The 55,087-nt window shown below is 63.0% G+C and carries 58 protein-coding genes, 1 tRNA gene and 1 riboswitch (2 of these 60 only partly in view); of the genes, 49 read left to right on the forward strand and 10 right to left on the reverse strand.

Translation table 11 applies throughout. The features are described 5' to 3' along the window. The 4 genes from AABE10_RS31485 to AABE10_RS31500 all read left to right on the forward strand — a co-directional run. On the forward strand, nucleotides 1-363 hold the end of the coding sequence (locus AABE10_RS31485; protein WP_342937024.1) for a type IV pilus secretin PilQ. It extends 1,242 nt beyond the left edge of the window; only the last 363 of its 1,605 coding nucleotides appear in the window; its start codon lies off the left edge, out of view; its stop codon occupies nucleotides 361-363. 138 nt (nucleotides 364-501) lie between these two features. Further along, complete coding sequence (aroK, locus tag AABE10_RS31490) at nucleotides 502-1,053, forward strand: shikimate kinase AroK (RefSeq protein WP_342937025.1); 552 nt, start codon at nucleotides 502-504, stop codon at nucleotides 1,051-1,053. Nucleotides 1,054-1,069: 16 nt separating this feature from the next. Next, entirely contained in the window at nucleotides 1,070-2,152 is a 1,083-nt protein-coding gene (aroB, locus tag AABE10_RS31495) for a 3-dehydroquinate synthase (protein WP_428983418.1), read from the forward strand. 66 nt (nucleotides 2,153-2,218) lie between these two features. Next, the gene (locus AABE10_RS31500) at nucleotides 2,219-3,412 is read left to right on the forward strand and encodes a deoxyguanosinetriphosphate triphosphohydrolase (protein WP_342937027.1); all 1,194 of its coding nucleotides are present in this window, start codon (nucleotides 2,219-2,221) and stop codon (nucleotides 3,410-3,412) included. Nucleotides 3,413-3,726: 314 nt separating this feature from the next. Here the strand turns inward: AABE10_RS31500 and AABE10_RS31505 are convergent, their stop codons facing one another. The 3 genes from AABE10_RS31505 to AABE10_RS31515 form a co-directional block, all read right to left on the reverse strand. Beyond that, nucleotides 3,727-4,110 carry a DUF883 family protein gene (locus AABE10_RS31505; protein ID WP_152764711.1) on the reverse strand — a complete coding sequence of 128 codons (384 nt, stop codon included), beginning with the start codon at nucleotides 4,108-4,110 and terminating at the stop codon, nucleotides 3,727-3,729. A 136-nt stretch (nucleotides 4,111-4,246) separates the two neighbouring features. After that, a complete protein-coding gene (locus AABE10_RS31510; protein WP_342937028.1) occupies nucleotides 4,247-4,456 on the reverse strand; it encodes a hypothetical protein in 210 nt (69 codons plus the stop codon). A 28-nt stretch (nucleotides 4,457-4,484) separates the two neighbouring features. Beyond that, entirely contained in the window at nucleotides 4,485-5,207 is a 723-nt protein-coding gene (locus tag AABE10_RS31515) for an OmpW/AlkL family protein (RefSeq protein WP_342937029.1), read from the reverse strand. 187 nt (nucleotides 5,208-5,394) lie between these two features. Between AABE10_RS31515 and AABE10_RS31520 the strand changes: the two genes are divergently transcribed. From AABE10_RS31520 to thpR, 6 genes are all read left to right on the forward strand, one after another. Then, entirely contained in the window at nucleotides 5,395-6,102 is a 708-nt protein-coding gene (locus AABE10_RS31520) for a transposase (RefSeq protein WP_035988887.1), read from the forward strand. A 321-nt stretch (nucleotides 6,103-6,423) separates the two neighbouring features. Then, nucleotides 6,424-11,127, forward strand: coding sequence for a glutamate synthase-related protein (locus tag AABE10_RS31525; RefSeq protein WP_342937030.1), 4,704 nt, complete (start codon nucleotides 6,424-6,426; stop codon nucleotides 11,125-11,127). A 113-nt stretch (nucleotides 11,128-11,240) separates the two neighbouring features. Next, a complete protein-coding gene (locus tag AABE10_RS31530) occupies nucleotides 11,241-12,707 on the forward strand; it encodes a glutamate synthase subunit beta (RefSeq protein WP_342937031.1) in 1,467 nt (488 codons plus the stop codon). A 321-nt stretch (nucleotides 12,708-13,028) separates the two neighbouring features. Beyond that, nucleotides 13,029-13,610 (forward strand): DUF3304 domain-containing protein, encoded by a 582-nt coding sequence (locus AABE10_RS31535; RefSeq protein ID WP_342937032.1) that lies wholly within the window; start codon nucleotides 13,029-13,031, stop codon nucleotides 13,608-13,610. Nucleotides 13,611-13,612: 2 nt separating this feature from the next. After that, entirely contained in the window at nucleotides 13,613-15,145 is a 1,533-nt protein-coding gene (locus AABE10_RS31540; protein ID WP_342937033.1) for a DUF2235 domain-containing protein, read from the forward strand. A gap of 176 nt (nucleotides 15,146-15,321) precedes the next feature. Continuing rightward, nucleotides 15,322-15,954 carry an RNA 2',3'-cyclic phosphodiesterase gene (gene thpR / locus AABE10_RS31545; protein ID WP_342937034.1) on the forward strand — a complete coding sequence of 211 codons (633 nt, stop codon included), beginning with the start codon at nucleotides 15,322-15,324 and terminating at the stop codon, nucleotides 15,952-15,954. Nucleotides 15,955-15,984: 30 nt separating this feature from the next. Here thpR and AABE10_RS31550 read toward each other — a convergent pair whose 3' ends face one another. From AABE10_RS31550 to AABE10_RS31565, 4 genes are all read right to left on the reverse strand, one after another. Beyond that, nucleotides 15,985-17,250, reverse strand: coding sequence for a D-amino acid dehydrogenase (locus AABE10_RS31550; RefSeq protein ID WP_342937035.1), 1,266 nt, complete (start codon nucleotides 17,248-17,250; stop codon nucleotides 15,985-15,987). 17 nt (nucleotides 17,251-17,267) lie between these two features. Then, a complete protein-coding gene (locus AABE10_RS31555) occupies nucleotides 17,268-18,542 on the reverse strand; it encodes an MFS transporter (protein ID WP_342937036.1) in 1,275 nt (424 codons plus the stop codon). A 278-nt stretch (nucleotides 18,543-18,820) separates the two neighbouring features. Further along, nucleotides 18,821-19,603, reverse strand: a complete 783-nt coding sequence (locus AABE10_RS31560) for an SDR family NAD(P)-dependent oxidoreductase (protein WP_342937037.1) — start codon at nucleotides 19,601-19,603, stop codon at nucleotides 18,821-18,823. Continuing rightward, nucleotides 19,600-21,333, reverse strand: a complete 1,734-nt coding sequence (locus AABE10_RS31565) for an ABC transporter ATP-binding protein/permease (protein WP_342937038.1) — start codon at nucleotides 21,331-21,333, stop codon at nucleotides 19,600-19,602. Before AABE10_RS31565 ends, AABE10_RS31560 begins: the two co-directional genes overlap by 4 nt. Before the next feature lie 320 nt (nucleotides 21,334-21,653). Next, a riboswitch (TPP riboswitch) is annotated at nucleotides 21,654-21,764 on the forward strand. A gap of 222 nt (nucleotides 21,765-21,986) precedes the next feature. On the opposite strand from AABE10_RS31565, the gene AABE10_RS31570 reads away from it, so the two are divergent. The 29 genes from AABE10_RS31570 to tatC all read left to right on the forward strand — a co-directional run bounded on the left by AABE10_RS31570 (nucleotide 21,987) and on the right by tatC (nucleotide 44,361). After that, nucleotides 21,987-23,147 (forward strand): FAD-dependent oxidoreductase, encoded by a 1,161-nt coding sequence (locus AABE10_RS31570; RefSeq protein ID WP_342937039.1) that lies wholly within the window; start codon nucleotides 21,987-21,989, stop codon nucleotides 23,145-23,147. A gap of 10 nt (nucleotides 23,148-23,157) precedes the next feature. Next, nucleotides 23,158-23,355 carry a sulfur carrier protein ThiS gene (thiS, locus tag AABE10_RS31575; protein ID WP_342937040.1) on the forward strand — a complete coding sequence of 66 codons (198 nt, stop codon included), beginning with the start codon at nucleotides 23,158-23,160 and terminating at the stop codon, nucleotides 23,353-23,355. A gap of 104 nt (nucleotides 23,356-23,459) precedes the next feature. Continuing rightward, nucleotides 23,460-24,296 carry a thiazole synthase gene (locus AABE10_RS31580; protein WP_342937041.1) on the forward strand — a complete coding sequence of 279 codons (837 nt, stop codon included), beginning with the start codon at nucleotides 23,460-23,462 and terminating at the stop codon, nucleotides 24,294-24,296. Beyond that, the gene (thiE, locus tag AABE10_RS31585; RefSeq protein WP_342937042.1) at nucleotides 24,293-25,390 is read left to right on the forward strand and encodes a thiamine phosphate synthase; all 1,098 of its coding nucleotides are present in this window, start codon (nucleotides 24,293-24,295) and stop codon (nucleotides 25,388-25,390) included. The genes AABE10_RS31580 and thiE overlap by 4 nt, the downstream gene beginning before the upstream one ends. 108 nt (nucleotides 25,391-25,498) lie before the next feature. Continuing rightward, entirely contained in the window at nucleotides 25,499-26,320 is an 822-nt protein-coding gene (locus tag AABE10_RS31590) for an ABC transporter ATP-binding protein (RefSeq protein ID WP_342937043.1), read from the forward strand. Beyond that, the gene (gene mlaE / locus AABE10_RS31595; RefSeq protein WP_342937044.1) at nucleotides 26,317-27,084 is read left to right on the forward strand and encodes a lipid asymmetry maintenance ABC transporter permease subunit MlaE; all 768 of its coding nucleotides are present in this window, start codon (nucleotides 26,317-26,319) and stop codon (nucleotides 27,082-27,084) included. Before AABE10_RS31590 ends, mlaE begins: the two co-directional genes overlap by 4 nt. A 107-nt stretch (nucleotides 27,085-27,191) precedes the next feature. Beyond that, nucleotides 27,192-27,746: an outer membrane lipid asymmetry maintenance protein MlaD gene (mlaD, locus tag AABE10_RS31600; protein WP_342937045.1), complete on the forward strand. Its 555-nt coding sequence runs from the start codon at nucleotides 27,192-27,194 to the stop codon at nucleotides 27,744-27,746. A gap of 12 nt (nucleotides 27,747-27,758) precedes the next feature. Beyond that, complete coding sequence (locus AABE10_RS31605) at nucleotides 27,759-28,742, forward strand: VacJ family lipoprotein (RefSeq protein ID WP_342937046.1); 984 nt, start codon at nucleotides 27,759-27,761, stop codon at nucleotides 28,740-28,742. A 149-nt stretch (nucleotides 28,743-28,891) separates the two neighbouring features. Next, nucleotides 28,892-29,524: an ABC transporter substrate-binding protein gene (locus tag AABE10_RS31610; RefSeq protein ID WP_342937047.1), complete on the forward strand. Its 633-nt coding sequence runs from the start codon at nucleotides 28,892-28,894 to the stop codon at nucleotides 29,522-29,524. Continuing rightward, entirely contained in the window at nucleotides 29,521-29,829 is a 309-nt protein-coding gene (locus tag AABE10_RS31615) for an STAS domain-containing protein (RefSeq protein ID WP_342937048.1), read from the forward strand. The genes AABE10_RS31610 and AABE10_RS31615 overlap by 4 nt, the downstream gene beginning before the upstream one ends. Before the next feature lie 280 nt (nucleotides 29,830-30,109). After that, on the forward strand, nucleotides 30,110-31,036 hold the full coding sequence (locus AABE10_RS31620; RefSeq protein ID WP_342937049.1) for an ABC transporter ATP-binding protein: 927 nt from the start codon (nucleotides 30,110-30,112) through the stop codon (nucleotides 31,034-31,036). After that, on the forward strand, nucleotides 31,033-31,788 hold the full coding sequence (locus tag AABE10_RS31625) for an ABC transporter permease (RefSeq protein ID WP_342937050.1): 756 nt from the start codon (nucleotides 31,033-31,035) through the stop codon (nucleotides 31,786-31,788). The genes AABE10_RS31620 and AABE10_RS31625 overlap by 4 nt, the downstream gene beginning before the upstream one ends. Nucleotides 31,789-31,799: 11 nt before the next feature. After that, the gene (locus AABE10_RS31630) at nucleotides 31,800-32,039 is read left to right on the forward strand and encodes a BolA family protein (RefSeq protein ID WP_087736373.1); all 240 of its coding nucleotides are present in this window, start codon (nucleotides 31,800-31,802) and stop codon (nucleotides 32,037-32,039) included. Nucleotides 32,040-32,274: 235 nt separating this feature from the next. After that, nucleotides 32,275-33,537, forward strand: a complete 1,263-nt coding sequence (gene murA / locus AABE10_RS31635; RefSeq protein WP_342937051.1) for a UDP-N-acetylglucosamine 1-carboxyvinyltransferase — start codon at nucleotides 32,275-32,277, stop codon at nucleotides 33,535-33,537. Next, nucleotides 33,534-34,226, forward strand: coding sequence for an ATP phosphoribosyltransferase (hisG, locus tag AABE10_RS31640; protein WP_342937052.1), 693 nt, complete (start codon nucleotides 33,534-33,536; stop codon nucleotides 34,224-34,226). The genes murA and hisG overlap by 4 nt, the downstream gene beginning before the upstream one ends. Nucleotides 34,227-34,280: 54 nt before the next feature. Next, a complete protein-coding gene (gene hisD, locus AABE10_RS31645; protein WP_342937053.1) occupies nucleotides 34,281-35,603 on the forward strand; it encodes a histidinol dehydrogenase in 1,323 nt (440 codons plus the stop codon). Between the two features lie 164 nt (nucleotides 35,604-35,767). Then, a complete protein-coding gene (gene hisC / locus AABE10_RS31650) occupies nucleotides 35,768-36,838 on the forward strand; it encodes a histidinol-phosphate transaminase (protein ID WP_342937054.1) in 1,071 nt (356 codons plus the stop codon). Between the two features lie 56 nt (nucleotides 36,839-36,894). Further along, nucleotides 36,895-37,482 (forward strand): imidazoleglycerol-phosphate dehydratase HisB, encoded by a 588-nt coding sequence (gene hisB / locus AABE10_RS31655; protein WP_087736369.1) that lies wholly within the window; start codon nucleotides 36,895-36,897, stop codon nucleotides 37,480-37,482. 43 nt (nucleotides 37,483-37,525) lie between these two features. Next, nucleotides 37,526-38,146: a MarC family protein gene (locus AABE10_RS31660; protein WP_152764661.1), complete on the forward strand. Its 621-nt coding sequence runs from the start codon at nucleotides 37,526-37,528 to the stop codon at nucleotides 38,144-38,146. Then, nucleotides 38,143-38,784 (forward strand): imidazole glycerol phosphate synthase subunit HisH, encoded by a 642-nt coding sequence (hisH, locus tag AABE10_RS31665; RefSeq protein ID WP_342937055.1) that lies wholly within the window; start codon nucleotides 38,143-38,145, stop codon nucleotides 38,782-38,784. The genes AABE10_RS31660 and hisH overlap by 4 nt, the downstream gene beginning before the upstream one ends. A 198-nt stretch (nucleotides 38,785-38,982) precedes the next feature. Beyond that, complete coding sequence (gene hisA, locus AABE10_RS31670) at nucleotides 38,983-39,735, forward strand: 1-(5-phosphoribosyl)-5-[(5-phosphoribosylamino)methylideneamino]imidazole-4-carboxamide isomerase (protein ID WP_342937056.1); 753 nt, start codon at nucleotides 38,983-38,985, stop codon at nucleotides 39,733-39,735. A gap of 168 nt (nucleotides 39,736-39,903) precedes the next feature. Then, complete coding sequence (gene hisF, locus AABE10_RS31675; protein ID WP_342937057.1) at nucleotides 39,904-40,677, forward strand: imidazole glycerol phosphate synthase subunit HisF; 774 nt, start codon at nucleotides 39,904-39,906, stop codon at nucleotides 40,675-40,677. A 1-nt stretch (nucleotide 40,678) separates the two neighbouring features. Beyond that, nucleotides 40,679-41,089, forward strand: a complete 411-nt coding sequence (gene hisI / locus AABE10_RS31680) for a phosphoribosyl-AMP cyclohydrolase (protein ID WP_342937058.1) — start codon at nucleotides 40,679-40,681, stop codon at nucleotides 41,087-41,089. Continuing rightward, a complete protein-coding gene (locus AABE10_RS31685; RefSeq protein ID WP_087736363.1) occupies nucleotides 41,086-41,460 on the forward strand; it encodes a phosphoribosyl-ATP diphosphatase in 375 nt (124 codons plus the stop codon). The genes hisI and AABE10_RS31685 overlap by 4 nt, the downstream gene beginning before the upstream one ends. A gap of 109 nt (nucleotides 41,461-41,569) precedes the next feature. Continuing rightward, nucleotides 41,570-41,965 (forward strand): hypothetical protein, encoded by a 396-nt coding sequence (locus AABE10_RS31690; RefSeq protein WP_342937059.1) that lies wholly within the window; start codon nucleotides 41,570-41,572, stop codon nucleotides 41,963-41,965. Between the two features lie 46 nt (nucleotides 41,966-42,011). After that, the gene (locus AABE10_RS31695; RefSeq protein ID WP_152764651.1) at nucleotides 42,012-42,377 is read left to right on the forward strand and encodes a histidine triad nucleotide-binding protein; all 366 of its coding nucleotides are present in this window, start codon (nucleotides 42,012-42,014) and stop codon (nucleotides 42,375-42,377) included. Between the two features lie 319 nt (nucleotides 42,378-42,696). Continuing rightward, nucleotides 42,697-42,933: a Sec-independent protein translocase subunit TatA gene (tatA, locus tag AABE10_RS31700; protein ID WP_342937060.1), complete on the forward strand. Its 237-nt coding sequence runs from the start codon at nucleotides 42,697-42,699 to the stop codon at nucleotides 42,931-42,933. A 60-nt stretch (nucleotides 42,934-42,993) separates the two neighbouring features. After that, on the forward strand, nucleotides 42,994-43,542 hold the full coding sequence (tatB, locus tag AABE10_RS31705) for a Sec-independent protein translocase protein TatB (RefSeq protein ID WP_342937061.1): 549 nt from the start codon (nucleotides 42,994-42,996) through the stop codon (nucleotides 43,540-43,542). Nucleotides 43,543-43,584: 42 nt separating this feature from the next. Continuing rightward, entirely contained in the window at nucleotides 43,585-44,361 is a 777-nt protein-coding gene (tatC, locus tag AABE10_RS31710) for a twin-arginine translocase subunit TatC (RefSeq protein WP_342937062.1), read from the forward strand. A 182-nt stretch (nucleotides 44,362-44,543) separates the two neighbouring features. Here the strand turns inward: tatC and AABE10_RS31715 are convergent, their stop codons facing one another. Continuing rightward, on the reverse strand, nucleotides 44,544-45,758 hold the full coding sequence (locus tag AABE10_RS31715; protein ID WP_342937063.1) for a Do family serine endopeptidase: 1,215 nt from the start codon (nucleotides 45,756-45,758) through the stop codon (nucleotides 44,544-44,546). A 20-nt stretch (nucleotides 45,759-45,778) separates the two neighbouring features. Between AABE10_RS31715 and AABE10_RS31720 the strand changes: the two genes are divergently transcribed. From AABE10_RS31720 to AABE10_RS31755, 8 genes are all read left to right on the forward strand, one after another. Continuing rightward, complete coding sequence (locus AABE10_RS31720; protein WP_342937064.1) at nucleotides 45,779-46,525, forward strand: Nif3-like dinuclear metal center hexameric protein; 747 nt, start codon at nucleotides 45,779-45,781, stop codon at nucleotides 46,523-46,525. 219 nt (nucleotides 46,526-46,744) lie between these two features. Beyond that, a complete protein-coding gene (gene petA, locus AABE10_RS31725; RefSeq protein ID WP_342937076.1) occupies nucleotides 46,745-47,362 on the forward strand; it encodes a ubiquinol-cytochrome c reductase iron-sulfur subunit in 618 nt (205 codons plus the stop codon). Beyond that, nucleotides 47,362-48,744: a cytochrome bc complex cytochrome b subunit gene (locus AABE10_RS31730; RefSeq protein ID WP_342937065.1), complete on the forward strand. Its 1,383-nt coding sequence runs from the start codon at nucleotides 47,362-47,364 to the stop codon at nucleotides 48,742-48,744. The genes petA and AABE10_RS31730 overlap by 1 nt, the downstream gene beginning before the upstream one ends. A 23-nt stretch (nucleotides 48,745-48,767) precedes the next feature. After that, nucleotides 48,768-49,520, forward strand: coding sequence for a cytochrome c1 (locus AABE10_RS31735; RefSeq protein WP_342937077.1), 753 nt, complete (start codon nucleotides 48,768-48,770; stop codon nucleotides 49,518-49,520). A 95-nt stretch (nucleotides 49,521-49,615) separates the two neighbouring features. Further along, the gene (locus AABE10_RS31740) at nucleotides 49,616-50,227 is read left to right on the forward strand and encodes a glutathione S-transferase N-terminal domain-containing protein (RefSeq protein ID WP_006052302.1); all 612 of its coding nucleotides are present in this window, start codon (nucleotides 49,616-49,618) and stop codon (nucleotides 50,225-50,227) included. Between the two features lie 69 nt (nucleotides 50,228-50,296). Then, a complete protein-coding gene (locus tag AABE10_RS31745; RefSeq protein ID WP_342937066.1) occupies nucleotides 50,297-50,773 on the forward strand; it encodes a ClpXP protease specificity-enhancing factor in 477 nt (158 codons plus the stop codon). 19 nt (nucleotides 50,774-50,792) lie between these two features. Beyond that, a tRNA-Thr gene (locus AABE10_RS31750) sits at nucleotides 50,793-50,868 on the forward strand. 294 nt (nucleotides 50,869-51,162) lie between these two features. Continuing rightward, nucleotides 51,163-52,287 (forward strand): class I SAM-dependent methyltransferase, encoded by a 1,125-nt coding sequence (locus AABE10_RS31755; RefSeq protein ID WP_342937067.1) that lies wholly within the window; start codon nucleotides 51,163-51,165, stop codon nucleotides 52,285-52,287. A 60-nt stretch (nucleotides 52,288-52,347) separates the two neighbouring features. On the opposite strand, the gene AABE10_RS31760 is transcribed toward AABE10_RS31755, so the two are convergent. Next, the gene (locus AABE10_RS31760) at nucleotides 52,348-53,619 is read right to left on the reverse strand and encodes a TIGR03862 family flavoprotein (protein ID WP_342937068.1); all 1,272 of its coding nucleotides are present in this window, start codon (nucleotides 53,617-53,619) and stop codon (nucleotides 52,348-52,350) included. Nucleotides 53,620-53,937: 318 nt separating this feature from the next. Here AABE10_RS31760 and AABE10_RS31765 point away from each other — a divergent pair, with 318 nt between their 5' ends. Beyond that, on the forward strand, nucleotides 53,938-54,153 hold the full coding sequence (locus tag AABE10_RS31765) for a DUF1059 domain-containing protein (RefSeq protein WP_090871832.1): 216 nt from the start codon (nucleotides 53,938-53,940) through the stop codon (nucleotides 54,151-54,153). 128 nt (nucleotides 54,154-54,281) lie between these two features. On the opposite strand, the gene AABE10_RS31770 is transcribed toward AABE10_RS31765, so the two are convergent. Further along, nucleotides 54,282-54,602, reverse strand: a complete 321-nt coding sequence (locus tag AABE10_RS31770) for a DNA-binding protein (protein ID WP_342937069.1) — start codon at nucleotides 54,600-54,602, stop codon at nucleotides 54,282-54,284. A gap of 404 nt (nucleotides 54,603-55,006) precedes the next feature. Between AABE10_RS31770 and AABE10_RS31775 the strand changes: the two genes are divergently transcribed. Further along, nucleotides 55,007-55,087: the 5' end (the start) of an SAM-dependent methyltransferase gene (locus tag AABE10_RS31775; protein WP_342937070.1), read on the forward strand. Its footprint extends 750 nt past the window's final position; only the first 81 of its 831 coding nucleotides appear in the window; its start codon is at nucleotides 55,007-55,009; the stop codon falls past the right edge of the window.

A 55,087-nucleotide genomic window follows, 5' to 3' on the forward strand; every position in this document is an offset into this window, starting at 1 on the left:
GGGCAAGGCGTGTCGGGCGTGCAGTTTCGCCGCGCGAGCCTCAAACTGGAAGTCGAGCCGCAAATCACGCCTGATGGCCGGGTCGTGCTGGATCTCGATGTCGCGAAGGACAGCGTCGGCGAGCAGACGGCGTCCGGGCCGGCAATCAACACCAAGCACGTGCAGACTCGCGTCGAGGTGGAGGACGGCGGGACGGTGTCGATCGGCGGAATCTACGAGGCCGACGACCGCGATGATGTGACGCGCGTGCCGCTCCTGGGCAAAATACCGCTTCTGGGCGCATTTTTCCGTCACCGCGCTCATCGCGATCTGACCAGCGAACTCGTCGTTTTCATCACGCCGAGGGTTGTGCAGACGAATTGATGGATCGCCGGGCAAGGCGCCACGGGCGGTGGCCGAACGCAGGACGCGGAGCAAGCGCGCGGGCCATCAGGCTCGACAAGGCAGGCGCTTTGCCAGTAAGCTGCCGCACGAACTACACCGGATTAGCCAGAGGACAAGTTGCAAGCGCGGGACGCACACGCCAACGTTTTTTTCGTAGGGCTCATGGGGGCGGGCAAGACCACCGTCGGCCGGGCCGTGGCGCGCCGGCTGGATCGCCCGTTCTTCGACTCCGACCATGAAATCGAGGCGCGCACGGGCGCGCGCATCCCCGTGATCTTCGAGCTGGAAGGCGAAGCGGGCTTTCGCGACCGCGAGGCGCAAGTGATCGCAGAGCTCACGGGCCGCGAAAATATCGTTCTCGCGACGGGCGGCGGCGCGGTGCTGCGCCCCGAAAACCGCGAAGCGCTGAGCCAGCACGGCATCGTCGTCTATCTGCGTGCGAATCCGCATGACCTGTGGCTGCGCACGCGCCGCGACAAGAACCGGCCGCTCTTGCAGACCGAGGACCCGAAAGGGCGTCTCGAGGCGCTCTATGAAGTCCGCGACCCGCTCTATCGCGAATGCGCCGATTTCGTGATCGAAACGGGCCGCCCGTCGGTCAACGGGCTCGTCAACATGGTGCTGATGCAGCTCGAGATGGCGGGCGTCGCCAAGTCTCCTGCGTCATAATGACGAGATGACCTCCATGATTACCGTCAACGTCGAACTGGGCGAGCGCGCCTATCCGATCCACATCGGCGCCGATCTGATCGGCAAGACCGAGCTCTTCGCCCCGCACATTCGCGGTTCGTCCGTCACCATCGTCACCAATACGACTGTCGATCCGCTGTACGGCGACGCGTTGCGCAAGGCACTCGCGCCGCTCGGCAAGGACGTGACGACGGTCGTGCTGCCTGACGGCGAAGCGCACAAGAACTGGGAAACGCTGAATCTGATTTTCGACGCGCTGCTCGGCGCGCGCGCCGATCGCAAGACCACGCTGATCGCGCTCGGCGGTGGCGTGATCGGTGATATGACGGGATTTGCCGCCGCCTGCTACATGCGAGGCGTGCCGTTCATCCAGGTGCCGACCACGTTGCTGTCGCAGGTCGATTCGTCGGTGGGCGGCAAGACGGGCATCAATCACCCGCTCGGCAAGAACATGATCGGCGCGTTCTACCAGCCGCAAGCAGTGATCGCCGATATCGGCGCGCTGCGCACGCTGCCCGCGCGCGAACTCGCGGCCGGTATCGCGGAAGTCATCAAGACGGGCGCAATCGCCGACGCAACGTTCTTCGAGTGGATCGAGGCGAACGTAGAGGCGCTCAATCGTTGCGAGCCGCAAGCGCTCGCCGAAGCCGTCAAGCGTTCGTGCGAAATCAAGGCATCCGTCGTGGCTGCCGACGAACGCGAAGGCGGTCTGCGCGCGATCCTCAATTTCGGCCATACATTCGGTCATGCAATCGAGGCGGGCCTCGGCTATGGCGAGTGGCTGCACGGCGAAGCCGTCGGCTGCGGAATGGTGATGGCGGCCGATCTGTCAGTGCGGCTCGGCCATCTGGACGAAGCCGCGCGCGAGCGACTCGTTGCCGTCATCAGGGCCGCGCATTTGCCGACCCGCGCTCCCGCAATTGGCGCGTCGCGCTATGTCGACTTGATGCGCGTCGACAAGAAAGCGGAAGCCGGCGAAATCAAGTTCATCCTGCTGAAGCGTTTCGGCGACACGCTGATCACGCGCGCGCCGGACGACGCCGTGCTACAGACGCTCGACGCCAGCGTCGGCACCTGACGCGACACGCAGCCGGCGCAACGGCACGAGGGCGTCGCTTCGGATTCGGAGACATCGGTGAGGGAAATGCGCAGCGACAATCTGATCGGATCATGCGACGTCACGGGCGCGGCGTCGTTGCCCACCATCGCCGCGCTCGAAGCGCATCTTGCGCCGTACGCGGCGCGCTCTTCGGAGTCGCGCGGCCGGCGCCATTACGAACCGCCGCCGAGCGCGCGCACCGAATTCCAGCGCGATCGCGATCGCATCGTTCACTCCACGGCTTTCCGGCGGCTCGAATACAAGACGCAGGTGTTCGTGAATCACGAGGGCGATCTGTTTCGCACGCGGCTCACGCACAGTCTCGAAGTCGCGCAGATCGCGCGTTCCGTCGCGCGCAATCTGCGCGTGAATGAGGATCTCGTCGAAGCGATCTCGCTCGCGCACGATCTCGGACACACGCCGTTCGGCCACGCGGGACAGGATGCGCTCAACGAATGCATGCGCGAGTACGGCGGCTTCGAGCACAATCTGCAGAGCCTTGCTGTCGTCGACGACCTCGAAGAGCACTACGGCGCATTCGATGGCCTGAACCTGTGCTTCGAAACGCGCGAAGGCATCCTCAAGCATTGCTCGCGCGAAAACGCGCGGCGTCTGGGTGAACTGGGCGAGCGTTTTCTGCAAGGACGCCAACCGTCGATCGAAGCGCAGATTGCGAATCTCGCCGATGAAATCGCGTACAACAATCACGACGTGGACGACGGTCTGCGCTCGGGATTGCTCACCATCGACCAGCTCGCCGAGGTCGAGCTATGGCGCACGCATGACGAGGCGGCGCGCCGCGATTATCCGCACATCGAAGGACGCAGGCTGATTCACGAGACGGTTCGCCGCATCATCAACACGCTGATCGTCGATCTGATCGACACGACCTCGCGCAATGTCGCGCGCCATGCGCCGTCATCGCTCGACGATGTGCGACGCGCGCCGCCGCTCGTCGCGCATAGCGCAGCCATCGCCGCGCAGGCCACGGCGCTCAAGCAGTTTCTGTTCAAGAACCTGTATCGGCACTATCGGGTGATGCGCATGGCGAGCAAGGCGCGGCGCGTGATCATCGGTCTGTTCGATGCATTCATCGACGACCCTCGGCTGTTGCCGCCCGATTACCAGACAGCGGACGCAGCGAAGCAGCCGCGACTGATCGCGCATTACATCGCGGGCATGACGGATCGTTACGCGTCGAAGGAATACCAGCGGCTCTTCGTCGTCGACGGTAATTGATGCCATGCGTGTGTCGCGTTTGACACGCGATGCTCAATCCGCATCCGCCGTAAGAAGCGACGCAAGACGCTCACGCGCAAAGCAGTCCACGCGCCGTGCGATGTGCGTTGCGCATGTGCAGATACGCGATCACAACAGGTCGCAACAACACGCACGCGCGCGCCTGCACAACCGCGTACCGGCGCGCGGCTATGCATAGCGTCACGTCCTTTACAGCGATCCGAAGTCCAGCCGATACAATCGCCTGGCCGTTTAGCCAGCTCCGTTCAGTGAGCGCATCCGTACGCAATCAGCGCGTACATCAAGCACGCACATCAACGCATGCCGCCTCGCGCGATGAGCGCGCCCGCGATCAGCGCGACGCCGCCGACAAGCGCAATCGTCCGCCACGGGTTCTCATGCACGTAGTCGTCGGCATCGTGAAACGCGGCTTGTGCGCGGTCGCGCATGACGTCGCGCGTGTCGTTCAGGCGCGAGCGCGCATCGTCGAGCCGTTTGCGCAATTGCGTCCTGATGGCCGCGGCGTCGGCCTGCGTGCCGTCGCCGAGCGAGTTTTCGAGTTCCGCCATCAGTGTGCGCAGTTCACTGGCAATGTCTTCAGCGGCATGCCGGCTATGGCGCGCTATGCGGCGCGCACGACGCCCCGTCGTTGTCCAGGATTCGCCGATGGCATCTCGCGTATTAGGTAGTGCTGTCATGGTCGCTCCGTCGATGAGGGTGGATCAACATGCCCGCAACACAGCGCGGGAAGACTTCTCTAACGCAACTTCGATGCCCGCCTGGCGCGAGGCTCCGCAACCTGCGCCATAACATGCATCGACGACGCGCTTTGCGTCAGACGATGCGCGCGGCATGCGGCAGAAATTGCGCCGGCAGGCCTTGCACGTCAGTCAAATTTACAACGAGTTGCGCGCGCGAGCAGGCATGGTCGCAAGTGGGGAAACGATGTCGCGATACGCCGGAGACGAAGCCGTGTTCATGCGAGTATCGTGATGGGATTGAAAGCAAAACGCCGTCACGGATTAACGTGACGGCGTTGTTCAAGCCCGAAAATCTCGACTAACCTGTTTTGTTAGAAGCGGTATCCGAGGCTCACGTACGTGACGATCGGGTTCAGGCGGATCTTCGTCTCGGATTGCACCGTCAGCGGGCCGACGGGAGTGCTCGCCGTCGTGTTCAGTTTGGCTGTCGTGCTGAGCGGCAGGTACGAAATCGAGAAGCCTGCGAACCAGTGATCCGTGAATGCGTAGGTGAAGCCGGCATTAAACACGGGCTCCCACGAACTATCCGTGGTCACCGTGGTCGGACCATGCAGGACGTTGTTCTGGAAGGCGCCGTTCGTGATGTGCTCGTCGGTGAACCAGATGCGGCTCACGCCAATGCCGACATACGGGCGGAACTTCGCTTGCGGCTGATTGAAGTAGTACTTCAGCAGCAGTGTCGGGCTCCATTGTTTGGCCGAGCCGATCTTGCCGTATTGCGCAAATGCGCCTGTACCTTTCAGATCGAATTGCGGCGGAATGCCGATGTCGAACTGGGTGGCGATGTGGTCGGTAATGAAGTAGCCGGCCGTGAAACCAAGGGTGTCGCCATCGCCAAGCGAGGCGCCAGAGTTAGGTACCGTGATGTTGACGGGCGAACCGCCGACGTTTGTCTCTCTCAACGGCTGACTGCTGGACTGCGGCGAAAGATGGAACCACCCAGTTGTAACGTAGATACTGCCGGCCGATTGCGCGTGCGCTGCGGTTGTCATGCAAGCTAGCGTCGCGATCCCCAAGGCCTGTTTTAATTTCATTTGTGCTCCTCCAAAAAAGGCCCGCTAATTATGACCACAACGTTTCAAACAAACCATACGCGCCGGTTAGAGCGTTCTGCCTAAGCTTTTTTGCCGTTTCCGGCGGACCCGCATGGCGCGTGAGGTCGCGCCAGCGCAGCTTTTCGGACCTTCGGGTATGTACCAACGCGACTTTGGATAATCCAGCATGGCACGGCTTGCACGTCTTTATGTCCCCGACCAGCCGCAGCATGTGATCCTGCGCGGACTCGACCAGCAGCCCGCATTCGTCGACGACCAGGATTACGAACTGTTCATCGATTGCCTGAAGGCGGCTTCGCGCGATCACCATCTCTCCGTTCATGCATACGCACTGATGCCCGGCGCGGTGCAACTGCTCGTCACGCCCACCGACGAATCGAGCTTGCCAAAAGCAATGCAGGCGGTCGGCCGGCGCTACGTCGCGCACTTCAACCGTCGTTACTCGCGACGCGGCACGTTGTGGGAAGGCCGTTATCGCGCGACGGTCATCGAAGGCGAGAAGTACTTTCTGCTCGCGAGCCGCGTCGTCGAAATGTCGCCGGTGCGCAACCAGCTGGTGAGCACGCCCGAAGACTATCGATGGTCCAGTTATCGGCATCACATCGGGCTGACCTTAGACAGTCTCATCACCGACCATCGTTTGTACTGGTCGCTCGGGAATACGCCGTTCGAGCGGCAGCGCGCTTACCGCGAACTGTGCGAGCAGCCGCTCGACGAACGCGAAGCGAGCCAGCTCCAGCAAGCCACGCTGAAGGGTTGGGTGCTCGGCAGCGACTCGTATCGCGAGTGGGCAGCGCGGGCGGCGAACCGGCGCGTCTCGCCGCTGCCGCGAGGCCGGCCGCGCAAGGTCCGCGAGACGCCGCAAACCCAATAAAGCCTTGGTGGATCAAGGGCTTGTCGGCAGCAAAAGAAAGCGAACGGCATCTGCGCATGCCGTTTTCTTTTGCCCTGTTTTGATATGACACTAATTAATTTGAAGAAAAATGCACCACATTGATAATAGGGGCTCGATCAACAGATTTTGTTTGCTATTCCTTTGATTCGTCGCGTATATTTCGACTTCCGGCGGCCGAATGTGCAACTGCAATATCGCGCATGTCCCGCGACTAAGCGGCCGCCGCGCAGTTGAACCTGAAACTGCGGGCAAGAAGAAAATGGATTAACGGCCCCACGGCCCCTGACAGACGGTGTCCCCATGAACGACCACCAGCAGCCGATTTCCACGGTTCCCGCCGCGCAGGGTCTTTACGACCCGCAAAACGAGCATGACGCATGCGGCGTCGGCTTTGTTGCGCATATCAAGGGCAAAAAGAGCCACGAGATCATCCAGCAAGGCCTGAAGATCCTCGAGAACCTCGATCACCGGGGCGCCGTCGGCGCCGATCCGCTGATGGGCGATGGCGCGGGCATCCTGATCCAGATTCCGGATGCGTTCTACCGCGAGGAAATGGCGAAGCAGGGCGTGACGCTGCCGCCCGCCGGCGAATATGGCGTCGGGATGATCTTCCTGCCGAAGGAGCATGCATCGCGTCTCGCGTGCGAACAGGAGCTGGAGCGCACGGTGAAGGCCGAAGGCCAGGTCGTGCTCGGCTGGCGCGACGTTCCCGTCGATCACAACATGCCGATTTCGCCGACAGTGAAGGCGAGCGAGCCGCTGATCCGCGAGATATTTATCGGCCGCGGCAAGGACATCATGGTGACGGACGCGCTCGAGCGGAAGCTGTACATCATCCGCAAGACGGCGAGCCACCGCATCCAGGCGCTCAAGCTCAAGCACGGCAAGGAATACTTCGTGCCGTCGTGCTCGGCACGCACGGTCGTCTACAAGGGACTGCTGCTGGCGGGGCAGGTCGGCGTGTACTACCGCGACCTGCAGGACGAGCGCGTCGTGTCGGCGCTGGCGCTCGTGCACCAGCGCTTCTCGACCAACACGTTCCCGGCGTGGGAACTGGCTCACCCGTACCGGATGATCGCCCACAACGGCGAAATCAACACGGTGAAGGGCAACGTCAACTGGCTGAACGCGCGTACGGGTGCGATCGCGTCGCACGTGCTCGGCGACGACCTGCCGAAGCTCTGGCCGCTGATCTATCCGGGCCAGTCTGATACCGCGTCGTTCGACAACTGTCTCGAACTGCTCGTGATGGCCGGCTACCCGCTCGTCCACGCGGTGATGATGATGATTCCGGAAGCGTGGGAACAGCACACGCTGATGGACGACAACCGCCGCGCGTTCTACGAATACCACGCCGCGATGATGGAGCCGTGGGACGGCCCCGCTGCAATCGCATTCACCGACGGCCGCCAGATCGGCGCGACGCTCGACCGTAACGGCCTGCGTCCGGCGCGCTACATCATTACCGACGACGATCTCGTGATCATGGCGTCGGAAGCGGGCGTGCTGCCGATTCCCGAATCGAAGATCGTCAAGAAGTGGCGCCTGCAGCCGGGCAAGATGTTCCTGATCGACATGGAGCACGGCCGCATCATCGACGACAAGGAACTGAAGGACAACCTCGCGAACGCGAAGCCATACAAGAGCTGGATCGACGCCGTGCGCATCAAGCTCGACGAAATCGAGCCGAGCGCGGAAGACGTCGTCACCGAGCGCCGCGAAGCGGCTGCGCTGCTCGACCGCCAGCAGGCGTTCGGCTACACGCAGGAAGACCTCAAGTTCCTGATGGCGCCGATGGCGCAGGCGGGCGAAGAAGCCGTCGGCTCGATGGGCAACGATTCGCCGCTCGCCGTCATGTCCAACAAGAACAAGACGCTGTATCACTACTTCAAGCAGCTGTTCGCGCAAGTCACGAACCCGCCGATCGACCCGATCCGCGAAAACATGGTGATGTCGCTGGTGTCGTTCGTCGGCCCGAAGCCGAACCTGCTCGACACGAACAATATCAACCCGCCGATGCGTCTCGAAGTGTCGCAGCCGGTGCTCGACTTCAAGGACATCGCAAAGATCCGTGCAATCGATCAGTACACGGGCGGCAAGTTCAGCTCGTACGAACTGAACATCTGCTACCCGGTCGGCTGGGGCAAGGAAGGCATCGAAGCGCGCCTCGCGTCGCTGTGCGCGGAAGCCGTCGACGCCGTGAAGTCCGGCTACAACATGCTGATCGTGTCGGACCGCAAGACGGATCGCGACAACGTCGCGATTCCGGCGCTGCTCGCCACGTCCGCCATCCATACGCACCTCGTGCAGCAAGGCCTGCGCACGAGCACGGGCCTCGTCGTCGAGACGGGCTCGGCGCGTGAGACGCACCACTTCGCGTTGCTCGCGGGCTACGGCGCGGAAGCCGTGCATCCGTACCTCGCGATGGAAACGCTCGCGCAGATGGCAGCGGGCATGAAGGGCGACCTGTCGGCGGAAAAGGCCGTCTACAACTTCACGAAGGCAGTCGGCAAGGGCCTGCAGAAGGTCATGTCGAAGATGGGCATTTCGACGTACATGTCGTACACGGGCGCGCAGATTTTCGAAGCGGTCGGTCTCGCCGAAGATCTCGTGAACAAGTACTTCAAGGGCACGGCGTCGAAGGTCGGTGGCATCGGTCTTTTCGAAGTGGCTGAAGAAGCGATTCGCCTGCATCGCGAAGCGTTCGGCGAGAGCCCCGTTCTCGCGAACATGCTCGACGCGGGCGGCGAGTACGCATATCGCGTGCGCGGCGAAGACCACATGTGGACGCCCGATGCGATCGCGAAGCTCCAGCATTCGGCGCGCAGCAACTCGTATCAGACATACAAGGAATACGCGCATCTGATCAACGATCAGACGAAGCGCCATATGACGTTCCGTGGCCTGTTCGAATTCAAGGTCGATCCGTCGAAGGCGATTCCGCTCGATGAAGTGGAACCGGCGAAGGAAATCGTCAAGCGCTTTGCGACGGGCGCGATGTCGCTCGGCTCGATTTCGACGGAAGCGCATGCGACGCTGGCTGTGGCGATGAACCGTATCGGCGGCAAGTCGAACACGGGCGAAGGCGGCGAGGACGAGAAACGCTATCGCAACGAACTGCGCGGCATTCCGATCAAGAACGGCGACACGATGAAGTCGATCATCGGCGATGAAATCGTGACCGACATCCCGCTGAAGGACGGCGATTCGCTGCGCTCGAAGATCAAGCAGGTCGCGTCGGGCCGTTTCGGCGTGACGGCGGAATACCTCGCGTCCGCGGACCAGATCCAGATCAAGATGGCGCAAGGCGCGAAGCCGGGCGAAGGCGGCCAGTTGCCGGGGCACAAGGTGTCGGAGTACATCGGCAAGCTGCGTTATTCGGTGCCGGGCGTGGGCCTCATTTCGCCGCCGCCGCACCACGACATCTACTCGATCGAAGACCTCGCGCAGCTCATTCATGATCTGAAGAACGCGAACTCGTCGGCGAGCATTTCGGTGAAGCTCGTGTCGGAAGTGGGCGTCGGCACGGTCGCTGCGGGTGTCGCGAAGGCGAAGGCCGATCACGTCGTGATCGCGGGCCACGATGGCGGCACGGGCGCATCGCCGCTGTCGTCGATCAAGCACGCAGGCACGCCGTGGGAACTTGGCCTCGCCGAAACGCAGCAAACGTTGGTGCTGAACCAGTTGCGCGGCCGTATCCGCGTGCAGGCCGACGGCCAGATGAAGACGGGCCGCGACGTCGTGATCGGCGCGCTGCTCGGCGCGGATGAATTCGGTTTTGCGACGGCGCCGCTCGTCGTCGAAGGCTGCATCATGATGCGCAAGTGCCATCTGAACACGTGCCCCGTCGGCGTCGCGACGCAAGACCCCGTGCTGCGCGCGAAATTCCAGGGCCAGCCGGAACACGTCGTGAACTTCTTCTTCTTCATCGCTGAAGAAGTGCGCGAAATCATGGCGCAACTGGGCGTGCGCAAGTTCGACGACCTGATCGGCCACAGCGAATTCCTCGATATGAAGAAGGGCATCGAGCACTGGAAGGCGAAGGGTCTCGACTTCTCGCGCGTGTTCTATCAGCCGAGCGTGCCGGCGAGCGTCGCGCGTCTGCATGTCGAATCGCAGGATCACGGTCTGGACCGCGCGCTCGATCACACGCTGATCGAAAAGGCGAAGGCCGCGATCGAGAAGGGCGAGCACGTGTCGTTCATCCAGCCGGTGCGCAACGTGAACCGTACGGTCGGCGCGATGCTGTCCGGCACGATCGCGAAGAAGTACGGCCACGATGGTCTGCCCGACGATACGGTGCACATCCAGTTGAAGGGCACGGCGGGCCAGAGCTTCGGCGCGTTCCTCGCGAAGGGCGTCACGCTCGATCTCGTCGGCGACGGCAACGATTACGTTGGCAAGGGCCTGTCGGGCGGCCGCATCATCGTGCGTCCGACCAACGATTTCCGCGGCAAGTCCGAAGAGAACATCATCATCGGCAACACGGTGATGTACGGCGCAATCGAAGGCGAATCGTTCTTCCGCGGCGTTGCGGGCGAGCGCTTCTGCGTGCGCAACTCGGGTGCGACGGCAGTCGTCGAAGGCACGGGCGACCACGGCTGCGAATACATGACGGGCGGCACCGTCGTCGTGCTCGGCGAGACGGGCCGCAACTTCGCGGCGGGCATGTCGGGCGGCATTGCCTACATGTACGATCCGGACGGCACGTTCGCCGCGAAGTGCAACAAGTCGATGGTCGCGCTCGAACCGGTGCTGCAACAGGCCGAACAGGAACGCACGGTCGACAAGGCGCTGTGGCATACGGGCCAGACCGACGAAGCGCTGCTCAAGGGGCTCATCGAACGTCACTTCCAGTTCACGGGTTCGCCGCGCGCAAAGGCGCTGCTCGAAAACTGGGATGCGTCGCGCCGTCAGTTCGTGAAGGTGTTCCCGACCGAATACAAGCGCGCGCTGGGCGAAATGGGCGCGAAGAAGGCCAGCAAGGAAGTGCTCGCGGCCTGATCGTTTCCCGATAAAGCCACTGACGACATAGCGAAGCACCCGCCGCTTGCGAACGAAGGCGCAGGCGGCGGGCGCCGATCCCCTCACCGATTCAGATAGACATAGAGAACCACATGGGCAAGGCAACCGGTTTTCTCGAGTTCGAACGCCGCCACGAGGCGTACGAAGCACCCCTCACGCGCGTGAAGCACTACAAGGAATTCGTCTCGGCGCTGACCGACGACGAAGCGAAGATTCAAGGTGCTCGTTGCATGGACTGCGGCATCCCGTTCTGCAACAACGGCTGCCCGGTGAACAACATCATCCCGGACTTCAACGATCTGGTGTTTCGCCAGGACTGGAAGAACGCGATCGAAGTCCTGCATTCGACGAACAACTTCCCAGAGTTCACGGGCCGCATCTGCCCGGCGCCGTGCGAAGCGGCGTGCACGCTCGGCATCAACGACGACCCGGTCGGCATCAAGTCGATCGAGCACGCGATCATCGACAAGGCATGGGCCGAAGGCTGGATCGCGCCGCAGCCGCCGAAGCACAAGACAGGCAAGAAGATTGCGATAGTCGGTTCGGGCCCGGCGGGCCTCGCCGCCGCGCAGCAACTCGCGCGTGCCGGTCATGACGTGACGGTGTTCGAAAAGAACGACCGCATCGGCGGCCTGCTGCGTTACGGCATCCCCGATTTCAAGCTGGAGAAGTGGCTGATCGATCGCCGCATGCGCCAGATGGAGGCCGAAGGCGTGACGTTCCGCGCGAGCGTGTTCGTCGGCAAGGACGCGATTCCTGCGCACATCGGCAACACCGCGAAGGAAACCATCACGCCAGACCAGTTGAAGGAACAGTTCGACGCTGTAATCCTGACGGGCGGCTCGGAAACGCCGCGCGATCTGCCCGTGCCGGGCCGCGAACTCGCGGGCATCCATTACGCGATGGAGTTCCTGCCGCAGCAGAACAAGGTCAACGCGGGCGACAAGGTGGCCGATCAACTGCTCGCAAAGGGCAAGCATGTCGTCGTGATCGGCGGCGGCGATACGGGTTCGGACTGCGTCGGCACGTCGAACCGTCATGGCGCGAAGGGCGTCACGCAGTTCGAGCTTCTGCCGCAACCGCCCGAAGAGGAAAACAAGCCGCTCGTGTGGCCGTACTGGCCGGTCAAGCTGCGCACGTCGTCGTCGCATGAGGAAGGCTGCGAGCGCGATTGGGCCGTCGCGACGAAGCGCTTCGAAGGCAAGAATGGCAAGGTCGAGAAGCTGATCGCGGCGCGCGTCGAATGGAAGGACGGCAAGATGCAGGAAGTGCCGGGCTCCGAGTTCGAAATGAAGGCCGATCTCGTGCTGCTCGCTATGGGCTTCACGCAGCCGGTTTCGCCCGTGCTGGAGGCGTTCGGCGTCGACAAGGACGCGCGCGGCAACGTGCGCGCGTCGACGGAAGGCGACAAGGCCTACTACACGTCCGTCGACAAGGTGTTCACGGCAGGCGACATGCGACGCGGCCAGTCGCTCGTCGTGTGGGCGATCCGCGAAGGCCGTCAGTGCGCGCGCTCCGTCGATGCATACCTGATGGGGCACTCGGAGTTGCCGCGTTAAGTCTCGCGTTCGGGCGTGGCCGCGCGGCATGCATCGCGCGGCTCGCTGCTCCTTTTGGCTGGAGAGGTGGAGACAGACGCGGACGCATCAAACCGTACCGCACGGCAGTAGAAGCAGGACAAAAACCGGGCGCTCGTAAGAGCGACCCGGTTTTTTTGCTTTACGCGCGCTATCACTTCTTTTGACCTCAAGGCGGATGGAATTGAATTCTCGGCATCGCACGACGATTTCGAAACTTTCTGATAGCGGGCGCGTGTAATGTTCGATCCAATTGTCACTGACAAGGTGTTGCAACAATGAAAATGATAAGGATGGCAAAATATGGGGCGGAAATTCCCAGGCAACAGCAGGGGCTGGTTTGCGAGCGGCCACTGGACTGATGCTCGTTTCGCAAGAACCATCAAGCGCATAACTTTGCCGTTGACATTGGCGGTCATCTTGATTGGCTGTGCGATAGGGGCACCTCGTGATTCGGTTCTCGCGTCAGCCTATAGCGCAAACTATACGGAAGACTACATCCCCGAATTCCACATTGAAACCAGTGATGGCGGGGATACGGGGGCCCAAGGAATTCAGGTGAGACCGTTTTCTCAGGGCGGTGCCGGCAAGACACAATGCTGTTCCTACCTTCCCGTCGTCGGAAAGACGATTCGTGTCATTTGGAGCGTGGGTGCGTATAACGATCCTGAATCGAAGCGGACAACCTTCTCGAAAGACATAAGAACGTTGGGCAGTGTATCCAGTGATGCGAACAGTTTCACCTATCTCATCGTCCGATTCTTCCCGGATCACGAGGTCGAAGCTGAGTATGTCTCGCAGTTGCTGAGCAAAGGCAGTCCTCTTAATCCGCGAGTGGACCTTCTTTTCACCGGGCAGCGCGTGATGCGACACATCGGGGAGTGAGCATGCAGGACTGGATCACGGACAGTCACGAGAGCTTCGAGCAGGCAATGAAAACGGCCACGGAGCTTTATGCGGAAGAATTCGAAACCTGCACGGCTTGCGAACAGCAACCGTGGTTCAGTTTCTTCTTTGATGGAACCGGCAACAATCTGAAGCGGGATATTTCCCTCAATAAGCTGTCCAATGTGGCGAGACTGTACAGTGGACATAGGGAGGATCTGCCTCTTATTGTGCCGCTCTACTATCCCGGGGTTGGGACGCCACTCGACGCGAGCGAGCCGAGTTGGGTCGACAGCATCCGGGACAGCGAACTGCTGGGTGGTGGTGCGGGATTGGGAGGGGATGCTCGCTTGCAATTGGCAGAAACGGAATTTCTTTCGGCGCTATCGAAGACTCACCGCGTGTCTCGCATCGACATTGCTGTCTTTGGCTTTTCGCGTGGCGCGACGCTCGCGCGCTCCTTCGTGAACCGGGTGCTAAGGAAGTGCGAGTACAGGAGTGGCATACCGCATTGGCCGTGTTCGACCGCACGCGACGGCAAGGCCGCGCCGATCTATTTCCGCTTTCTGGGGATCTTCGATACGGTGGAGTCGGTCGGCTTGCCGGCGCACGATCTGACTGACATGCAGATGCATGTACCGGATGAGGTCGAAAAATGTTTGCACCTTGTCTCCGGTCATGAAATTCGCTCAGCGTTTCCACTTACTCCTCTCGGAAAGACCAGTGACACACACCGTGAATTCGTCTATCCGGGCGTGCATTCGGACGTGGGAGGCGGATACAAGCCGCGCGAGCAAGCTCGCTCGGATATGCTGGCGCGCATGCCGCTTAACCGGATGCGCCTAGAAGGTGCAATCGCCGGCGTGCCTTTCACACCGCCCGCATTGCTAGATGGCACAACAAAAGCTCTTTTCGAATACGACGAGGCAGTCAAAGCGGCGTTCGACGCATGCATGGCCGTCACGGATCTCACCGGTTCGCTTCAACAGCAGATAGCGGCGCACATGCACCTTTACTATGGCTGGCTGAAAGCGCGCTATCAATTGAATCCATGCGACGTATACAGAAATGTTTGTGGTGCCAATCGAGCAAGCCAGATCGACCTGCAGCGGATCGAAGCTTCTCGTACCGACATCGCAGCCCAAGCAGATTCGCTCAACTGGCGTAGTTACATGATGGCGCTTTCAAAGAGCAATCCGAATGAATACAGAGACCGCTTGAAGACGGCGGGTGTACCGCCCCCTCTGTCGTCAGATGAGCAAGACTACTACGACGCGTGGGTCAACCCGCCAACCCTTTCCGACGGTCTTATACATTTCTTCGATTCCTATGTGCACGACTCGCGCGCTGGATTCAAGTCATTGATCGGGAAGGGGCTGTATCTCATGCCGCGCGGGATCGTCAAACCGTCGGATGAACAGCAAATCATCGTAAAGCCGTCGATCGATTCGGTCGCGATTGATATGAGCGGAGCGGACGCGGGCGATAATGTGAGAGGCGCTTATGCGAAAAACCAATCGCTTACCGTGCGGTAGCGCAGATGAGGCTAGTACCTAGTAGAGCGTCCGTCAGGAGAATGTCAGTCTGAAAAATCGAAAAAACTGCGTGAAGGGCGGAGACTCGCTCCCCTCGGCTTGCGTTCTGATGCGGTTTTTTCTTTGCATCAGGCGATAATGTATCGATGAGCGGGAAAGCGTACGGAGACAGAACGATGCAACGCACCGATCCGCAGCCTGATCCAGAAGAAAGCGCAGATACGGCATTCGACAACGCGTCCGCGTACGGCGCGCCGGCCGGACAGGACACGCAGCAGGACTATCAGCGCTGCTTCATCGCGCTCGTGCCCGATGCCGCGACGCGCGATGCGCTCACGTCGATCGCCGTTCCATCGACGGCACGCCGCGTGCCTTACGAGCAATTGCATCTGACCGTGACGTTCATCGGCATGCTGCCGCACGAGAAAAGCGCGGCGCTGATCGACGCGCTGACGCGCGAGACGGTGCCGCTGCAACTCACCCCCGTCACGAAGATCGAGCATTGGCCGCGCGCGTCGCATCCGCGTCTGACGGTCGCGACGCTCGCGATGTCCGATGAGTTCGTCGCGCTGGACTGGCGCGTGCGCTCGTCGATGATCGCGCTCGGCCTGCCCGTCGATGCCCGCACTTTCCGGCCACATGTGACGCTCGCGCGATACCGGCACGACGCAGCGGCCGTCGGTCCCGCAACCGAATTGCAAGGCGAACTGATCGCGCGTTTCGATTCGCTGACACTCTATTCGAGCACATTGGCCCGCAACGGCGCGCGGTACCGGTCGCTGGCGAGCGTGCCCGTCGTCTATGCATGACGCGCGACGCGGGCCGCCGCGCGCCGTTCATCACGCGCGATAGCGTGCCAGCGTCAGGCCGTCGAGATCGATGTCCGGCTTGCGCTGCGTGACGAGATCGGCGACCGCGCGCCCCGAGCCCAGCGACATCGCCCAGCCCGTCGAGCCGTGTCCGAGATTGAGCCACAGCCTGTCGATGCCTGACGGCCCGAGCAGCGGCGCGCCGTCAGGCGTCATCGGGCGGCGGCCGACCCAGAACTGCGCGGACGAGGGCGCCGTCGCATGCGGGAACCAGTCGTCGAGCACTTTCATCAGCGTCTGCAATGCCTGTTCGCGCAGCGTCGTCTTGCGGTTGCCGAGCTCGGCTGTGCCCGCGACGCGCAGATTCGGCCCGAAGCGCGTGATCGCCGTCTTCAGCGATTCGTCCATCAGCGCGGCGCGCGGCGCCTTGTTGTCGTCGACGACCTGCAACGTCGCCGAATAGCCCTTCACGGGATAAAGCGGCACGTTCACGCCAAGCGGCGCGACCAGTTCCGCGCTGTCGACGCCCGCCGCCACGATCACCGCGTCCGCGACGAGCATCTCGCTGCCCGCCGCGCTTTCGACCTGCACGCCATGCACGGCGTTGCCGCGCACGTCGAGCGCCGTCACGCGCGTGTCGAACCGAAAGCGCACGCCGTTCGATTCGCAGATCGCGCGCAACTCGCGAGTAAAGCGGGCGCAATCGCCTGCTTCGTCGTCGGGAAGATAGAGGCCGCTCAGCGGCGCCTGACGCGCCCAGCGCAAACCCGGCTCGATCTCGATGCACTCGGCAGCGCTCACTTCGCGATGCCCGATGCCCGCGTCGCGCAACACGGCGAGCGCCGGCTGCGCAAGCTCGACATCGAATGCGGTTCGAAAGAGTTGCAGATAGCCCTGGCTGCGCCCGTATTCGAACGGATGCCGCGCGCGAAATTCGCGCAGGCATTCGCGGCTGTAGTACGCGACGCGCTGCATCCGCTGCTTGTTGACGCGAAAGCGCGCGAGATCGCATTCGCGCAGCCAGCGCGCGATCCAGCGCCATTGCGCTGCGTCGAGCGTCGGGCGGAAGATCAGCGGCGACGCGGGCTTGAACAGGTACTTGAGGATCTTGAGCGGCATGCCGGGCGCGGCCCACGGCGTGACGTAGCCGGGCGCGATGACGCCCGCGTTGCCGAAGCTCGTCGCGAGCGCGACGTCGGATTCGCGCTCGATTACGGTGACATCGCAGCCGCGCTCGCGCAGATAGAAGGCGGTGGCGACGCCGATGACGCCGCCGCCGAGAACGATCGTGTGCATGAAGTGATGAAGCGGTATTACTGAGCGGTTGCCGCGGCTTCCGTGGTTTCGGCGGCGAGCGATTTGCCTTTCGTTTCGGGCAGCGCGAGCGCCGCGACGACGACCAGTAGATAACCCGAGCCCGCGACGATGCCGATCGCCTTAACGAGCGTCATCGTTTGCGAGAGCGTGCCGACCAGAATCGGAAAGAACGAGCCGATGCCACGGCCGAGGTTGTAGCAGAAGCCTTGTCCCGAGCCACGGATCGCGCCTGGGTACAGCTCTGATAGATACGCGCCGACGCCCGCAAATATTCCCTGCACGACGATGCCGAGCGGAAAGCCGAGCAGCAGCATTGCGCCATCGGTGACGGGCAGCATCGTGTAGATCATGCCGAGCACGAACGAGCCGATCGCGAACAGGATGAACGACGCGCGGCGGCCGATCCGGTCGGAGAGAATCGCACCGACGATGTATCCCGTGAACGACCCGACGATCAGCACGACCAGATAGCCACTCGTGTTGAACACGGACAGATGGCGCACGGTCTTGAGATACGTCGGCAGCCAGGTCGTGATCGCGTAGTAGCCACCCAGCATGCCGCTGCACAGCACGCTGCCGAGGATCGTCGTCTTCAGATGTGCGAGCGAGAAGATTTGCAGGAAGTGCGACTGCTCGCTGCCGTTGTCGCGCGCGCGGCGCGTCGCCAGATAGATGTCGGGATCGCTGACGTTGCGGCGGATGTAGATGATCCACAGCGCGGGCACGAGGCCGATCCAGAAGCACGCGCGCCACGCGTAGTCTTCCGGCAGCAGCGCAAAGAACGCCCAGTAGAAAATCGCGGCCGCCGCCCAGCCGAACGACCAGCTGCTCTGCACCGTGCCGACGGCTTTCGCGCGATGCTGCGGCGAGCGGATCGTCTCGGCCATCATGATCGTCACCACCGACCACTCGCCACCGAAGCCGATGCCTTGCAGCGTGCGCGTCGTCAGCAGTTGCCAGAACGAGTGCGTGAAGCCGGACAGGCACGTGAACAGCGCGAACGTCGCGATCGTCCATTGCAGCACGCGCACGCGGCCGTAGCGGTCGGCGAGTATGCCTGCGAGCCAGCCGCCTATCGCCGATGAAATCAGCGAACTCGTCGCGATCATGCCCGCTTCGCTCTTCGACATGCCCCATGACGCGATCAGCGTCGGGATCAAGAACGAGTAGATCATGAAGTCGAACGCATCGACGGCATAGCCGCCGAAGCCCGCGTAAAGCGTGCGCCGCTCGCGCGTCGACAGTTCGCTAAACCACTGAAATGACGCCATCCCGTCTCCTTGTCTCACGCAAGATAGTTGCTGTTTTGATCTAAGCGGTTCGTCCGATGCGTCTCGGGTGGGTTGTATTCTACGGTCCGCGTCGGCTACAGGCCAATGCGTGCAAAAAAGAGCGTGTCGAACGAGTGCCGATTACGAAGCGCAGATGAGCGGGAATGTCGACGGGAAGCACGCCCATATCGAGTTGCGCGGAAAGCGCATCGACTGGCGTAGCGGCGTGTGCGTTTCGAAACGAAGGAACAGGCAGGCGTAATCGCGCGGCGCTTCGATCAGCCGAGCGTCAGGCCGCCATCGATATGAATCACTTGTCCCGTGATATGGCGTGCCTCGTCGGAGAGCAGAAATGCGATCAGCGCGGCGATGTCGTCGGGCTCGGCGACATGCCCCAGGGGCGTCGCTTCAGCCGCGCGTGTCCATGCGGCCGCGTTGTTCGCGCTTGGCCCGCGGTCCTTCCGCGTGTAACCCGGCGCGACGCAGTTCACCGTGACGCCGTGCGGCGCCAGTTCCGCCGCCGCCGTTTTGACGAGCGATTCGAGCGCGGCTTTCGCGGCCGCCGTCGCTGCGAATGGCGAGTCCGCACGATAGCGATGCGCGACGAACGAGCTCACGGCTACGACTCGCGCGCGCTTCGACGTTTCGAGCGCGGACGCCGCGCGCTTGACGAGCGCGGCAAACGCGGCGGGCATCGCAGCGAACGATTCGGTGAGCGATCCGGCATCGAGCGAGCCGAGCGATTGACGCTGCGCATGTCCCGCGTTGGCGACGATCTGATCGAGCGCGCCGAATTGCGCGAGCGTCTGATGCACCGCGTGTTCGGGCGCGCCGCGTTCGGCGAGATCGCCGTACACGGTCGAACACGTCGCGCCGTTCGATGCACACGTGGCCGCCACTTGCTCCAGCCGTTCGCGCGATGCCGCATCCGCGCCGCGCGCATGCAGCATCAGCGCGACACGCGGCGCGGCAATCCGCCGGGCGAGCGCGGCGCCGATGCCGGAGCCCGCGCCCGTGACAAGCACCACACGATCGAACGGCGCATCGCTTATGCGGCTCATGCGGCCACGCGCTCGACGGCGCGCTCGACAAACAGCGTCTGATCGTGGAACGTTTCGAGCGTCTTACGGTGCGCGACGCTGACGATCGCCGCATTCGGCAGACGCTCGATCAGCGCGTTGTAGATGATGCTTTCGTTGTCGGGATCGAGCGCGCTCGTCGCTTCGTCGAGGAACAGGAAGTCGGGCTTTTGCAGCAGCGCGCGCGCTGCCGCGAGACGCTGCTGCTCACCCGGCGACAGCGACCGTTCCCAATGCGCCGCTTCGCCGAGCCGGTCCGCGAACTCGGACAGACGGCAGACGGTGAGCACTTCGCGGCACGCTTCATCGGAGAATGCGGACGCCTCCGACGGATAGCAGAGCGCGGCCTTCAGCGTGCCGATGGGCAGATAGCTTCGCTGCGGAATGAAGAGCAGCTTCGCGCCGGCGGGCATCTCGATCGTGCCTTCGCCGAACGGCCACAAGCCCGCGAGCGTGCGCATCAGCGTGCTCTTGCCCGCGCCGGACGGACCGCGCACAAGCCAGCGCGACTTCGGCGCGATGCGGAACGAGCCGACGTTCGACATCGCTTCGCCGTTCGGGCGCAGCAGGCGCAGGTTTGTCACGTCGAGCGAATCGGTATCGGTGAGATGAATATTGATGCCGCCGTGCGCGGTGCCTTCGACTACCGATTCATGCAAATGCTGCGAGCGCATCACGCGATTGAATTCCCGCAGACGGTTGACGGTGGCGCGCCATTCGGCGAGCGAATCGTAATTGTTGATGAACCACGAAAACGAATCGCTGACAGTGCCGAATGCGCCCGTCAGCTGCTGATAGACACCGAACGAGATGCTCTTCGAAAAGTACTTCGGCGCGGCCGCGATGTACGGAAAGACGATGGCCAGCTGCGAGTAGCTGATGACGACGATGTTGAAGCGCCGCGTGAAGCGCATGATCAGACGCCAGTTGTCGCGGATATGACCGAACACGCCCTTGAGCGCGCGCTCTTCCGACGGCTCGCCCTGGTACAGCGCGATCTGGTCGGCGTTCTCGCGGATGCGGATCAGCGAGAAACGGAAGTCTGCCTCGACGCGCTGCTGCTGATAGTTGATCGAGACCAGCGGGTGGTTCACCTTGTGCGTGACCCACGAGCCGAGCGCCGCGTAGATCAGCGCGACCCACACCATGTAGCCAGGGATCGACATCTGCGTGCCGAGAAGGTTGAACGACAGCGCGCCCGACAGGTTCCACAGGATCACGATGAACGAGAACAGCGTGACCGTGGTCGACAGCAGGCCGAGCGACAGGTTCAGCGTCGTGCTGGCCAGCCCTTGAAGGTCGGCGGACACACGCTGGTCGGGGTTGTCGGCGAGACTGTCGCGCTCGATCCGGTAGTACGCGCGGTCGCCGAGCCATTCGTTCAGGTAACGGTTGGTGAGCCATTGCCGCCAGCGGAATTCGAGCATCTGGCGGAAGTACGTGCGGTACGAGCCGAGCAGGATCAGCGCGAGCGCGATGACGGTGAACTGAAGCAGCGAATACTTGAAGACGGGGTAGTTGTATTGCTGGATCGCGTCGAAGAACGTGCGCTGCCAGGTGTTGAACCAGACGTTGGCCGCGACCATCGTCATGTTCATCGCAATGACGAGCGCGAGGAGTCCCCACGCTTTCCATTTGTCCTCGGACACCCAGTAGGGCTTGATGAGACCCCACGCGGTGATATCCGCGGAACTGGTCGAGTTGTCGGTCATATGCGTCCTTTCATACGGTCGTCGCGAGTGGCGGCGCGGTGCCTTCGAAATGCGGTTTTGTGTCGCGCTTCGTCGCGTTGCGGCTCGGGCTGCGATTGTCCCGGCAGCGGCTTAATCTGAACTTAAGCAGACGGTGCGGTGCGCCGCGAGTTCGCCGCCCGTAGCCGGGCAGCGGCCTGACAGCGGGGCGTGACTCCGTCCGCATTGACGCGTGCCATTGTGCCAGACCCGGCGAATGCCACGACAGATCGAAAATAAGCCCCGGCCGATTGCGTTCCTTCCGGGTTTGCGGCGCGCGCGGCTTTTATGGTCTAATGGTCCGGACGAAACAGGGGTGCTTCGTGCGCAAGCAGTCGTTGCAGCGAGGCTGAGAGAGACCCTTCGCACCCGATCCGGGTAATACCGGCGCGGGAAGTTTTCGGGAAGTTTTTCCTGGAAGTTCTCCTTCCGCTGGGCGGCGTTCCCGTTCAACCGTGAACGCCCATGCCCGGCCGGCCTCGCCCGCCGGTTTCGTCCTTGGGTACGTGCGCACGTCTGCCGTACGGAAAGGATTCGATGACCGCTCATTCTTCAGTTATTTGCTTCGTCGACCCGGCTTCTGCCGGTTGCTTCGTCATGCGCGCGCCGCTTGCGGCGTGCCGGGGAGCCGCGCGATGACGATCTCTGCTCAACCGGATTTCGCCGTGATCGGCGGAGGGCTGTGCGGGCGGCTCGTCGCCTGGCAGCTTGCTGGCGACGGGCATCGCGTCGCGCTGTACGAGCGCGGCGATGCGTCGGGTTCGCAGGCGGCCGCGTGGGTCGCTGCGGCCATGCTCGCGCCGCTCGCGGAGGCGGCCAGCGCCGAATTGCTGATTACGCGGCTGGGCGCGGCGTCGCTGGAGACATGGCCAACGCTGCTCGACCGGTTGCCCGAGCGGGTGTTTTTCCAGCGCAACGGCACGCTGGTCGTCTGGCATCACAGCGATCGCGCCGAAGCGCCGCTGTTCGAGCGCCGCCTGCGCGCGAACGCGCCCGCCGAACTGCTCGACGGCGGCCTCGTGACGCTGGCGGGCGCCCAGATCGGCGTGGCCGAACCCGCGCTCGGCGGCCGTTTCAACCAGGGCTGGCTGTTGCCGCACGAGGGACAGCTCGACAACCGTCAACTGCTGGCGGCGCTCGCGGCGGGTCTCGCGGCGCGCGGCGTCGAAACGCACTGGAACACGTCCGTCGACGACAACGCGCTACCGGCCGCGCGCATCACGATCGATTGCCGCGGGCTCGGCGCGAAGCGCGTCATGCCGACACTGCGCGGCATCCGCGGCGAAGTCGCGCGCGTGCACGCGCCCGGCATCGGCCTGACGCGCCCGGTGCGGCTGCTGCATCCGCGCTATCCGCTTTATATCGCGCCGAAGGAGAACGATCTGTACGTGATCGGCGCGACGGAAGTGGAGGGCGAGGACATGTCGCCCGTCAGCGTGCGCTCGGCGCTGGAATTGCTGAGCGCGGCGTTCTCCGTCCACCCGGCTTTCGGCGAGGCGCGCATTCTCGAACTGAATTCGCAATGCCGGCCGACGCTGCCCGACCATCGTCCCGCCCTGATGTGGGATGGCGCGAGCACGCTGCGCGTGAACGGGCTGTACCGGCACGGCTACATGATCGTGCCGGAGGTCGCGGGCGAAGCGGCGCGCTTCGCGTCGGCGCTCCTGGATGGCCGCGTCGCCGATGAAGACGCCTTCGCCGACTGGCGCAGCAACGCGCGCTGGAGCGAGCTGTTCCAGTTCGATCGCGGGCAGGTGCGTGGCGACGCCAAGCCCGCCGCCACTCTCAATGTTTGAACGAAAAGATATGGATATCCAGATCAACCAGAAGCCGCTGTCGCTGCCCGAAGGCGCAACAGTCGCCGACGCGCTCAACGCTTTTGGCGCGCGGCCGCCGTTCGCCGTCGCACTGAACGGCAATTTCGTCGCACGCGCGCAGCATGCCGCGCGCGCCTTGCAGGCGGGCGACAAGCTCGACGTCGTGCACCCCGTCGCGGGCGGCTGACGGCCGAGGCGCCGCCCTGTCGCAGGCAACGCAGGCAGGGGGCGAGGCAAGCCCGCAATGCAAGCACGCGATACAAGCAGGTGACACAAGCAAAGGACACACGCATGAACTCACACGCGAACCCATCCGCGCTGGCCCCCGCCGACGCGCTCACGCTTTACGGCGAAACCTTCCAGAGCCGCGTGCTGCTCGGCACATCACGCTATCCGTCGCTGCAGTCGCTGTCGGATTCGATCGCAGCGGCGAAGCCCGGCATGGTGACGATCGCGCTGCGCCGGCAGATGAACGAGGGCGGCGCGGAAGCCGGTTTCTTCGATCTGATCAAGCGTCACGGCGTGCCGCTACTGCCGAACACGGCGGGATGCCAGACGGTCGGCGAGGCGGTCGCGACAGCGCACATGGCGCGCGAGATCTTCGAGACCGACTGGATCAAGCTCGAGCTGATCGGCGATGACTACACGCTGCAGCCCGATCCCGTCGGCCTGATCGAAGCGGCCGCGCAACTGGTCAAGGATGGCTTCAAGGTGCTGCCGTATTGCACCGAAGATCTCGTGATCGGCAGGCGTCTGCTCGATGCCGGCTGTGAAGCGCTGATGCCGTGGGGCGCGCCCATCGGCACCGGCAAGGGCGTGCTGAATCCGTATGGCTTGCGCGTGCTGCGCGAGCGTCTGCCCGGCGTGCCGCTGATCGTCGACGCGGGGCTCGGCGTGCCGTCGCACGCGAGCCAGGTGATGGAGTGGGGCTTCGACGGCGTGCTGCTGAATACGGCCGTGTCGCAGGCGACGCATCCCGAGACGATGGCGCGCGCGTTCGCGCTGGGCGTCGAAGCGGGCCGCGAGGCTTATCTGGCCGGCCCGATGGCCGAACGTGAAACCGCCCACGCGAGCACGCCCGTCGTCGGCATGCCGTTCTGGCACCAGGATGGGAGCGCCGCTGCATGACCCAAACCCTCAAACTCGCGGGCCGCGACCTGTTCTGGCCGCCCGCCGACGAACTCACTGAAGCGGCCGAACGCATCCGCGCGCGCCTCGGCGACTGGCCGCCAACGCACGTCAACTGGCGCATCTGCCTGACGGCGCCCGACGACGCGAATGGCGGCGATCTGATCGTCGCCGCGGATCTGCAGCAGCACGGCGAGCAGATCGCGCGGTGGATGACGCAGGGCGCGGGCGTGATCGAGGCGGCCGCAGGCCGCGCGGTGCTGCATCTGGGCGGCGTGCGCTATCAGCTCGAAGGCCATCTGGCTGAAGACTGGATTCCCGCGCTGGCCGCGTTTCTCGATTGCGGCTTCGACCCGCACGACGCACTGGTGCTCGCGCTTGCATGGCGCGACGGAGACGAAACGAAATCCGACGATGCATGGCCGTGCGATCTGTCGCGCTTTCCGCGCGTCGCCGGTTTGCCGGACGCGCCTGCGCAGCCGTTCGCCGCGTGTCCCGACGCGCTCGGCCTCTATCCCGTGCTGCCGACGGCGGACTGGGTCGAACGCGTGGTCGGCTTCGGCGTCAAGACGGTGCAGTTGCGGCGCAAGACGGCGGAGCCCGACGAGCTGAAAAAGGAAATCGCGCGTTCTGTAGCGGCGGGCCGCGAGCACGACGCGCAGGTGTTCATCAACGATCACTGGCAGGCCGCCATCGACGCGGGCGCTTACGGCGTGCACCTCGGCCAGGAAGACGTGCATACGGCCGACCTGCACGCGCTCGCTGCAGCGGGCGTGCGCCTCGGCCTGTCGACGCACGGCTACTATGAGATGCTGACGGCGCTGCATTTCCGTCCGAGCTACATTGCGCTTGGCGCCGTGTTCCCGACCACGACGAAAGCGATGCCGACGGCGCCGCAAGGTCTCGCAAGGCTCGCGCGCTACGTGAAATTGCTGGATGGCGTCGTGCCGCTCGTCGCGATCGGCGGCATCAGCGGCGATGTGCTGCCGCAAGTGCTGTCGACGGGCGTGAAAAGCGCGGCCGTGGTGCGTGCGGTGACGGAAGCCGCCGATCCCGCCGCCGCGGTTGCGGCTTTGCAGCATGCTTTTGCGTAGCCCAAAGGTTGGGAGAAGGGTTCGAAAGGTTAAATCGTGGCGCCGTCAAGGCAGGGTTTGCACGAAGGCCCTATAATTCGGCCTTCCGTGTAAAGGACTGACCGTTACGTGCCATCCTCTTCCGAGACCCTTCTCGAGCTGCGCGACGTCGACTTCGGCTATGGCGAGCGCCTCGTCCTGTCGAACCTGAATCTGCGCTTTAAACGCGGCCAGGTGGTCGCGGTCATGGGCGGATCGGGGTGCGGGAAGACCACTGTGCTGCGGCTGATCGGCGGCCTCGTGCGCGCGAAGCGCGGCCAGGTGCTGTTCCACGGACAGGACTTGGGCGCGCAGACGCGCGACGGCCTGTACGCGCTGCGTCGCAAGATGGGCATGCTGTTCCAGTTCGGCGCGCTCTTCACCGACATGTCGGTGTTCGAGAACGTCGCCTTCGCGCTGCGCGAGCACACCGACCTCCCCGAAGAACTGATCCGCGACCTGGTGCTGATGAAGCTGAACGCGGTCGGTCTGCGTGGCGCGCGCGATCTTGCGCCGTCGGAGATTTCGGGCGGCATGGCGCGCCGTGTCGCGCTGGCCCGCGCGATTGCGCTCGATCCCGAACTGATGATGTACGACGAGCCGTTCGCAGGTCTCGACCCCATCTCGCTCGGCGTTACCGCGAACCTCATCCGCGCACTGAATCAGGCGCTCGGCGCCACGTCCATCCTCGTCACGCACGACGTGCCCGAATCGTTCGCGATCGCCGATTACGTCTACTTCCTCGCAAACGGCGGCGTCCTCGCCGAAGGCACGCCCGCCGAGCTGCGCGAATCGACCGATCCGACCGTGCGCCAGTTCATCGACGGCGCGCCCGACGGTCCGTTCAAATTTCATTACCCGAGCAGCACGCCGCTCGCGGCGGATTTTGGCATCGGCGGAGGCCGCGCATGATCAGCACCATCGGTCGTACCGTCATTTGCGGACTCGGTCAGACGGGTTATGCGACTCGCATGTTCGTGCGCCTCGTGCTGGAATTTTTCCCGCTGCTGCGCCGTCCGCGTCTTGTCACGAAGCAGATCCACTTCGTCGGCAATTATTCGCTGGTGATCATCGCGGTGTCGGGGCTCTTCGTGGGCTTCGTGCTGGGGCTGCAGGGCTATTACACGCTCAACCGCTATGGTTCCGAGCAGGCGCTCGGGTTGCTCGTCGCGCTGTCGCTCGTGCGCGAACTCGGGCCCGTCGTGACGGCACTGCTGTTCGCCGGGCGCGCGGGCACGTCGCTGACGGCTGAAATCGGCCTGATGAAGGCGGGCGAGCAGCTGACGGCAATGGAAATGATGGCCGTCGATCCGCTCAAGGTGGTCGTCGCGCCGCGCTTGTGGGCGGGCATCATCGCGATGCCGGTGCTCGCCGCTATCTTTAGCGCCGTCGGCGTGCTGGGCGGCTATATCGTGGGCGTGCTGATGATCGGCGTCGATGCGGGCTCGTTCTGGTCGCAGATGCAAAGCGGCGTCGATGCGTATCGCGACGTCGGCAACGGCGTGATCAAGAGCATCGTGTTCGGCTTCGCGGTGACGTTCATCGCCCTCTACCAGGGCTACGAAGCGAAAGCCACGCCGGAAGGCGTCTCGCGCGCGACGACGAAGACAGTCGTCTATGCGTCGCTCGCGGTGCTCGGCCTCGATTTCCTGCTGACCGCTCTGATGTTCAGCTAGGCGGTATTCAGCCAAGACTTGCGCGGTGTGAACCGCAATGCGGCGCGCAGATCCAGTTGCGCCGCACGGGTTTCACGCCGCTGCGACAGATTCTCTTTGGGATGACGATGAAAAAAACTGCTCTCGATTTCTGGGTCGGTCTGTTCGTGGTGCTGGGATTCATCGCGCTGCTGTTCCTCGCGCTGAAGGCCGGCAACATGAGCTCGCTGTCGTTTCAGGCGACGTATCCCGTCAAGCTGAAATTCGACAATATCGGCGGGCTCAAGCCGCGCGCGCCCGTCAAGAGCGCGGGCGTGACGGTGGGCCGCGTGGCGTCGATCGGCTTCGACACCAACTCGTATCAAGCGGTCGTGACGCTCGATATCGACAAGCAATATCAGTTTCCGAAGGACACATCCGCGAAGATTCTGACGGCGGGTCTGCTGGGTGAGCAATACATCGGACTGGAGCCGGGCGGCGACAGCGAAATGCTGAAAGCCGGCGACACGATCACGATGACCCAGTCGGCCATCGTCCTGGAGAATCTGATCGGGCAGTTCCTCTATAGCAAGGCGGCGGATTCGGGGGCTGCCAAACCCGGTGCGTCTGCTGCGGCGCCCGCGCCCGGCGCGCCGGCTCCTGCGGCTCCGGCTGCGGCTGCTTCCGGCGCGTCCGGTCAATAAGGAGAACAAGAAATGCAGACGACACGCCGACGTATCGCGGCGCTCTCGCTCGCCGCGACGATGCTTGCAGGTTGCGCAACCGTTCAGAATCCGACGAAGGAAGATCCGCTCGAAGGTTTCAACCGCACGATCTTCACCTTCAACGACAAGGTCGACCAGTATGCCGTGAAGCCTGTCGCGAAGGGCTACGTGTTCGTGACGCCGCAGCCGGTGCGCGATAGCGTGACGAACTTCTTCTCGAACATCGGCGACGTGTACATCGCCGCGAACAATCTGTTGCAGCTGAAGATCGCCGATGGCGTGTCGGACATCATGCGGATCGTGATCAACACGGTGTTCGGTGTCGGCGGGCTGTTCGACGTCGCGACGATCGCGAAGCTGCCGAAGCACGACAACGACTTCGGCCTGACGCTCGGCCATTACGGCGTGCCGTCGGGGCCGTATCTCGTGCTGCCGCTGTTCGGGCCGAGCACGGTGCGTGACGGCGTCGGCATGGTGGGCAACTACTTCATCAACCCGCTGACGTACGTGAAGCCCGACAGCGTGAGCTGGGCGCTCTACGGCCTGAACCTCGTCAACGTGCGCGCGAACCTGCTGGGCGCGAGCGATGTGCTCGAAGGCGCCGCGCTCGACAAATATTCGTTCGTGCGTAACGCGTACTTGCAGCGCCGCCGCTATCTGCTGTCGGATGGGAGCGCTGCGACGGGCCTGCCGGACTACGGCAACGAAGCGCCGCCGCCGAAGTACGAAGACGTCGAGGGCGGCGCCGCGGCGGCAGCGCCGGCGGCTGGCGCCGCGCCGGGTGCAGGCGTGGCCGCGAAGCCCGCTGCGCCCGCGTCCGCGCCGCAAGCGGCTTCGGGCGCGACGGCAGGCGGCGCCGAGCCGGCCTCGGGCGCGCAGCCGACGACGTCTCCAGCCGACGTGCCGCCGACCGTCCCCGGCGGCCAGATCGTGCCGCCCGCGCATTTCGGCTATCCGTCGCTGAAATTGCGCTGAGCTTGCGCTAATGTCAGATGATTGAGAGTCGCCCGTTGGGCCACCGTAACACTCGGATACGACTCTCGCAGTTTGCACGTGGATTGCGGCTGAACTCGCGTGATATCGTCGCCTCCAACGTTAGACTTATTTTTTTGGCAGGACTGGAAATGAAAAAATTCTTCTTCTTTATCCCGTTTTTCGCAGCTCTCTTTGCGTTTGGCGGCACAGCGTCCGCACAAAGTGTCGATACTAGCAATCCCGACGCGATGGTCAAGACGGTCACGCAGCAGGTGATCGACGCCGTGCGCGCCGACAAGACGATCCAGACGGGCAACATCTCAGCCGTCACGAAGCTCGTGAACGAAAAAATCCTCCCGTACACGGACTTCCGCCGCACGACGCAGCTGGCGATGGGCCGCAACTGGCGCACGGCGACGCCGGAGCAGCAGAACGCCGTCGTCGAGCAGTTCAAGACGCTGCTGATCCGCACGTACTCGGGTGCGCTCGCGCAGGTGAAGGACCAAGAAATCCAGTACAAGCCATTCCGCGCGAGCCCGGAAGACACCGACGTGGTCGTGCGCTCGGTCGTGATGAACAACGGTTCGCCCGTCGAGCTCGACTACCGTCTGTACAAGACGGCGCAAGGCTGGCGCGTGTATGACCTGAACGTGCTCGGCGCATGGCTGATCCAGGCGTACCAGCAGCAGTTCAACGAGCAGATCCAGAAGAACGGCGTCGACGGTCTGATCCAGTTCCTGACCGCTCGCAACCAGCAACTCGCGAACGGCAAACAGTCGTGAACAACTTTACGACTGCGCCGGTGACGACGTCGTCGGCCAATACGTTCGAAACAGGCGCCACGCTGACCCACGCGAGCGCGAAAGCTGCGCTCGCGGTGGGTCTTGCGCGCATCGGCGGCGGCGCAACGGCGGTCGATTGCGCGCCGCTCACGCAGTTCGATTCGTCGGCGCTCGCCGTGCTGCTCGCATGGCAGCGCGCGGCGACCGCCCGCGGCACGCCGCTTTCCATCGTCAACCTGCCTGCGGGACTGTCCAGTCTCGCGCAAGCCTACGGCGTCGACACGCTGCTATCGGCACGACATTGACGCTCGCGCGTCAGCGAGCTTCGCGCAGCGTTTCACCGCTCGCGCCGGCTCGCGTTTCCCTCCAGGGCAAGCCGGCACTTTCGACTTTTGCCCTATAATCAAACGTTTTTTGGCGCCTGGCCGTTTCAGTATGCAATGCGAAAACGGTTGGCAGCCGGTTCGTAGCCGCTCTCCCGGCTGCTCGGACGGTGGCTGCGCACCGGGCCCAATTCCGTTTCCCCAGCTTTCGCGCCCTTGCGGGCGATCTATCAGGCGCTGTCGACGTCGACGGCGCACAGTCATGTCAGCGATCGAAATTCGTAACGTCAAAAAGCGCTACAAGGATCTGCAAGCGCTCAAAGGCGTCAGCTTCACCGTCGAGCAAGGCGAGTTCTTCGGGCTGCTCGGTCCGAACGGCGCCGGCAAGACCACGCTCATCAGCATACTTGCCGGTCTCGCGCGCGCCGATGAAGGCAGCATCGCGGTTCACGGCCACGATGTCGTCGACGATTTCCGCCTCGCGCGCCGCGCGCTCGGCGTCGTCCCGCAGGAACTCGTGTTCGACCCGTTCTTCACCGTACGCGAGACGCTGCGTCTCCAGTCGGGCTATTTCGGCCTGCGCCACAACGACGACTGGATCGACGAAGTGATGGCCAATCTCGACCTCACCGAAAAAGCCGACGCGAACATGCGTGCGCTTTCGGGCGGGATGAAGCGCCGCGTGCTGGTCGCGCAGGCGCTCGTGCACCGGCCGCCCGTGATCGTGCTCGACGAGCCGACGGCGGGCGTCGACGTCGAACTGCGCCAGACGCTGTGGAAATTCATCTCGCGCCTGAACCGCGAAGGCCACACGATCGTGCTGACCACGCACTATCTGGAAGAAGCCGAATCGCTGTGCGACCGCATCGCGATGCTGCGGCGTGGCGAAGTCGTCGCGCTGGAACGGACGAGCACGCTGCTTCAACGTTTCGCTGGCACGCAACTTTTCATCCGCTTCGCGCAAGGCGTTCTGCCCGCCGAACTGCGCTCGCTCGAAGTCGATCCGGGCGCCGTCAACGGACGTCAGCATCTGCTGCGCCTGTCGAGCTATGACGACGTCGAGCGCATCCTCGCGCAGTGTCGCGCCGCAGGCTGCACGTTCGAAGAAATCGAGGTGCGCAAGGCCGACCTCGAAGACGTATTCCTGCAGGTGATGAACGGACCGGAAATGGTCGAGGGACTGGCATGAGCGGCTTCCGTACGCTGCTTTACAAAGAGCTGCTGCGCTTCTGGAAAGTGTCGTTCCAGACGGTGCTCGCGCCCGTCATCACGGCGCTGCTGTATCTGACGATCTTCGGCCATGCGCTGCGCGATCACGTGCAGGTCTATCCGGGCGTGCTGTATACGAGCTTCCTCGTGCCCGGCCTCGTGATGATGAGCGTGCTGCAGAACGCGTTCGCCAACAGCTCGTCGTCGCTGATTCAATCGAAGATCACCGGCAATCTCGTGTTCGTGCTGCTGCCGCCGCTGTCGCACTGGGAGATGTACGCCGCCTACGTGCTCGCGGCCGTCGTGCGCGGGATGTGCGTCGGCTTCGGCGTGTTCATCGTGACGATCTGGTTTATTCCCGTGAGCTTCACGGCACCGCTCTATATCGTCGCGTTCGCGGTGCTCGGTTCGGCGATTCTCGGCACACTCGGTCTGATCGCGGGCATCTGGGCGGAGAAGTTCGATCAGCTCGCCGCGTTCCAGAACTTTTTGATCATGCCGCTCACGTTCCTCTCGGGCGTGTTCTACTCGACGCATACGCTGCCGCCCGTGTGGCGCGAAATCTCCCGGCTGAATCCGTTTTTCTACATGATCGACGGCTTTCGCTACGGCTTCTTCGGCATGTCGGATATCGATCCGCTGTGGAGCCTCGCGATCGTCGGCGGTTTCTTCGTCGTGCTGGCCGTGCTGGCAATGCGTATGCTCGCGTCCGGCTATAAGCTGCGTCACTGACAGGAGCACTCATGCTACCCACTCCCGAACAGGTCAAGAACTACATTGCGGCTGCGCTTCCTTGCGAGCATCTCGAAGTCGAAGGCGACGGCCAGCATTTCTTCGCGACCATCGTGTCGCCGAACTTCGAAGGCAAGCGACTGATTCAACGGCACCAACTCGTGTATGCGGCGCTCGGCGACCGCATGCGCGAAGAAATCCACGCGCTCAGCATGAAAACGCTGACGCCTGCCGAATGGCAAAGCGCCTGATCAGGCGCGCAATCGAAAGCGGAAAGAACAGGCTGTCTGTCGGGGGACAGCGCACAACAACCCGGCTGCAAGAAAGAGCGGAACAACAAGCTGCACAATAAGCTTCGGATGTAGCACCCAATCAGTTGGAACATTAGTGCGAATTACAAATGAGAGTCGCGACGCCGCGTTTGGCGCCGCAGCAACCGCCCATAAGACGCCCGTCGGCGGACGGGCAGATCAGGAACAAACAGGCATGGACAAACTCGTGATTGAAGGCGGGCAGAAGCTCGCCGGTGAGATCGTCGTTTCGGGTGCGAAGAACGCGGCGCTGCCGATTCTCTGCGCAGGCTTGTTGAGCGCGGAGCCGGTTCACCTCGACAACGTGCCCGATCTGCAGGACGTGCGCACCACGCTGAAGCTGCTTGGCCAGATGGGCGTGCGCGCGGAAAGCGGCGACGGCAAGGTGTCGCTCGACGCGTCGAAGGTAGACAACCTCGTCGCGCCGTACGAGCTCGTGAAGACGATGCGCGCGTCGATTCTCGTGCTGGGTCCGCTCGTCGCGCGTTTCGGCGAGGCGAAGGTGTCGCTGCCGGGCGGCTGCGCAATCGGCGCGCGTCCCGTCGACCAGCACATCAAGGGCCTGCAGGCGATGGGCGCCGAGATCAACATCGAGCACGGCTTCATCGAAGCGCGCGCGAAGCGTCTGAAGGGCGCGCGCATCATCACCGACATGATCACCGTCACGGGCACGGAAAACCTGCTGATGGCGGCCGTTCTCGCTGAAGGCGAAACGGTCATCGAAAACGCGGCGCGCGAGCCGGAAGTCGGCGATCTCGCGAATCTGCTCGTCGCGATGGGCGCGAAGATCGACGGCATCGGCACCGACCGCCTCGTCATTCAGGGCGTCGACAAGCTGCACGGCGCGCAGCACACGGTCGTGCCGGACCGCATCGAAGCGGGCACGTTCCTTTGCGCGGTCGCGGCAGCGGGCGGCGACGTCACGTTGCGCCGCGTGCGTCCGCAGATTCTCGAAGCCGTGACGGACAAGCTGCGCGAGGCCGGCGTGACGATCGAAGAGGGCGACGACTGGATGCGCGTGCGCATGGATCAGCGTCCGAAGGCCGTGTCGTTCCGCACGTCCGAGTATCCGGCGTTCCCCACCGATATGCAGGCGCAGTTCATGGCGCTCAACGCGCTGGCGGACGGCACGTCGCAAGTCGTCGAGACGATCTTCGAAAACCGCTTCATGCATGTGCAGGAGCTGAACCGTCTCGGCGCGCACATCACGATCGACGGCAATACGGCGCTCGTCAACGGCGTCGAGAAGCTGTCGGGCGCGAAGGTGATGGCAACCGATCTGCGCGCGTCGGCGAGCCTCGTGATCGCGGGCCTGTGCGCGGACGGCGAAACGCTGATCGACCGCATCTACCACCTGGATCGCGGCTACGACCGGATGGAATCGAAACTCACCGCAGTCGGCGCGAAGGTGCGCCGCATCAAGGGTAGTCAGGCATGAGCGAATTGCCGCAAACGTCGTCAGCAGCGGGCAAGCCGCTGACGCTCGCGCTGTCGAAGGGCCGCATCTTCGAGGAAACGGTGCCGCTGCTCGCGGCAGCGGGCATCGAAGTGACGGAAGACCCGGAAACGTCGCGCAAGCTGATTCTGCCGACCACCGATCCGAATCTGCGCGTGATCGTCGTGCGCGCGACGGATGTGCCGACGTACGTCGAATACGGCGCCGCAGATTTCGGCGTCGCGGGCAAGGACGTACTGATCGAGCACGGCGGCGGCGGCCTTTATCAGCCGATCGATCTGAATATCGCGCGCTGCCGGATGTCGGTGGCCGTTGCGGCCGGTTTCGACTACGCGAACGCGGTGCGCCAGGGCGCGCGTCTGCGCGTCGCCACGAAGTACGTGGAAACCGCGCGCGAGCACTTCGCGGCCAAGGGCGTGCACGTCGACTTGATCAAGTTGTACGGCTCGATGGAACTCGCGCCGCTGGTGGGCCTCGCCGACGCGATCGTCGACCTGGTCAGCTCGGGCGGCACGCTGCGCGCCAACAACCTGGTCGAGGTCGAAGAGATCATGCAGATCTCGTCGCGCCTCGTCGTGAACCAGGCGGCGCTGAAGCTCAAGCGCGCCGCGCTGGCCCCGATCCTCGACGCGTTCGAACGCGCGTCGCAACGCACCGACGCACCGGCCTGACGAAAGCTCTCGATTCGCGGCTCACTCGCGCGCCTTACCGAAACGGATACCAGCATGTCTATCAAGATTCGCAAACTCGATTCCAGCACTGAAGATTTCCAGAAGTCGCTGCATGCGGTGCTCGCGTTCGAAGCGAGCGAAGATGAAGCGATCGAGCGCTCGGTTGCGCAGATCCTGGGCGACGTGAAGGCGCGTGGCGACGCCGCCGTCCTCGAATACACGAACCGTTTCGATCGCCTGAACGCGCGGGATGTCGCCGCGCTCGAACTGCCGATGGTCGAACTGGAAGCGGCGCTGGAAGGGCTCGAGCCGAAGCGCCGCGCGGCGCTCGAAGCGGCGGCGGCGCGCGTGCGCGGGTATCACGAGAAGCAGAAGATCGAATGCGGGAGCCATAGCTGGCAGTACACGGAAGCCGACGGCACGGTGCTCGGGCAGAAGGTCACGCCGCTCGACCGTGCCGGTATCTACGTGCCGGGTGGCAAGGCGGCGTATCCGTCGTCGGTGCTGATGAATGCGATTCCCGCGCGCGTCGCCGGCGTGCGCGAAATCGTCATGGTCGTGCCGACGCCGGACGGCGTGAAGAACCCGCTCGTTCTGGCTGCGGCGCTGTTGGGCGGCGTCGATCGCGTGTTCACGATTGGCGGCGCGCAGGCCGTCGGTGCGCTCGCGTATGGCACCGAAACCATCCCTGCCGTCGACAAGATCTGCGGGCCCGGCAATGCGTATGTCGCGTCGGCGAAGCGCCGCGTGTTCGGCACGGTCGGCATCGACATGATCGCCGGTCCGTCGGAAATTCTCGTGCTGTGCGACGGCACGACCGATCCGCGCTGGGTGGCGATGGATCTGTTCTCGCAGGCCGAGCACGATGAACTCGCCCAGTCCATTCTGCTGTGTCCGGACGACGGCTTCATCGCGCGCGTCGAGGAGGCGATCGACGAACTGCTGCCGGCGATGCCGCGCCGCGACGTGATCCGGGCTTCGCTCGAAGGGCGCGGTGCGCTGGTGAAGGTGCGCGACATGGAGCAAGCCTGCGCGATCGCCAATGACATCGCGCCGGAGCACCTCGAAATTTCCGCGCTGGAGCCGCAGCAGTGGGCGCAACAGATTCGTCACGCGGGCGCGATCTTCCTCGGCCGCTATACGAGCGAAAGCCTCGGCGACTACTGCGCGGGCCCCAATCACGTGCTGCCTACGTCTCGTACCGCACGTTTCTCGTCGCCGCTCGGCGTCTATGATTTCTTCAAGCGATCGAGTCTGATCGAAGTGAGCGCGGATGGCGCGCAGACGCTCGGTGAGATCGCCGCCGAACTCGCATACGGTGAAGGCCTGCAAGCGCATGCGCGCAGCGCCGAATACCGGATGAAGAACATGGGCTGAACCTGCGGCGAGTCTGCTGCTTCTGCCGGGCATCACGTGCGCTCGATCCGATGCAGACGCCGTTGCGAGAGCAATAGAGAATTACAGAAAACTCAACCCGGGCGGCCGGCGAGCCGCCCCATTTGCGCTTTGGCCTGCCGGAGAGGGCGGCCGCGCTTCACGCCATGACGACACCTCAAGACATCATTCGCCGCGACGTGCTCGCGATGACGAGCTATCCCGTTCCCGACGCAACGGGCCTCGTGAAGCTCGACGCGATGGAAAATCCGTTTCCGCTGCCCGAAGCGCTCGCCGCTCAGCTCGGCGAGCATCTGGCGGGCGTCGCGTTGAACCGCTATCCCGCGCCGCGCCCCGAGGCGCTGCTCGACAAGCTCAAGCGTGTGATGAACGTGCCGGCGAACTGCGACGTGCTGCTCGGCAACGGTTCGGACGAACTGATCAGCATGATTTCCGTCGCGTGCTCGACGCCGGGCGCAAAGGTGCTCGCGCCTGTGCCGGGCTTCGTGATGTACGCGCTGTCGGCGAAGCTTGCGCATATGGAATTCGTCGGCGTGCCGCTCAATGCCGATTTCACGCTCGACACGGACGCGATGCTCGCTGCAATCGCCGAACATCGGCCTGCCGTCATTTATCTCGCGTATCCGAACAACCCGACGGGCACGCTGTACGACGCCGCCGACATGGAGCGCATCATCGCTGCGGCGAACAAGAGCCTCGTCGTGATCGACGAGGCGTATCAGCCGTTCGCGCAGCACAGCTGGATGCCGCGCGCGGGCGAGTTCGACAACGTCGTCGTGATGCGCACGGTGTCGAAGCTCGGGCTTGCTGGCATCCGGCTCGGCTATATGGCGGGACGCACGGAATGGATCAACGAGTTCGACAAGGTGCGCCCGCCGTACAACGTCAACGTGCTCACGCAGGCGACGGCCGATTTCCTGCTCGATCATATCGAAGTGCTCGACGCGCAGGCCACGCAATTGCGCAACGAACGCGCAACGCTCGCGCAGGCCGTGGCCGCGCTGCCGGGTGCCGAAGTGTTCCCGAGCGCGGGCAATTTCCTGCTCGTGCGCGTGCCGGATGCGTCGGCGACCTTCGAAACCCTGCTGACATCGCGGGTTTTGATCAAAAACGTGAGTAAAATGCATCCATTGCTCGCGAATTGCGTGCGTTTGACGGTCGGTTCGCCGGAAGAAAACGCGCAAATGCTCGCGGCGCTGAAACTCGTGCTGAACTGAACTCGCTTCAGCACTTCTCAACCCCACACTTTCAAAGTCAGATTCGAGGAATTGCCATGCGCCTTGCGGAAGTCGTTCGCAACACCAGCGAAACGCAGATCCGTGTGAAGATCAACCTGGACGGCACCGGTCAGCAGAAACTGGCCACGGGCGTGCCGTTCCTCGATCACATGCTCGACCAGATCGCCCGTCACGGGCTGATCGATCTGGACATCGAAGCGCATGGCGATACGCATATCGACGATCACCATACCGTCGAAGACGTCGGCATCACGCTGGGCCAGGCCATTGCGAAAGCGGTCGGCGACAGGAAGGGCATCCGCCGCTACGGCCATTCGTACGTGCCGCTGGACGAAGCGCTGTCGCGCGTCGTGATCGACTTTTCCGGCCGTCCGGGCCTCGAATTCCATGTGCCGTTCACGCGCGCGCGCATCGGCACGTTCGACGTCGATCTGTCCATCGAATTTTTCCGCGGCTTCGTGAATCATGCGGGCGTCACGCTGCATATCGACAACCTGCGCGGGCTGAACGCGCATCACCAGATGGAAACGGTGTTCAAGGCCTTCGGCCGCGCGCTGCGCATGGCCGTCGAACTGGACGAACGCGCGGCGGGGCAGATTCCGTCGACCAAGGGCAGCCTCTGAGCGACAGAACCGGACCGGCCGCGCCGCGCGCGTCCGGCTTGCGATGGATATCCTCAAGTCGTTTATTTCGCTGCTGGCGTTGATCAATCCCGTCGGCGCCATACCGTTCTTTCTGAGCCTGACGTCGCAGCAATCGGCCGCCGAGCAGCGCCGCACGATCCGGATCGCGTCGATTTCAGTGTTCTGCGTGATCGCCGTGACGACGCTGCTGGGGCAGCAGATCATCAGCTTCTTCGGTATTTCGGTCGGATCGCTTGAAGTTGGCGGCGGCATCATCATGTTGCTGATGTCGATCAACATGCTGAACGCGCAGATCGGCAATGCCCGCTCGACGCCCGAAGAGCGTCACGAAGCCGAGCTGAAGGACAACGTCGCCGTCGTGCCGCTGGCGATTCCGCTGCTGACGGGGCCGGGTTCGATCAGTACGGTCATTGTCTATTCGGCCAGCTTTCATCATTGGTACGACCGCGTTAGTCTGATCGTCATCGGCGCCGTGATTGCGGCGCTCTGCTTCGGATCGCTGAGTCTTGCCGAGCCGATCGCCCGTTGGGTCGGCCGGACAGGCATCAATATCGGCACGCGGTTGATGGGTTTGATGTTGTCGGCGCTGGCGGTGGAGTTCATCGTCGACGGATTGAAGGCGTTGCTGCCTAACTTGAAATGAAAACTTCGATTGCGATTGTGGATTACGGAATGGGCAACCTGCGCTCGGTCGCGCAGGCGTTGAAGAAAGCCGCGCCGGAAGCGGACGTGGCGATCGTCGACAAGCCTGAAGCCATCCGTTCGGCAGACCGCGTGGTGCTGCCGGGCCAGGGCGCGATGCCCGACTGCATGCGCTCGCTCGGCGAATCCGGCTTGCAGGATGCCGTCGTCGAAGCGTCGCGCACGAAGCCGCTGATGGGCGTGTGCGTCGGTGAGCAGATGCTGTTCGACTGGAGCGCGGAAGGCGACACGGAGGGCCTCGGCCTCTTGCCCGGCAAGGTGGTGCGCTTCGAGCTGGACGGCCAGTTGCAGGACGACGGCTCGCGCTTCAAGGTGCCGCAAATGGGCTGGAACCGTGTCCGTCAGGTCGTGCCGCACCCGCTGTGGGCCGGCGTCCCCGACAACGCGTTCTTCTATTTCGTGCACAGCTATTACGTCGTGCCTGAGAACGCGTCGCACACGTCGGGCGAGACGGTGTACGGCGTGCCCTTTACCTCGGCGGTGGCGCGGGATAACATTTTTGCGACCCAATTCCACCCGGAAAAAAGCGCCGACGCGGGTTTGCGCGTGTATCGCAACTTCGTGCACTGGAATCCCTGATCCCTGTCGTCAGCGCCTTGAACCGTCCATGTTCCCCTTTCGGTCCGACTGCCTCGCTCACATGCATACGCATAAGCTGCCCGTTGGCAAGCTCGCCGAAAGACATGTACTAAACTAGCGGAACGGCCTGGCGCCGGCCACAGCCGGATTTCCCGCCAGCCGAACTTCAACTTTCTTCCCAGATACCACCCGATTGCTATGCTGCTGATCCCCGCCATCGACCTGAAAGACGGTCAGTGTGTACGCCTCAAACAGGGCGATATGGACCAGGCGACGATTTTCCACGAGGAACCGGCGGTGATGGCCCGGCATTGGGTCGACCGTGGCGCGCGGCGCCTGCACCTCGTCGACCTGAATGGCGCGTTTGCCGGCAAGCCGAAAAACGAAGACGCGATCAGAGCGATCATCGCGGAAGTCGGCGGCGAGATTCCCGTGCAATTGGGCGGCGGCATCCGCGATCTGAACACGATCGAGCGCTATCTGGACGACGGCCTCGAGTACGTGATCATCGGCACGGCGGCGGTGAAGAATCCGGGCTTTCTGCTCGAAGCGTGCACGGCGTTCGGCGGACATATCATCGTCGGCCTCGACGCGAAGGACGGCAAGGTGGCGACCGACGGCTGGAGCAAGCTGACCGGTCACGAAGTAGCCGATCTCGCGCGCAAGTTCGAGGACTACGGTTGCGAGTCGATCATCTACACAGACATCGGCCGCGACGGCATGCTCCAGGGCATTAACATCGAAGCGACGGTGCGCCTCGCGCGCGCGGTGAAGATTCCTGTGATTGCGAGCGGCGGCCTGTCGAACATGGGCGATATCGAAGCGCTGTGCGAAGTGGAAGGCGAAGGGATCGAGGGTGTGATCTGCGGCCGCGCGATCTACTCGGGCGATCTCGACTTTGCCGCGGCGCAGACGCGCGCAGACCGTTTGCGCGAATCGGATGACGCCTGAGCGTCAGGCGGTCTGCGCATCAGGGCGCGCGCGATATTCACGATATGTGTGAGCGCACCTTGCGCAGCGTCCCGTGTGCCGACCCGACGTCGGACTTTTTCCGCTCTCCTGCGAATCGCGAATGGATGAGCGTCCTCACCAGCGGTATTGGCAAGAACTCGCAAGATCATGGCTTTAGCTAAACGCATCATCCCCTGTCTGGACGTCACGGCTGGCCGCGTGGTCAAGGGCGTCAATTTCGTCGAGTTGCGCGACGCGGGCGATCCCGTCGAAATCGCGCGCCGCTACGACGAGCAGGGCGCGGACGAACTCACGTTCCTCGACATCACGGCCACGTCCGACCAGCGCGACCTGATCCTGCCGATCATCGAAGCGGTGGCCTCGCAGGTGTTCATTCCGCTGACTGTCGGCGGCGGCGTGCGCGCTGTCGAAGACGTGCGCCGTCTTCTGAACGCGGGCGCCGACAAAGTCAGCATGAATTCGTCGGCGGTAGCGAATCCGCAGCTCGTGCGCGATGCGACGGACAAATACGGTTCGCAGTGCATCGTCGTCGCGATCGACGCGAAGCGCGTGTCGGCGGATGGCGAGACGCCGCGCTGGGAAGTATTCACTCACGGCGGCCGCAAGAACACAGGCCTCGACGCAGTGGAGTGGGCGCGCAAGATGGCTGAGTTCGGCGCGGGCGAAATCCTGCTGACCAGCATGGACCGCGACGGCACGAAGAGCGGCTTCGACATTGCGCTGACGCGCGCCGTGTCGGACGCGGTGCCCGTCCCCGTGATCGCGTCCGGCGGCGTTGGCTCGCTGCAGCATCTCGCCGACGGCATCACGCAAGGCCGCGCGGATGCCGTGCTGGCTGCGAGCATCTTCCACTATGGCGAGCACACGGTCGGCGAGTGCAAGCGCTTCATGGCCGATCAAGGCATTTCGGTGAGGTTGTAACGTGATCAATCCGTCTGAGGTCAGCTGGCTCGACAAGGTGAAGTGGGACGCGAACGGCCTCGTGCCGGTAATCGCGCAGGAAGCATCGACGAACGATGTGCTGATGTTCGCGTGGATGAACCGCGAAGCGCTGTCGAAGACAATCGAAACGGGCCGCGCAGTCTACTTTTCGCGTTCGCGGCAGCGGCTGTGGTTCAAGGGCGAAGAGTCGGGCCACGTGCAGCATGTGCGCGAGGTGCGCCTCGATTGCGACGAAGACGTCGTGCTGCTGAAGGTCGAGCAGGTATCGGGCATCGCGTGCCATACCGGCCGGCACTCGTGCTTTTTCCAGAAATTCGAAGGCTCGGCCGATTCCGGCAACTGGATTGCCGTCGATCCCGTGCTGAAAGATCCCGAACACATCTACAAATGACGCAAAATTCTCAATCGACGGGCGACACGCTACAGCGCCTGGCCGCCGTCATCGACAGCCGCAAGGGTGGCGATCCCGAAGTTTCTTACGTATCGCGCCTTTTCCATAAGGGCGACGACGCGGTGCTGAAGAAGATCGGCGAAGAAGCCACGGAAGTCGTGCTCGCCGCGAAGGACGTGCGCCTCGGCGCGGAACGTAAAGCGCTCGTCGGCGAAGTGGCCGACTTGTGGTTTCACTGCCTCGTAATGCTGTCGCACTTCGATCTGAATCCCGCTGACGTGCTCGCCGAACTCGAGCGTCGTGAAGGCCTGTCGGGTATCGAGGAAAAGGCCTTGCGCAAGAGCCGCGAACGCGAGCGCAACGGCGACTGAGCCGGTCCGATTCAGGCAACGGCAGGCTCGGGTTCGGAATCGGCGAGACAACGCGACGCGGCATCGGCGCAGCAAGGCATCCAGTCGCACCCTCGAGGAGGACGCATACATGGAACAGTCGCAGGGCGGATATCCGCCACCGTCGTATCAGAGCGCAATCGAAATCGACCGGCAGCGCAGCCTGCGCACGCTGACGCATATCATCTACGCGCTCTACGCCGTCTACTGGCTGACGGGCGGGATCTCGGTGCTGATCGCGATCATCCTCAACTACATCAAGCGGCCGGAGACAGTCGGCACACCGTACGAAGCGCACTTCGACTGGCAGATCCGCACGTTCTGGATGGGACTGCTCGGGCATCTGATTGGCGTCGCGCTCTTTATCGTGCTGATCGGCGTGCCCATCCTGTGGGCTGTCGCGATATGGACGTTGTACCGTATCATCAAAGGCTGGTTGTTCCTGTACGACAACAAGCCGCTGACGAATCCGCGCAGCTGGTTCTGACAATCGCCGAATGCGGCGCGCGCTGCGTTCGGCGTCCATCGAGACCATGAGCCACGATCCGAACTGCCTTTTCTGCAAGATCGCCGCGGGCGAGATCCCATCGACCAAAGTTCACGAAGACGACGAGTTCGTCGCGTTCCGCGATATCCGCCCCGCAGCTGAAACGCATGTGCTCGTCATACCGCGCAAGCACATCGAGACGCTGTCGAATTGCACCGAAGGCGATGCCGCTCTGCTTGGTAAAATGTTGATATTGGTTGCGCGTCTCGCCGAGCAGCTGGGCGTCGCGTACAAGGGCGGCCAGACGGGTTTCCGCACGGTCATCAACACAGGGCCGGGCGGCGGGCAGGAGGTCTACCACCTGCACGCCCACTTGCTCGCAGGGCCGCGTCCGTGGCTGCGGATGGGCTGAATGCGGGCCGAACGTAGGGCGCTTACGCTGCTGCATGTTCGGCGCTGACCCAGACCGCATTAATTCGCCGCACGCGCATTTTGACTGCGCACAATGGCGAAGCCCGTCGCCGAAGTCGCTGTTTTATGTAGGGATGTAACGACAGCGACCCGCAGACGTGCTCATAATGGGCAGGGTCCAGGCGAGCGGGCGCCGACACGAATTCCGCTGGTCGGCAGGTTTTACGCACGAGGCGCACTCGAATGGCCGCGCTTCGATTCACGCCGCAAGGCACACGATTGCCGTCGCCAGGCACGACGGCGGGGTTAAGGAGATTTTCATGGGTTCATTGAGTATTTGGCACTGGCTGATCGTTCTGCTGATCGTCGCACTAGTGTTCGGCACCAAGAAGCTGCGCAATATCGGCAGCGATCTGGGCGGCGCGGTGAAGGGCTTCAAGGAAGGGATGAAGGAAAGCGAATCGCCCGAGGCGCAGCAGCGTGACCAGCTGTCGCGCTCGAACACCGTCGATGTCGACGCGAAGGAAAAGGCGTCGCATTCCGGCGATTCCCGCTAATCCGGCGCAAGCCGCACACGCTTGCGCTGACGAGGCGCGCACTGACGGGAAGCCTAATCCATGCTGGATCTCGGTTTGACCAAGATGGCGTTGATCGGCGTTGTCGCGCTGGTCGTGCTCGGGCCGGAGCGGCTGCCGCGCGTCGCGCGCACGGCCGGCGCGCTGTTCGGCCGCGCACAGCGCTATATCAACGACGTGAAGGCCGAAGTCACGCGCGAAATCGAACTCGACGAATTGCGCCGCATGAAGACGGATTTCGAATCGGCCGCGCAAAACGTCCAGTCGACAATTCATGAGAATCTGCGCAAGCACGAAGCCGAACTGAACGAGGCGTGGGCACAGGGCACGTCGGTGTCGCCGAGCATTGCAGGCGGCTCGGCGGAAAGCGAGGCGTCGGCCACGGCGGATTCTTCCGCCGCACCGGACGGCACGTCCTGGCGCACCCACAGCGCGTCCGCAGCGAAACGCAAGAACTGGCGCGTCAAGCAGACGGCCACGCCGAACTGGTACAAACGCGCCACGTTGCGGCGCACGCGTGTCCAATCGGGGGCGGCGCGCGTCGCGCGGCATACGCCCGTCAGTCTGCGCCGGCCGACTCGCTTCTTCTGATCTTCCGATGTCTCGCGCATCAATCTCCAACCGAGGGCCGGTGTGAGCGACCCCCAAAATCAAAACGAAGGCACTGAAGAGACCTTCATCTCGCATCTCGTCGAGTTGCGCGACCGCATCATTCGCGCCGGCATTTCGGTTATCGTCGTGTTCGTCGGGCTCGTGTATTGGGCGCCGGATATCTTCCGGCTGCTTGCCCGTCCGCTCATGACCAATCTGCCGAAGGACGGCAAGATGATCGTCACCGACGTCACCGGCTCGTTCTTCGTGCCGATGAAGGTGACGATGCTCGTCGCCTTCGTGATCGCGTTGCCGTTCGTGCTGTATCAGATCTGGGCGTTCGTCGCGCCCGGTCTCTATCAGCATGAGAAGAAGCTGGTCGGGCCGCTCGTCGGCAGCAGCTACACGCTGTTTCTGTGCGGGATGGCGTTCGCGTACTTCGTCGTGTTTCCGACCATCTTTCGCGTGATGGCGCATTACAACGCGCCGCTCGGCGCGGAAATGACAACCGACATCGACAACTACCTGAGCTTCGTGCTGACGATGTTCATTGCTTTCGGTGTGACGTTCGAAGTGCCGATCGTCGTCGTGCTGCTCGTCCGGATGGGCGTGCTGACGGTGAAGAAGCTCAAGGAGATCCGGCCGTACGTAATCGTCGGCGCGTTTGTCGTGTCGGCGGTGGTGACGCCGCCGGACGTTTTCTCGCAGCTGATTCTCGCAATTCCCCTGATCGTGCTCTACGAAGCGGGGATCATCGCGGCGCGGCTCTTCGTGAGCAAGCCGGTGACCGCGGAGAACGAAGAGAAGGCGGCGAGCTGACGACGGCTCTTGGTCTCGGGTCGAGACGCAGTCGGGAAATACGCGGCAAACGGATAAAACCAGCGCACAGCAAAAAGGGCAGTGCTCCCTCGGAGACTGCCCTTTTTCTTTGCGCCGCCGTCGGCTTCGCGCTTGCGGGCCGCGTCATATCGCCGCGCCCGGTCGATTCGCTTCAGGAGGCTCTAGCCGCCGTCGTCGCCCTGATCATCGCCTTCGTCGGACGGCTGCTTCGGCGGTGGCGGGCGCTTGCCGATCATCACCGTCAGATCCATTTCCTTGTTCTTGCGCACCAGATGGACTTTCGCGCCCGTGCCGGGCTTGATCTGCGCGATCACGTTGAGCAGGCGCGTCGTATCGGTGATGTCCTGGCCGTTGACCGTGACCAGGATGTCGCCCGGCTTGATGCCAGCCTTGTCGGCGGGACCGCCTTTCAGCACGCCCGCGACGATCGCGCCCGATTTCTGTTCGAGCCCGAACGATTCTGCGATCTCAGGCGTCACGTCCTGCGGCTCGACGCCGATCCAGCCGCGCGTCACCGTGCCTGTCGTGATGATGCTTTCCAGCACGCTGCGCGCCGTCGATACGGGAATGGCGAAACCGATGCCGAGCGAGCCGCCCGAGCGCGAGTAGATGGCCGTGTTGATGCCAAGCAGGTTGCCGTTCACGTCGACGAGCGCGCCGCCCGAGTTGCCGGGATTGATCGGCGCGTCGGTCTGGATGAAGTTTTCGAACGTGTTGATGCCGAGGTGATTGCGGCCTAACGCGCTGACGATGCCCATCGTCACCGTTTGCCCGACGCCGAACGGATTGCCGATCGCGAGCACGACGTCGCCCACCCGCGTCTGATCCATGCGGCCGAGCGTGATGGTCGGCAGATTGGTCATGTTGACCTTGAGCACGGCGAGATCGGTTTCGGGATCGACGCCGATCACCTTCGCGTCCGTCGTGCGGCCGTCGGCGAGCGCGATTTCGATCTGATCCGCGCCGTCCACGACGTGCTGGTTCGTTAGAATGTAACCTTCCGAACTCACGATAACTCCCGAGCCCAGGTTGGCTGCGGGTTGCTCTTGCTGCTTGCGGTTCCGGTCGCCGAAGAAGTAGCGAAAGAGAGGGTCTTTGGCGCGCGGATCGGGCGGAAGCGATCCGTCCTTGCTGGAAAACACGTTGACGACGGCGGGCATTGCCTTTTGCGCCGCGTCCGCATAGGAATTTTGCACAGCGCCGCCGTTGCCGATCCCGGGTGCTACCTCTCGCAGCGCGACGATCGGCTCGGCCAGTTGCTTGCCGAACTGCCCTTGACGTTGCAGCCATTGCGGTTTGAGCGTCGCAATGATGAACATCAGCGCCAGCAGCACGGTCACCGCCTGGGCGAAGAACAGCCAAAAGCGTCTGAGCATCTGAAAAATTAGAGGGATATATGGATCGGATCGAACTCGAATTGTACTTGAACAATCTCCTTGAAACTTCGCGCTTCAAGGACTATTGCCCGAATGGCCTGCAGGTCGAAGGGCGGCGCAAGATCGACAAGATTGCGACAGGCGTGACCGCGTCGCTGGCCTTTCTGGAGGCCGCGCTGGAGTGGGGGGCCGATGCCGTGCTGGTCCATCACGGCTACTTCTGGCGCAACGAGCAGCCGCAGATCACCGGCCGGAAATACCAGCGGCTCAAGGCGCTTATCGCCAACGGTCTGAGTCTGTTTGCCTTCCATCTGCCACTCGACGATCACCCCGTCTACGGCAACAACGCGCAACTCGGCGCGAAGCTCGGACTGATCGGTGAATCGCGTTTCGGCGAGAACGACATCGGCTGGATGACCACGCTGCCCATGCCGATCACGCTCGCTCACTTTGCCGCACAAGTCGAGCATACGCTTGCTCGAGGTCCGTTGGTGCTTGGCGATCCTGATCAGGAATTACGGCGAGTTGCGTGGTGTACGGGTGCCGCGCAAGGCTATTTCGAGGACGCGATCGAAGCGGGCGCGGACGTCTATCTGACGGGCGAAATTTCCGAGCCGATCACGCATATGTCGGCGGAAAGCGGCGTCGCCTTTCTCGCCGCCGGCCATCATGCGACCGAGCGGTACGGCGTGCAGGCGCTCGGCGCGCATCTGTCCGAGCAGTTCGAGATCGAACACCTCTTTATCGATATTCATAATCCAGTCTGAATAGCAATCCGATTACGCGACAAAAAGGCTTTAAAAACCCGGGAAATGCTTAATAAAGGCGGCAAAAATGTTTGCGATCCGTGCGGGGAAACCCTGATTTATCAATGACTTCGCACGGTTTTTGGCAATCGGCCCTTGTAAATGCTGACTCCATTCGAGCAAACTAGCGGCGGTAGACCCGACGTGAAGGAAAAATCCAACTCAGAAGTGGGGCGTGTGATGCGAGACAAGGAAGATGAACGCGTCGATGGCAGCCGCCGTAGCTGGCTGATTGCGACGACCGTAGCAGGTGGCATCGGAGGAGTCGCCACCGTCGTACCCTTTGTTAGTTCATTTGCACCATCCGAAAAGGCCAAGGCGGCGGGAGCTCCCGTCGAAGTCGATATCTCCAGCCTGAAGCCCGGCGACATGCTGACTGTCGCGTGGCGCGGCAAGCCCGTGTGGATCATCAACCGCACTGACAAGATGCTGGCCGACGTCCAGAAGGCCGACAAGGAAGTCGCTGATCCCGAAACCAAGAACCCTTTTTCGCTGCCCGAGCCGGATTACTGCAAGAACGAGTTCCGCTCGCGCGCCGATCACAAGAATCTTTTCGTTGCCGTCGCGGTGTGCACCCACTTGGGCTGCACGCCGACACCCCGCTTCCAGGAAGGCGCGCAGCCGAACCTGCCCGACGACTGGCCCGGCGGCTTCCTCTGCCCGTGCCACGGTTCGACCTATGACATGGCCGGCCGCGTCTTCAAGAACAAACCTGCGCCGCAAAACCTCGATATCCCGCCTTATATGATCACCGGCACCACGCTCGTGATCGGCAAGGACGAGAAAGGAGAAGCGTAATGGCGACAACCGAAAAAGAGGTGGAAACGACGGGGCTGACGGGCTGGATCGACCGCCGTTTTCCGATGACGGCGACGTGGAAAGCGCACGTCTCCGAGTATTACGCGCCGAAGAACTTCAACTTCTGGTACTTCTTCGGCTCGCTTGCGCTGCTGGTGCTCGTCAATCAGATCGTCACCGGCATTTTCCTGACGATGAACTACAAGCCCGACTCGATGACGGCGTTCGCATCGGTCGAGTACATCATGCGCGAAGTGCCGTGGGGCTGGCTGATCCGATACATGCACTCGACGGGCGCCTCGATGTTCTTCGTCGTCGTGTATCTGCATATGTTCCGCGGGCTGCTGTACGGTTCGTACCGCAAGCCGCGCGAGCTCGTGTGGATCTTCGGCTGCGCAATTTTCCTTTGCCTGATGGCGGAAGCGTTCTTCGGCTATCTGCTGCCGTGGGGCCAGATGTCGTACTGGGGCGCGCAGGTGATCGTGAACCTGTTCTCGGCGATTCCGTTCATCGGTCCGGACCTGTCGCTGTGGATTCGCGGCGATTATGTCGTGTCCGACGTCACGCTGAACCGCTTCTTCGCGTTTCACGTGATCGCGATTCCGCTGGTGCTGCTGCTGCTCGTGGTTGCGCACATCGTCGCGCTGCATGAAGTGGGGTCGAACAACCCGGACGGCATCGAGATCAAGGCCAAGAAGGATTCGAACGGCATTCCTCTCGATGGCATTCCGTTCCATCCGTACTACTCGGTGCACGACTTCATGGGCGTGTGCATCTTCCTGATGGTGTTCGCGGCGATTATCTTCTTCGCGCCGGAGATGGGCGGCTACTTCCTCGAAGCGAACAATTTCATTCCGGCGAACCCGCTGCAGACGCCGCCTGAAATCGCCCCCGTCTGGTACTTCACCGCGTTCTACGCGATGCTGCGCGCGACCACCGACCCGTTCAAGATCGTGCTGATGATTGTGATCGGGCTGCTGGGCCTGTTTGCGCTGGTGCGGGCGCGCGGCAAATGGAAGCTCGGTCTGCCCGTGCTCGCAGTCCTCGTGATTCTGGCGATGGCGTTCACCCAATCGAAGTTCTGGGGCGTAGTGGTGATGGGCAGCGCGGTGGTGTCGCTGTTCTTCCTGCCGTGGCTCGACCGTTCGCCGGTGAAGTCAATCCGTTACCGGCCGTTCTTCCACAAGGTGTTTTACGCGATCTTCGTGCTGGCCTTCCTGACGCTGGCGTTCCTCGGAACGAAGCCGCCGTCCCCGGCCGCGACGCTGATCGCGCAGATTTGCGCGCTGATCTACTTCGCTTTCTTCCTTGGCATGCCGTTCTGGACGCCGCTTGGCAAGTTCAAGCAGCCGCCCGAACGAGTGCGGTTCAAACCCCACTAACCGCGAGCCAGGAGAAAACGAAGATGAAAAAACTGCTTTCGACGCTTGCGCTGCTCGGCGCAACGACGCTCGCACTGTCCACGACACCCGTTCGCGCGGACGAATTCCCGCTCGACCGGGCGCCCGACAACACCGAAAATATCGCCTCGTTGCAGCACGGCGCCCAATTGTTTGTAAACTACTGCCTGAATTGCCACAGCGCGAACTTGATGCGATACAGCCGATTGCAGGACATCGGCATTTCGCAGAAGGAAATTGAAAAAAACCTGTTGTTCACGACAGATAAAGTCGGCAATACGATGACGGTCGCAATGCGTCCGGATGACGCGAAAGCGTGGTTCGGCGCGACACCGCCGGATCTGTCCGTGGAAGCGCGCGCGAAGAACCGCGACTGGCTGTACACGTATCTGCGCAGTTTCTACCGCGATGACACACGGCCGACAGGCTGGAACAATATGGTGTTCGAGAACGTGAGCATGCCTCACGTGCTGTGGCAGCTTCAGGGGCAACGAACGGCGAAGTTCGAAGACGAAGTCGACGAAGAGACGAAGGAAAAGGTCAAGAAATTCGTGGGCTTCCAGCAGGTCACGCCGGGGACGATGTCACCGGTGGATTATGATTCTGCTGTGGCCGACCTTGTGTCGTACCTTTCATGGATGTCCGAACCGACGCAGAAAACCCGTCGCCAGCTTGGCGTGTGGGTGCTGCTGTTCCTCGGCGTTCTGAGCTTTTTCGCCTGGCGACTGAACGCCGCGTACTGGAAAGATATCAAATAGTCACACCGTGACGGGTGTGGGGCCGGCGCAAGGGAAGACCTGCAGGACGGTTTTCCCGCTCGCTGGCCCTTTAAGTTTTTTGAGGAAACGCAAACATGATGGTTCTGTATTCCGGCACTACTTGCCCGTTCTCCCAGCGCTGCCGGCTGGTGTTGTTCGAAAAGGGCATGGACTTCGAAATCCGCGATGTCGACCTGTTCAATAAACCGGAAGACATCGCCGTGATGAATCCGTATGGTCAGGTGCCGATTCTCGTCGAACGGGACCTGATCCTCTATGAATCGAACATCATCAACGAGTATATCGACGAGCGCTTCCCGCATCCGCAGCTGATGCCCGCGGATCCCGTCCAGCGTGCCCGCGCGCGCCTGTTCTTGCTGAACTTCGAGAAGGAGCTGTTCGTCCACGTCGGCACGCTCGAAAACGAGAAGGGCAAGGCCGCAGAGAAGAATCACGAGAAGGCGCGCCTCGCGATCCGCGATCGCCTGACGCAACTCGCGCCGATCTTCCTGAAGAACAAGTACATGCTCGGCGAAGAGTTCTCGATGCTCGACGTCGCGATCGCGCCGCTGCTGTGGCGTCTGGATCACTACGGCATCGAACTGTCGAAGAACGCCGCGCCGCTGATGAAGTACGCCGAGCGAATTTTCAGCCGTCCGGCCTATATCGAAGCGCTGACGCCGTCGGAAAAGGTGATGCGCCGCTGAGTTTGAGATTGGCTTCGGGTGGGGCGCGTGGCGCTTCGTTCACGCGTCTGCCCGGCACGAGGACAGTTGATGCAAGAGATTTCCACGAAGCCGTACCTGCTGCGCGCGCTGTACGAGTGGTGTACCGATAACGGCTATACGCCGCATATCGCGGTGCGTGTCGATAACCAGACGCGTGTGCCGCGCCAGTTCGTGCGCGACAACGAGATCGTGTTGAACATCAGCTTCGAGGCGACGAGCCAGTTGCAAATGGGCAACGAGTGGATCGAGTTCCACGCGCGCTTTTCGGGCAAGTCGCACAAGATCGAGGTGCCAGTCGCGAACGTGCTCGCGATCTACGCGCGGGAGAACGGGCAGGGCATGGCGTTCCCGGTCGAGTCGGCTGGCGGCGAGGCGACAGATTCCGAGGACGACGAAACCGTGATCGCCGATGAGCCGGAAGCGACAGCGGCTGCGGAAAAAGTCAGCGAAACCGATGAAGAACCGCGTCCCGACGACGATGGAAACAAGGGCGGCGGAAGAGGCCACCTCAAAGTCGTGAAATGAAGTAGAATCGCGGTCTTATGCCGGCTTAGCTCATCTGGTAGAGCAGTTGATTTGTAATCATCAGGTGGCGGGTTCGAGTCCTGCAGCCGGCACCAGCATGACCAAGGGGTTGCAGACATTTCGTCTGCAACCCCTTTTCCGTTTTTGGACCCGCCAGACCGTTGCTGTCCGCAACCCCGCGCAACGTGGCGAATATCTGCCTGTCGTGACTTCGCGCCTCTCTGGTTGCTATCGATCGCGTGGCCCTTCATCTTCGCAGTGCTGCACTCCCAGGCGCGACATCGACGGGGAAACCCTGCGGCTTCGCCGGAACGTTCAATACAATACGGGCATCGAAAGGAGCGCCCGCGGCGCATACGTGCTTGCACCGCCTCCCGCGCCACAGACCTATGACCGATTTTCCCATCTTGACCTGGCCCGAAGCCGACGGCCCGCACTCCGCGCGTTGGCGCTCCGAAGCCGCCGTCCCGCCCGCCAAACGTGTCGTGATCGCCGACGATCGCACTACAGCCGATGCTGCCTATCGCCTCGCCTGTGAGGGCACCGCGCTGCTGTGGCGCGGCGATTTCCAGAACGCGCGCCAACTGTTGCAAGCGATGACTCGCCGGCTGGAGCGCAAGCCACGCAAGCAGGCCGGCAGTCCGCTGGATGCGTTCAATCTGCACCGGCAAGCGCAATCGCAGCGCGCGCGAACGCTCGGCATGGTGCTGATTCCGCTCGAAGGCGACTACATGATCCCGTTGCGCCGCGCGCCCAATGTTCAGGAGGCGTGCGAAGAAGTCTACGGACCGCCGACGCAGGAACCCTCAATCGTTTCGTTGCGCGAACTGCTTGGGCTGATCGGCGCGCACGAATGGCGCAAGAAGGGCGTCGAGACTCCCGCGCTTCAGGAGCGCATCCACCCGCACTACGGCGTGTTCTCGCCGGTGCGAGGCGAGTATGTGGATCTCGTCGCGCGGACGCCGTTGCCGTCGCTCGAAAAGGCGTTCGATATCGGCGTCGGCACGGGCGTGCTGTCGGCGGTTCTCGCGAAGCGCGGCGTCAAGCGTATCGTCGCGACCGATCAAGACCCGCGCGCGCTCGCATGCGCGAAAGAAAACCTGACGCGTCTCGGTTACGACAGGCAGGTTGAGATTGTCGCAGCGGATCTGTTCCCGGAAGGACGCGCGCCGCTCGTCGTCTGCAACCCGCCGTGGGTGCCGGCGCGTCCCGCATCGCCGATCGAGAACGCGGTGTACGACTACGAGAGCCGGATGTTGCTCGGCTTTCTGAATGGACTCGCCGATCATCTCGCGCCGGAAGGCGAAGGCTGGCTGATTCTGTCCGATTTCGCGGAGCATCTCGGCATGCGCACGCGCGACTGGCTGCTGGCCGCCATCGACAACGCGGGTCTCACGGTCGCTGGGCGCGAGGACATCAAGCCGCGTCATCCGAAGGCGACGGACGCGACGGACCCGTTGCACACGGCGCGCGTCGCCGAAGTCACATCGCTGTGGCGGCTCAAGGCCAAATGAAGAAGCGCTGATTGCGCAAGCGTCCGCAACAGGCAAAAGCGGCCGCAAGCGAGCGAAGGCTCAGCGCTTCGACGCCTCGACGTAGTCCAGCGCGCCGCGCCCCGCGACGAGGCCGCTCGCGAAACAGGCCGTCAACAGATAGCCGCCCGTCGGCGCTTCCCAGTCGAGCATCTCGCCGGCGCAGAACACGCCGGGCAACTGTTTGACCATCAGCGCGCGATCGAGCGCTTCGAACGGAACGCCGCCCGCGCTGCTGATCGCTTCGTCGATCGGGCGAGTGCGCGCGAGCCGCAGCGCGAGCGACTTGATCGCGTGGGCGAGCTTTACGGCATCGGAGAAATCGTCCTTCGACACGCATTCGTGCAGCAAGCCGAGCTTCACGCCCGTAATGCCGATACGGCTATGCAGATGACTCGACATCGAGCGCGAGCCGCGCGGCCGTGTCACTTCGTCGATCACGCGCTGCGCCGTCAAGCCAGGCGCGAGATCGAGCCGTATCGTCGCTTCGCCTTCAGCGAGCAGGCGGTCGCGAATCGTCGAGGAAAGCGCATACACGAGACTCCCTTCGATGCCCGTCGACGTCACGACGAACTCACCTTGTCGATGCTGGACAACGCCGTCCACGCCTTCGACGCTGATCGACACCGGCTTCACCGGCTGGCCCGCGTAGCGCTCGCGAAAGTAGTCGCTCCAGTCGGCGTCGAAGCCGCAGTTCGCGGCCAACAGCGGCGCGACGGGGACATCGCGTTCTTTCATCAGCGCGACCCACGCGGCATCGGAGCCGAGACGCGCCCAGCTGCCGCCGCCCAGTGCGAGCACTACGGCGTCGGCGGCGATGTCCTGCTCGCCTGTGGGCGTCGCGAAGCGCAGGCTGCGCGCGTTATCGGACGAAGACGACCAGCCTATCCACTTGTGCCGCATATGAAAGTGCACGCCCGATTCCCTCAGCCGATGCAGCCACGCGCGCAGCATCGGCGCGGCTTTCATGCCGGCCGGAAACACGCGCCCGGAGCTGCCGACGAACGTCTCGACGCCAAGCTCGTCGAGCCACGCGCGTAGCGCATGCGGTCCGAACGCGTCGAGCAGCGGCGCGATGTCCGCGCGGCGCTTGCCGTAACGATCGAGAAACGGCTCGATCGGCTCGGAGTGCGTGATGTTCATGCCGCCTTTGCCCGCCATCAGAAACTTGCGGCCGACGGACGGCATCGCGTCGTATACATCGGCGCGCACGCCGCCGCGCGCCAGCGCTTCGGCGGCCATCAGCCCGGCTGGGCCGCCGCCGATAACGGCAACGCGGACGTGATCCTGGACGTGATCGGGCGAGTTCGACATCGGCTTGAGGCGGTGAAGGAGTGAATGGAAAAGCGGGGCACGGCGCGCGGCGCGAAGGCCGGTATTGTCCCACCGGCCTGGAAGCACGGCAAACCCGCAGCGAGTTCGCGGCAAACCCGAAGCGAGTTCGCAGCGGCCCCGCGCGGCCTCGCGCGCGACCTATACTTTTCTCACATCCCTTCCGTTGCGGCGCATTCCGCGCCGCCCTGTCGCGCACAACTCACGCATTCGCCGCTGCCCGCAACTTCGCCAGTCGATACGGCGAGGCCGCGCCAGCGCACGCGTTGCGCGCGATATTTTTGATCTGAGGAGACTGTCATGGGTCGCAAATACATCGATTGCCGCGAATTCCCGAGCGACATCAACTGCACCGTCGCACTATCCGCCGATTCGGAAAGCGAGCTGCTCGAAGCCGCCGTCGGACACGCAGTCCAAGCGCACAAGCACAGCGATACGCCAGAACTGCGCGAGCAATTGAAGTCGATGTTCCACGATGGCACCCCGCCGCTCGGCGGGCCCGCCGCCGCTGCATAGCGGTATGTGTGGACTCAGGTGCGGCGTCGGATCGCCGCGCCGGCCTGGCGAGAAGCACGTGCAGCCGCAAGCGGGCCGCAGGCAACAAGCAAGCGGCTGCGCGACGTGCCGCGCAGCCGGTGACGGACTCAGCCGGGATAGGCTTCGTCGACCTTGAGTCCCGCGAGCTTGAAGATCACGCGCAGCGTCTGAGGTTTGATGTCGCGACGCGACGCGAGTGTCGTCATCACGAAGTCCAGCACTTTCGCGTATTTGAGCAGCGTCAGGCACGTCTCGAGATCGACGCTGCCGTCGCGCATGGCTTCCGCGAGATGCAACATCTCGACCGAGATGTCGCGCGCCATTTCGAGTTCCAGCTGCTGCTTTTCCGTCCATTCGGGCGTGGCCAGCAGTTTCGCCATGAGCTCCTGAAACTTGCGCTCGGCGTTTCCGTTGGGTGTCATATCCATTTGCCGCCTCATGAGATCCGAGCGCGCTTCGTTGCAGTCCCGGCGCACTTCAGGTTACGTAACGTTCGAACCATGTTGCCATTCGACCTCCCCACGCGTACCGGCGGTTTTTCGACGCCGCAGCGGCCGGTCGCTTGTCTCTTGTCATGCGTCCCGCGGCCCTCGCGCACACCTTACGGCTCGCCTCGGGCCCGCGACAGACAATTCCTGCATTGCGACGCGCCGGCCGGCAGGTCCAGAGTCAGCCGCTTTGCCGCACGAACTGTTCCTGGCAGGGCGCGGTATCGCCATCGACGCGGAAGAACCGGGACCGTCCACCGCGCTTTGGGTAAACTGACAGACACTTTTCCCTTTTTCCGTCGCCTGACGCACGTTCGAGATGCGATCGGTGGCGCGTTCATTCGATGTCCAGCAAAACTTACGAAGTCCGTCCCAATCAGTCGATCGAACTGCTGAAAGAACTCCATATCCTGACCCGCGACGGC

This window comes from Paraburkholderia diazotrophica, from assembly GCF_038900755.1.
Classification (GTDB): Bacteria; Pseudomonadota; Gammaproteobacteria; order Burkholderiales; family Burkholderiaceae; genus Paraburkholderia; species Paraburkholderia diazotrophica_A.

What these genes read in the sequence shown, in the direction of transcription:
- AABE10_RS31715 (WP_342937063.1), bottom strand. Translation starts at nt 45,758, where the DNA reads ATGCTCAGACGCTTTTGGCTGTTCTTCGCCCAGGCGGTGACCGTGCTG.
- AABE10_RS31770 (WP_342937069.1), bottom strand. Translation starts at nt 54,602, where the DNA reads ATGGATATGACACCCAACGGAAACGCCGAGCGCAAGTTTCAGGAGCTC.
- AABE10_RS31765 (WP_090871832.1), top strand. Translation starts at nt 53,938, where the DNA reads ATGGGTCGCAAATACATCGATTGCCGCGAATTCCCGAGCGACATCAAC.
- tatA (WP_342937060.1), top strand. Translation starts at nt 42,697, where the DNA reads ATGGGTTCATTGAGTATTTGGCACTGGCTGATCGTTCTGCTGATCGTC.
- AABE10_RS31660 (WP_152764661.1), top strand. Translation starts at nt 37,526, where the DNA reads ATGGATATCCTCAAGTCGTTTATTTCGCTGCTGGCGTTGATCAATCCC.
- AABE10_RS31555 (WP_342937036.1), bottom strand. Translation starts at nt 18,542, where the DNA reads ATGGCGTCATTTCAGTGGTTTAGCGAACTGTCGACGCGCGAGCGGCGC.
- AABE10_RS31745 (WP_342937066.1), top strand. Translation starts at nt 50,297, where the DNA reads ATGCAAGAGATTTCCACGAAGCCGTACCTGCTGCGCGCGCTGTACGAG.
- petA (WP_342937076.1), top strand. Translation starts at nt 46,745, where the DNA reads ATGCGAGACAAGGAAGATGAACGCGTCGATGGCAGCCGCCGTAGCTGG.
- hisB (WP_087736369.1), top strand. Translation starts at nt 36,895, where the DNA reads ATGCGCCTTGCGGAAGTCGTTCGCAACACCAGCGAAACGCAGATCCGT.
- murA (WP_342937051.1), top strand. Translation starts at nt 32,275, where the DNA reads ATGGACAAACTCGTGATTGAAGGCGGGCAGAAGCTCGCCGGTGAGATC.
- AABE10_RS31560 (WP_342937037.1), bottom strand. Translation starts at nt 19,603, where the DNA reads ATGAGCCGCATAAGCGATGCGCCGTTCGATCGTGTGGTGCTTGTCACG.
- AABE10_RS31525 (WP_342937030.1), top strand. Translation starts at nt 6,424, where the DNA reads ATGAACGACCACCAGCAGCCGATTTCCACGGTTCCCGCCGCGCAGGGT.
- aroB (WP_428983418.1), top strand. Translation starts at nt 1,070, where the DNA reads ATGATTACCGTCAACGTCGAACTGGGCGAGCGCGCCTATCCGATCCAC.
- AABE10_RS31610 (WP_342937047.1), top strand. Translation starts at nt 28,892, where the DNA reads ATGAAAAAATTCTTCTTCTTTATCCCGTTTTTCGCAGCTCTCTTTGCG.
- AABE10_RS31695 (WP_152764651.1), top strand. Translation starts at nt 42,012, where the DNA reads ATGAGCCACGATCCGAACTGCCTTTTCTGCAAGATCGCCGCGGGCGAG.
- AABE10_RS31520 (WP_035988887.1), top strand. Translation starts at nt 5,395, where the DNA reads ATGGCACGGCTTGCACGTCTTTATGTCCCCGACCAGCCGCAGCATGTG.
- AABE10_RS31530 (WP_342937031.1), top strand. Translation starts at nt 11,241, where the DNA reads ATGGGCAAGGCAACCGGTTTTCTCGAGTTCGAACGCCGCCACGAGGCG.
- AABE10_RS31630 (WP_087736373.1), top strand. Translation starts at nt 31,800, where the DNA reads ATGCTACCCACTCCCGAACAGGTCAAGAACTACATTGCGGCTGCGCTT.
- mlaE (WP_342937044.1), top strand. Translation starts at nt 26,317, where the DNA reads ATGATCAGCACCATCGGTCGTACCGTCATTTGCGGACTCGGTCAGACG.
- AABE10_RS31550 (WP_342937035.1), bottom strand. Translation starts at nt 17,250, where the DNA reads ATGCACACGATCGTTCTCGGCGGCGGCGTCATCGGCGTCGCCACCGCC.
- AABE10_RS31540 (WP_342937033.1), top strand. Translation starts at nt 13,613, where the DNA reads ATGCAGGACTGGATCACGGACAGTCACGAGAGCTTCGAGCAGGCAATG.
- AABE10_RS31620 (WP_342937049.1), top strand. Translation starts at nt 30,110, where the DNA reads ATGTCAGCGATCGAAATTCGTAACGTCAAAAAGCGCTACAAGGATCTG.
- AABE10_RS31735 (WP_342937077.1), top strand. Translation starts at nt 48,768, where the DNA reads ATGAAAAAACTGCTTTCGACGCTTGCGCTGCTCGGCGCAACGACGCTC.
- AABE10_RS31565 (WP_342937038.1), bottom strand. Translation starts at nt 21,333, where the DNA reads ATGACCGACAACTCGACCAGTTCCGCGGATATCACCGCGTGGGGTCTC.
- AABE10_RS31625 (WP_342937050.1), top strand. Translation starts at nt 31,033, where the DNA reads ATGAGCGGCTTCCGTACGCTGCTTTACAAAGAGCTGCTGCGCTTCTGG.
- hisF (WP_342937057.1), top strand. Translation starts at nt 39,904, where the DNA reads ATGGCTTTAGCTAAACGCATCATCCCCTGTCTGGACGTCACGGCTGGC.
- AABE10_RS31580 (WP_342937041.1), top strand. Translation starts at nt 23,460, where the DNA reads ATGAACTCACACGCGAACCCATCCGCGCTGGCCCCCGCCGACGCGCTC.
- hisD (WP_342937053.1), top strand. Translation starts at nt 34,281, where the DNA reads ATGTCTATCAAGATTCGCAAACTCGATTCCAGCACTGAAGATTTCCAG.
- AABE10_RS31720 (WP_342937064.1), top strand. Translation starts at nt 45,779, where the DNA reads ATGGATCGGATCGAACTCGAATTGTACTTGAACAATCTCCTTGAAACT.
- tatB (WP_342937061.1), top strand. Translation starts at nt 42,994, where the DNA reads ATGCTGGATCTCGGTTTGACCAAGATGGCGTTGATCGGCGTTGTCGCG.
- AABE10_RS31685 (WP_087736363.1), top strand. Translation starts at nt 41,086, where the DNA reads ATGACGCAAAATTCTCAATCGACGGGCGACACGCTACAGCGCCTGGCC.
- AABE10_RS31535 (WP_342937032.1), top strand. Translation starts at nt 13,029, where the DNA reads ATGGGGCGGAAATTCCCAGGCAACAGCAGGGGCTGGTTTGCGAGCGGC.
- mlaD (WP_342937045.1), top strand. Translation starts at nt 27,192, where the DNA reads ATGAAAAAAACTGCTCTCGATTTCTGGGTCGGTCTGTTCGTGGTGCTG.
- AABE10_RS31500 (WP_342937027.1), top strand. Translation starts at nt 2,219, where the DNA reads ATGCGCAGCGACAATCTGATCGGATCATGCGACGTCACGGGCGCGGCG.
- AABE10_RS31515 (WP_342937029.1), bottom strand. Translation starts at nt 5,207, where the DNA reads ATGAAATTAAAACAGGCCTTGGGGATCGCGACGCTAGCTTGCATGACA.
- AABE10_RS31760 (WP_342937068.1), bottom strand. Translation starts at nt 53,619, where the DNA reads ATGTCGAACTCGCCCGATCACGTCCAGGATCACGTCCGCGTTGCCGTT.
- hisH (WP_342937055.1), top strand. Translation starts at nt 38,143, where the DNA reads ATGAAAACTTCGATTGCGATTGTGGATTACGGAATGGGCAACCTGCGC.
- AABE10_RS31605 (WP_342937046.1), top strand. Translation starts at nt 27,759, where the DNA reads ATGCAGACGACACGCCGACGTATCGCGGCGCTCTCGCTCGCCGCGACG.
- hisA (WP_342937056.1), top strand. Translation starts at nt 38,983, where the DNA reads ATGCTGCTGATCCCCGCCATCGACCTGAAAGACGGTCAGTGTGTACGC.
- thiE (WP_342937042.1), top strand. Translation starts at nt 24,293, where the DNA reads ATGACCCAAACCCTCAAACTCGCGGGCCGCGACCTGTTCTGGCCGCCC.
- hisC (WP_342937054.1), top strand. Translation starts at nt 35,768, where the DNA reads ATGACGACACCTCAAGACATCATTCGCCGCGACGTGCTCGCGATGACG.
- AABE10_RS31690 (WP_342937059.1), top strand. Translation starts at nt 41,570, where the DNA reads ATGGAACAGTCGCAGGGCGGATATCCGCCACCGTCGTATCAGAGCGCA.
- hisG (WP_342937052.1), top strand. Translation starts at nt 33,534, where the DNA reads ATGAGCGAATTGCCGCAAACGTCGTCAGCAGCGGGCAAGCCGCTGACG.
- AABE10_RS31755 (WP_342937067.1), top strand. Translation starts at nt 51,163, where the DNA reads ATGACCGATTTTCCCATCTTGACCTGGCCCGAAGCCGACGGCCCGCAC.
- AABE10_RS31730 (WP_342937065.1), top strand. Translation starts at nt 47,362, where the DNA reads ATGGCGACAACCGAAAAAGAGGTGGAAACGACGGGGCTGACGGGCTGG.
- AABE10_RS31740 (WP_006052302.1), top strand. Translation starts at nt 49,616, where the DNA reads ATGATGGTTCTGTATTCCGGCACTACTTGCCCGTTCTCCCAGCGCTGC.
- AABE10_RS31505 (WP_152764711.1), bottom strand. Translation starts at nt 4,110, where the DNA reads ATGACAGCACTACCTAATACGCGAGATGCCATCGGCGAATCCTGGACA.
- AABE10_RS31570 (WP_342937039.1), top strand. Translation starts at nt 21,987, where the DNA reads ATGACGATCTCTGCTCAACCGGATTTCGCCGTGATCGGCGGAGGGCTG.
- thiS (WP_342937040.1), top strand. Translation starts at nt 23,158, where the DNA reads ATGGATATCCAGATCAACCAGAAGCCGCTGTCGCTGCCCGAAGGCGCA.
- thpR (WP_342937034.1), top strand. Translation starts at nt 15,322, where the DNA reads ATGCAACGCACCGATCCGCAGCCTGATCCAGAAGAAAGCGCAGATACG.